Consider the following 57,671-nt stretch of genomic DNA (forward strand, 5'->3'; position numbering starts at 1 on the left):
CAACGAATTCTGGGTTCCGTCACCGGTAAACAGAAAATACAAAACGGCCGCTGCAGAACTGGGAGCCCAGGTTCCTCTGAGCTTTTTGTCACCCGTTTTTTTACGAGATCGCTCCGCACCGGAACTGGAAGGCATCAGGCGATTTAACTCAGCCATAACCTCTCCATGATCAGGGTTGCGAGTATACGTGTTTTGCTGGATCTGTTGCTCAATAATCCTCAGGCATTTCAGAACTTCTGGTTCGGTGACATGTCTATAAATGCGCTGAAAAGTTATTTTAGCCAGATCCCTGTTTGCAGTCCTTACATCACGATCTTCGATCATGACTCTTGCAGCAAGGGCAATAACGACAGCAGCCTGCATGGCCTGCTCATGGTTATGACTGACCTGAACTGTCTGCCGAACCCGACTGACAAAATCCTCGTCACTGATAAACGGATCATGATCAAGGATAGCCACAATCGTAGCAATGCCCATGCAGCCGCCATTACCAGAAGAGCCTTCCGCCTTTCCTGACCTTGTACGAAAACTCTGACCGGAAAAACCCAGAACCTGATCCCTGGTTGTTATAGTGCCATTCCTGAATCCCTGAAAGAATGTTTTTAACAACCGTGAGTGAAAAGCACCGTAGTCGCTTAACTCCACATTAATCGGATCTTCCATTTTTAAACGAAAACGCTGCCCATCAGGAAATGCAAAAAAACACTGATACTTAGCCAGCCTGACAACATCAATTTGTGCACCTTTATCCTTTCTTTGGTGCTTTTTATTAGTGCGACCAGAGCTTTGGTAATAGTCCAAAAAGAACTTATAGATCGCAGCCGCTTTATGTGTATCATCGGTAAATAGCCCACGCCTGGCTGCACCGTTGCCATACCGGACTGTTCCCTTATAATCCCCCAGGGCAGTGCCAAGCAAAGCCAGCTCTGCATTGGTCGGGGTAACAGCAAATGCTGGCATTATTACCAGAAAAAAAACAACAAAGCACAGGCAGTGAGCAATGAAGAATTGAAAACCAACTGAGCCAGAACAACATTCTGGCTCAGTTCGACTCGGGACGGTCATTAAATATATTCCTAAGATCCATTCAGATAAGGGAATAATAGCGGCTTTATTAAGTCTTGCTACCCGATAGCCTGCAGGCAATGTAAAACTTAATGGACATCAGCGGCCATCATCAACAAGAGCTATTACAAGACCATCCCCTGGGGGGCGGGTTCATCCTGTTATTGTTAGTTGTACTTAACAACACGCTATGAACTTTTATGTCAAAACGAACTCTAATTCATCGCATCTTTTTTTGTATGTGCTTTCTAATCATGGATAAATCTAACTTTCGGAGAACCAGGCATGGATGGACTGAATAATAACTGCGGTATTGCAGGTCAACACCCAATAACCACTATAGCCACTCAATCAATAACACCAACGGGCATCAGTGCAGGTAGAACCATCGCTTTAGTTAATAAGGAAAAACCTTCATTGCTGGATTTATCTCCATTACCCTTTTCCATTATTTTTCGCTATTTGAAGCTTCGGGATATTCACCGTTTCCATCTTCAGCGCCGATAGCAGCCACGTGTTGATTGCCAGCCAGGATGGCAGTGTGAAAATCTATGGCCAGACAAGCAAAGGATCATGGGAAAAAAAAGTCACCATTTATCATAAGTGTGGAATTCAATCAGCCACTTTCAGCCCCGATGATTGCCATGTGGTGACTGCAAGCTTAGACGGAACCTCGAAAATCATTGGTCAAAGAACCGATGGATCATGGTTAGAAAGAGGCAGCATTTCCCATGATGACACAGTCTTTTCAGCCACCTTCAGTGCCGATGGCAGCCATGTGGTGACTGCCAGTAAATACGGTACGGTGAAAATCACTGAGCTACAGGGCAGTGACTCATTGTTTGCTGTCACCGAGTGACGCCATTCTACAGATACTGAAAGACGGACAGTCTGTTAGCACTCACAACAACGGGTTATGAACTTTTATTCCGAAACTGACTCTAACTCACCGCATCTTTTTTTGTCAGTGATTTCTAATCAAAGATAAATGCTAACTTTCGGAGAACCAGGCATGGATGGACTAAATAATCACCCCGGTATTGCAGATCCACACCCAATACCCAAAATACCAGCTCAATCGGCAACACCAACGGGCATCAGTGCAGGCAGAGCCATCGCTGTAGCTGATAAGGAAAAAACTTCATTGCTGGATTTATCCCCACTACCTTTTTCCATTATTTTTCGCTATTTGAAGCTTCGGGATATTCACCGTTTACAACAGGTATGCACCCATCTTAACGATGCTGTCAAAGAAGATAAGGCTCTGGCAAAAGCATGGTATCGCCAGTTTCCTTCTCATCACCAGTATCAACTGAGAGCAACCATCATGACAAAAAATGAGAGTCAACTCCGTGGTTGGTTGCAGTCATTTACGAATGATCAGGCGTTAGTCGATTCACTCACAAATCGCCAACAAAAGAGTATTTATTCACCTGCTCTGTTGTATTTCACCAAGTCTAAGCTGATGTCTGATTGTGAAAAGTTTAATTTAGTTTCAAAATCCACCATTTACGAAAAAGCAATGATCAACTCAGCGGCCCTCAGTGCCGATGGCCACCATCTGGTAACCGCCAGTAAAGACAACAAAGCGAACATCTACGGCCATACCATGGATGGATCATGGGAATTAAAAGCCATCATTTCCCATAAAGATTCCGTCCTTTCATGCGCCTTCAGCACCGATAGCCTTCATGTGGTGACCACCAGCAGAGATGGCACTGCGAGAATATATGGCTTAGGGTGCGATGAATCATGGCAATTTAAAGCCAGTATTACCCACAATTTACCGATCATATCAGCCATCTTCAGCACCGATGGCCGCCATCTGTTGGCTAAGGATATGTTTGACTCTGAGCAAATCCATAGCCGGAAGGCCGATGAATCGTGGAAATTTACAGTCGCCTTCTCGTCATTTACTTTTGTTCAGCCAACCACCCTCAGCAACGATGGCTATCATATGGTCACCTCCAGGTGTTATGACAAGGGAATAATCTACAGCTACAAGATTGATGGATCACGTGAAATAAAAGGTACCATTCCCGATTTTAGTCATGTCATTTCAGCGAGCCTAAGCTCCGATGGCCACCATTTAGTGACTGCGGACACGGATCACAGGGCGAGAATCTATGGCAAGGAGGCCGATGGATCATGGTTACGAAAAATCATCATTCAATTCAAGGATCGTGTCCGCTCGGCCACCTTCAGCGCCGATAGCCACCATGTGTTGATTGCCAGCAAGGATGGCATGGTGAGAATCTACGGCCAGAAAAGCAAGGGATCATGGGAAAGAAAAGTCACTATTTATCATAAGCGCGGACTCCAATCAGCCACTTTCAGCCCCGATAGCCGTCATGTGGTGACTGCCGGCTCTGACGGAACCTCGAAAATCATTGGTCAAAAAACCGATGGATCATGGTTAGAAAAAGGCAGCATTTCCCATGATGACACGGTCTTATCAGCCACCTTCAGTGCCGATGGCAGCCATGTGGTGACTGCCAGTAAAGACGGTACGGTGAAAATCACTGAGCTACAGAGCAGTGACTCATTGTTTGCTGTCACCGAGTGACGCCATTCTACAGGTACTGAAAGAAAGAAAGACAGTCTGTTAGCACTCAACAACGGGTTATGAACTTTTATTCCGAAACTGACTCTAACTCACCGCATCTTTTTTGTATGTGCTTTCTAATCAATGATAAATGCTAACTTTCGGAGAACCAGACATGGATGGACCAAATAGTCACTCCGGTATTGCAGATCCACAGCCAATACCCACTATACCAGCCCGATCGACAGCACCAACGGGCATCAGTGCAGGTAGAGTCATTGCTATAGCTGATGAGAAAAAAACTTCATTGCTGGATTTATCTCCATTACCCTTTTCTATTATTTTTCGCTATTTGAAGCTTCGGGATATTCACCGTTTACAACAGGCATGCAACCACCTTCACGATGCTGTCAAAAAAGATAATGCTCTGGCAAAAGCATGGTATCGCCAGTTTCCTGCTCATCACCAGTATCAACTAAGAGCAACCATCACGACAAAAAATGAGAGTCAACTCCGTGATTGGTTGCAGTCATTTACGAATGATAAGGCACTCGTTGGCTCACTTACAGACCGTCGTCAGGAGAGTGTTTATTCACCTGCTCTGTTGTATTTCACCAAGACTCAGCTGATGTCTGATTGTGAAAAGTTTAATTTAGTTTCAAAATCCATCATTTACGAAAAAGCAATTATCAACTCAGCCGCCCTCAGTGCCGATGGCCGCCATCTGGTCACCGCCAATAGAGACAACAAAGCGATCATCTACCGCCATACGATAGATGGATCATGGGCAGTTAAATCCACCATTCCCCATCAAAGTATGGTCTTATCAGCTACATTCAGCCCCGATAGCCAACACGTGGTGACCGTCAGTTGGGATGGCACAGCAAAACTATATAGTTTGGGGGGCGATGAATCATGGGAGCAAAAAGTCATCATTTCCCACAGGCACACCGCCAGCTCAGCCACATTTAGTACCGATAGCCGCCATGTCATAACCAGCGGTTGGGATAACACAGCGAAAATCCATAGCCAGAATGACGATGGATCATGGAGATTAACAGCCATTTTCTCCCATAATAATTTTGTCACATCAGCCACCTTTAGCGCCGATAGCCACCAGGTGGTCACCTCCAGTTACGACAGAACGGCGAAAATCCATTGCCAGAAGACCGATGGATCATGGGAAGAAAAAGGTGTCATTCCCCATGATGAGCTTGTCAATGCAGCCAGTTTCAGCCTCGATGGCCATCATGTGGTGACCGCCAGTAAGGATTCCAAGGCGAAAATCTATAGCAAGGAGGCCGATGGATCATGGGTACAAAAAGCCATCATCCCCCACGATGCTGAAGTCAACTCGGCCACCTTCAGTCCCGATGGCCGTCATGCAGTGACTGCCAGTGACGATGGCATAGTGAAAATCATCGGCCAGAAAGCCAATGGCTTATGGGAAGAAAAAATCATCTTCAAGCATAAGTATGGCGTCTTGTCTGTTACCTTCAGCCCTGATGCCCGCCATGTGGTGACTGCCAGCAGGGACAACACGGCGAAAATCATTGGCGAGAAAGATGATGGGACATGGTCAGAGAAAGCCAGCATTGTCCATTGCTCCACGATCTCATCAGCCACCTTCAGCGCCGATGGCAGCCATGTGGTAACCGGCAGTTGGGATCACTCGGTGGAAATCACTGAACTACAAAGGACGTAATAATTTAAGGTGAAGAATCAGGCAAGGCGAACATCAGTACCTGGCCAATGAGCCAGCACTTTTGAATTCCAAAGGGTCAGGTAATTAAGGCGCTTGGGAGAACTCTTATTTACTTTTACTGTCTTAAGAGCACAATGGGAGGTTACTTTGCCATGAATTACGAATTACCACCATCCTGCGGTTCAGGATCGCAACCGTCACAAAACCGCTTGCCTGATGCCCATCGGGAAACAACGCCTGCATCTAATTTAAACCCGAATGCGCTACCGTTTGTTCCTCGTGGTTCGAGGGATGATCGGTCTTTGGACACGCCCCCAACTATTCGCCGTCGGCGAACCACTGCGCACAGGGCATCTTTTTCTCAAAGGCCGCAGCCGTCAACCAACAAGCAATCGTCTAAGTCGGCAAAACAAAAAGTCAACGAAGCTTTCGAAGAATTAAAAAACCAACATTTCACCTATGCAGAAGAACAATTCCTGGCCATCTTGCAAGAATGCCCGGACGAACTCAGCCGAGCTGACTATCAAAACTCAGTCCTGGGGCTGGCCAGATCGCTAAAAGAGCAAACCCCGGAAAAGCAGGAAAAAGCCCGTACTCATTTGCAAAAACTCAGACTGAATGGACCATTGACTGCATTCGGGGCTTCCGTCATTCCTAACCTTGACCTGACCCTGAGCCTCTGTGAACAGGCACTTGGGTTGCTCCCGAAAGCTGAAGAACGACTTATAAGACTGAGAAATATAGAGCCCGATGCTGATGAAGAGATCCTTTGCCAGCATTCCCGCTATTTTGACGCTGATATTGCTAATGCCCGACTGTGGTCATTGATGGACAAACACCAGATGACTGAAACACTCTTGGTGAACATGAAAAAAGAGCTGACCAGAAAGCTGCTGTCGAATCAATGGCCTGGCAATGCAGAAACACTGCATAAACGACTCCAGGTCGTCAATATTACCCTGATGAGGCTCTTACAGGAGAGAGGCCTGTATGAATGGGCTGAAAAATTACTGTTCGACATCAGTGACAAACAAGCCAGTGACGGTGAGGATTTCCTTTGCAAGGCCAGTGGAAATGATGAAATTGATATAGCACTGACACGACTCTGGCAGCTAATGGGAAAAAGTGAGCAGGCTGAAAAACTGCTGCTGAGCATGAGTAACAAGCATCAGACTGACAGTATTGAAAGGCTTTGCAGGATCACTGGAAAGCGTGGGGTTGACCTGAATCTGGCCCTACTCTGGCAGGTCATGGAAAAGCTGGAACTTTGTGGAAAACTGCTGCTGAACATGAGTCACAAGCACCCCGGTAACAGTGAAGAAATCCTTTGTCAGCCCTGTGGAGATTATGAAATTGATCTGGCCCTGGTCCGACACTGGGAGCAGATAGGCCAATATAAAATGGCCGAAAAGCTGCTGCTGAACATGGTGGGTAAAGAGCTCAATCAAAATCAGGAAATCCTGTGTCAACCCTGTGGAGATCATGTCCTGGATCTGGCCCTGGCCATACTCTGGCAGTTGATGGGCAACTATGAGTGGGCAGAAAGACTGCTGCTGAACATGTGTGACAAACACCCCGATGACAACGAAGAACGTCTTTGCAAGCCTACCGGGAAGAAAGATCTTGATGTGGTGCTGGCAAGAAATTGGGAGGTGCTGGGCAAATATACACTGACTGAAAGATTGCTGTTGAACATGGCCGGCAAGTCCCTCTTCGCCGGTGAGGAAGCGCTGTGCAAACGCTCTGGAAATCTTAGCATTGATCTGACTCTGGTGAAATTTTGGGAGAGAACGGGCGACTATAAACGGTCTGAAAAACTGCTGCTGGACATGAGTGGCAAGCAGCTCGATGACACAGAGGAAGACCTTTGCAAGGCCTGCGGGCATCTTCTTATTGACCTGGCCCTGGCGCGAAACTGGAAGGCAATGGGCAAACATAGACGGTCTGAAAAACTGCTGCTGGACATGAGTGACAAGCAACCCAATGACACTGAGGAAGACCTTTGCACACCCAGCGGAAATCACGATCTTGATCTGGCCCTGGTCCGCCTCTGGCAGGTGATGGATAAGAATGAACGGGCTCAAAGACTGATACATCGTTGCTCTGATTTATACCATACAAGTGAATGTGAATTCGCACTGCTGAACTCATACATCGGAGAAGCAAGATTTATGGAAATGGTGACCGGGTATCAGGAAAGTGCCAATACCTTGCTGGCAACCTCGATCCATTATTTCAAACTGGCTTCTCTGCAGATAACAAACAATGACCCTGAGTCAGGACAAGATAATCTCAAAAAAGCGCTTGAGTACGTGGAATCCGCACTGGAAAAATACCCCCCGAGTGCAGGCGCTTATTCGCAAAAAGCTCACTGTCTCAGAATGATGCGTTACCCTGAAGACGAATGGCAGAAATGGTTCAGAAAAGCCGACACCCTTGACCCCAGCCGGGGAGGAAAGTTTAAAGCTAACGACTCTTGGCGAACCACCGAAGCTCAAGCGGTTGAAAAGCTGAAGTATCAGGCACGGCGAACCTAATGCAGCCAAGCCTTGATATCCATACAGTCCCCTCGTTCATCCTGAGCAACCAAACCCCGTTCATCCTGAGCGGAGTTTATTCCAAAGGGTCAGGTCATTGAGGCGCTTGGGTGAACTCTTATGTACTTTTGCTGTCTTAAGAGCGTAAAAGGAGGTTACTTTGCCATGAGTTACGGATTACCACCAGACTACGGTTCAACATCGCAACCGTCTCAACATCGCTTGCCTGATGCCAATCAAGATGCCAATCAGGACATTCATCAGGAAACAATGCCTGAATCTAAACTCAACCCGTGTGCGCAACCGTTTGTTCCTCGTGGTTCGGGCGGCGATGACGATCGATCTTCGGGTACGCCCCCAACTATTCGTGATCGACGAACCACTGCGCACAGGGCATCTTTTTCTCAAAGGCCGCACCCGTCAGGGAACAAGCAATCGCCCAAAGAGGCAAGAGAAAACATCAACCAAGCTTACATAACACTGAAAAACAAACAGTTCAGCGATGCAGAAGAAAAATTCCAGGCCGTCATAGATGAATTCGGGAGCCAACTCAGCCAGGCCGACTACCAAAACTCAGTCATAGGTCTGGCAAGATCGCTGAATGAGCAAACCCCGGAAAAGCAGGAAGAAGCCTGTTCTCATCTGGAAGAACTCAGGTCGAAAGGACGATTGACTAAACTCGGGGCTTCCACCATTCCTTACCTTGACCTGGTCCTGAGCCGCTGTGAAGAAGCACTTGGATTGCTTTCAAAGGCTGAAACACGACTGTTAAAACTGAGAAACATAAATCCCGATGCTGATGAAGAGATTCTTTGCCAGCATTCCCACAATTTCGACGCTGATATTACCAATGCCCGACTGTGGCAGTTTATGGAAAAACACCAGAGGACTGAAACGCTTCTGGTGAACATAAAAAAAGAGCTGACCGACAAGCTGCTGTCGAAACAATACAGAGCCATGGCAAAAACACTGCATCAACAACTCCGTACCGTCAATATTGCCCTGGTGCGACTCTTACAGGAGATGGGCCTGTATGAATGGGCTGAAGAGTTACTGTTAGACATCAGTGGCAAGCGATCCAATAACAGCGAGGGGTTCCTTTGCAAGCCCTGTAGAAATAATGAAATTAATCTGGCACTGGCACGACTCTGGCAGGTAATGGGAAAGCATGAACGGACTGAAAAACTGCTGCTGAACATGAGTGGCAAGCACCCCAATGCCAGTGAAGAGATTCTTTGCAGGCCTTTTGGGGTTTTTGCTATTGATATGGCTTTGGTGCGGCATTGGGAAATTATGAATAAACACAAACCGTCCGGAAAGTTGCTGCTGAACATGTGTGACAAACACCCCGATGCCAGTGAGGAGGTTCTTTGCAGGCCTTTTGGGAATCTTGATATTGATCTGCCTTTGGTGCGGCATTGGGAGATCACGGGCAACTATCATCTGGCTGAAAAACTGCTACTGAACATGCTTGGCAAGCAGCCCGGCAAAAACAAAGAAATCCTGTGTCAACCCTGCGGAAATTATGATCTGAATCTGAAGCTGGCGCGACTCTGGCATGATATGGGCAACTATGAATGGGCTGAAAGTCTGCTGCTGAACATGTGTGGCAAAGACCCCAATGGCAATGAAGAACACCTGTGCAAACCTTGCGGGAATAACGATATTGACCTGGCCCTGATAAGAAATTGGGAGATGCTGGGCAAATATGAATGGGCTAAAAAATTGCTATTTAGCGTGGCAGGCAAGTCTCCCCTCGCCAGTGAGGAAGAGCTGTGCAAACCCTGTGGTGATTTTAACATCGACCTGACTCTGGTGAGATATTGGGGGATAGTGGGCGAGAATAAACGGTCTGAAAAACTGCTGCTGGATATGAGTGGCAAGCAGCTCGATGACAATGAGGAAGACCTTTGCAAGGCCTGCGGGCATCTTCTTATTGACCTGGCCCTGGCGCGAAACTGGAAGGCAATGGGCGAACATAGACGGTCTGAAAAACTGCTGCTGGACATGAGTGGCAAGCAACCCAATGACACTGAGGAAGACCTGTGCACCCCCAGCGGAAATCACGATATTGATCTGGCCCTGGTCCGCCTCTGGCAGGTGATGGATAAAAATGAACGGGCTCAAAGACTGATTCATCGTTGCTCTGATTTATACCATACCAGTGAATGTGAATTCACACTGCTGAACTCATACATCGGGGAAGCAAGATTTATGGAAATGGTGACCGGGTATCAGGAAAGTGCCAATACCTTGCTGGCAACCTCGATCCATTATTTCAATCTGGCTTCCCGGCAGATAGCCGATGGTGACCCTGAGAGAGGACAAGATAACCTTATAAAGGCACTTGAGTCTGTGGAATCCGCACTGGAGAAATATCCCGAGACTGCAAGCGCTTGCTCGCAAAAAGCGCACTGCCTCAGAATGATGAATTACAAAGAAGAAGAGTGGGAGGAATGGTTCAAAAAAGCCAACGTTCTTGACCCAGGCCGGGTAGACAGGTTTAAAGCTTACGACGACTGGCGAATCATCGAAGCTTCTGCTGTTGAGAAGGTAAAAAATCAGGCACTGCGAACATAAGCGCCTGCGGCGAAAATAAGAGTCTGACCAATGAGCCAGAACTGTTTCATTCCAAAGGGCCAGGTAATTAAGGCACTTCCATGAACTTCTTTGTCCGTTTGCTGTCTCAAGAGCATAAAGAGGGGTTACTTTGCCATGAGTTTCGGATTACCACCAGCCTACGGTTCAACATCGCAACCTTCACAAAACCACTTGCCTGATGCTCATCAGGACGGAAAGCCTACATCTGATTTAAACCCGAATGCGCTTCCGTTTGTTCCTCGTGGTTCGAGCAGCGATCAGTCTTCTGACACGCTCCCAACTATTCGCCGTCGGCGAACCACTGCCCACAGGGCACCTTCTTCTCAGAGGTGGCACCGGTCAACCAGAAAGAAATCGCCTGAAGCGGCTGAAAAAAAAATCCATGAAGCATACAAAGCACTGAAAAACCAACAATTTACCCATGCAGAAGACAAATTCCAGGCTACCTTGCAAGAATATCGGGGCCAACTCAGCGAGGCCGACTACCAAAGCTCAGTCATAGGACTGGCAAGATCGCTGAATGAGCAAAACCGGGAAAAGCAAAAAAAAGCCTTTTATCGTCTGGAACAACTTCGATTGAGAGGATCATTGACTCCATTAGGGGCTTCCACCACTCCTAACCTTGACGTGACCCTGAGCCGCTGTGAACAAGCACTTGGATTGCTTTCGGATGCTGAAACACGACTGATAAGACTGAGAAATAAAACAGCCGATGCTGATGAAGAGATCCTTTGCCAGAAATCTCACAATTTTGACGCTGATATTACCAATGCCCGACTTTGGAAGTTGATGGGAAAACACCAGATGAGTGAAACACTGATGGTGAACATGAAAACAGAGCTGACCAGAAAGCTACTATCGAATCCAAGCACTGCTACTGCAGAAACCCTCTATAAACAACTCCGTATCGTAACTCTTGCCCTGGTGCGACTCTTGCAGGAGAGAAGCCTGTATGAATGGGCTGAAGACCTGCTGCTGGACATGATTGGCAAGCAATCCAATGACAGCGAGGAGATCCTTTCTCAGCCCTGTGGAGATAATGCAATTGATCTGGCTCTGGCACGACACTGGCAGTTGACAGGAAAGAATGAACGGGCTGAAAAGCTGCTGTTGAACATGAGTGGCAAGCACCCCAATGCCAGTGAAGAAATTCTATGCACTCACTCTGGAAATCGTGAAATTGACCTTGCCCTGGTGCGACTCTGGCAGACGAAAGGCAAACACGAATGGTCTGAAAAATTGCTGCTGAACATGAGTGGCAAGCACCCTGATGCCAGTGCGGAGATGCTTTGCAAGCCTTTTGGGCATCTCGACATTGATCTGACTTTGGCGCTGCATTGGGAGGTCATGGGCAAATATCACCTGGCTGAAGGATTGCTACTGAACATGAGTCGAAAACACCTTGGTGACAGTGTTGAAAGGCTTTGCAGGCCCACTGGAAAGCGTGAGATTGACCTGACTCTGGTTCGACTCTGGCAGATCATGGATAAACCTGAACTTTCCGGAAAGATGCTGCTGAACATGAGCGGCAAGCACCCTGGTAACAGTGAAGAAATCCTGTGTCGGCCCTGTGAAAATTATGAAATTAATTTGGCCCTGGTTCGATACTGGGGGCAGGTAGGCCAATATAACAGGGCTGAAAAGCTGCTGCTGAACATGATGGGCAAAAAACCCAATCAAAATAAAGAAATTCTGTGTCAACCCACTGGAAATAATGTCCTGGATCTGGCTCTGGCCTTACTCTGGCAGACGATGGGCAACTATGAATGGACAGAAAGACTGCTGCTGAACATGAGTCACAAGCACCCCGATGACAATGAAGAGCGCCTGTGCAAGCCTTGCGGGAAGAAAGATATTGATCTGGCGCTGGCAAGAAATTGGGAGATGCAGCGCAAATACACACTGACTGAAAGGTTGCTGTTGAATATGGTTGGCAAATCTCCCTTTGCCAGTATGGAAGCGCTGTGCAAGCCCTCTGGAGATCTGACAATCGACCTGACTCTGGTGAGACATTGGGGAAGAGTGGGCGAATATAAACGGTCTGAAAAACTGCTGCTGAACATGAGTGGCAAGTCCGCCAATGGCAATGAGGAAGACCTGTACAAGCCCTGTGGGCACCTTCAGATTGACATAATTCTGGTGCGAATTTGGGAGGATATGGGCAAATATACACGGTCTGAAAAACTGTTGCTGAACATGAGTGACAAGCACCCCGATGACGCTGAGGAAGAACTGTGCAAGCCCTCTGGGAAGCACGATATTGATCTGACCCTGGTAATGCTCTGGCAGATGATGGATAAAAATGAACGGGCTCAAAGACTGATTCATCGCTGCTGTGATTTATACCATACGAGTGAATGTGAATTGGCACTGCTGAGTACCTATGCCGGAACAGCAAGGTTCATGGAAATGATGACTGGGTATCAGGAAAGCGCCAATAGAATACTGTTAACTTCGATCCATTATTTCAGTCTGGCTTCCCGGCAGATAGCAGATGGCGACCCTGAGACAGGACAGGATAGCCTTAAAAAGGCGCTTGAGTATGCAGAATCCGTACTGGAGAAATACCCCAGGAATGCAAGCGCCTGTTCGCAAAAAGCCCACTGTCTCAGAATGATGAATTACAGTAAAGACGTTTGGAGCGAATGGTTCAAAAAAGCCGAAACCCTTGACCCCGGACGGGGAGAGAAGTTTAAAGCTTACGACATTTGGCGAATCATCGAAGCCAGAGCTGTTGAAAAGGTGAAGAATCAGGCACAGCAAACATAAGCGCCTGCGGCGAAAATAAGAGTCTGGCCAATGAGCCAGCAATATTGAATTCCAAAGGATCAGGTAATTAAGGCGCTTGGATGAACTCTTATGTATGTTTGCTGTCTTAAGAGCATAGGGAGGTCACTTTGCATGAGTTACGGATTACCACCAGCCTACGGTTCAACATCGCAACCGTCACAACATCGCTTGCCTGAATCCGATCAGGACGCTCATCAGGACAGAAAGCCTGCATCTGATTTAAACCCGAATGCGCTACCGTTTGTTCCTCGTCGTTCGTGGGAGAACCGGTTTTCGAACGGCCAGGATATTCATCGTCGGCAAACCACTGCACACGGGGTACCTTCTTCCCGGGGTTTGCAGCCCTCAAGAAAGAAGCAATCGCCCATTGCGGCTGAAGAAAACATCAGCCAGGCTTACGAAGCACTAAAAAACCAATGTTTCACCGATGCAGAAGAAACATTCCGGTCCACCTTAGAAGAATACCGGGGCCAACTCAACCAGGCCGACGAACGAAACGCAACCATAGGGCTGGCAAGATCGCTGAAAGAGCAAACCCCGGAAAAACAGAAAGAAGCCTGTTCTCTTCTGCAAAAACTCAGGTCGGAAGAACCATTGACTGAACTCGGGGCTTCCAGAATTCCTAACCTTGACCTGACCCTGAGCCGCTGTGAAATAGCGCTTGGATTGATTCCTGATGCTGAAACACGACTGTTAAAACTGAGAAACATAAATCCCGACGCTGATGAAGAGATCCTTTGCCAGAAATCTCACAATTTTGACGCTGATGTCACCAATGCACGACTGTGGCAGTTTATGAAAAAACACCAGATGACTGAAACACTGCTGGTTAACATGAAAACAGAGCTGACCGAAATGCTGCAGTCACATCGATACAGAGGCGTTGCAGAAAGACTGCGTAAACAACTCCATACCGTCAATATTGCCCTGGTGCGACTCTTGCAGGAGAGGGACCTGTATGAATGGGCTGAAGACCTGCTACTGAAAATGAGTGGCAAGCGATCCAACAACAGTGAGGCGTTACTTTGTAAAGCCTGTGGAGATGATGAAATTGATCTGGCTCTGGCACGACTCTGGCAGCTAATGGGAAAAAACGAGCAGGCTGAAAAACTGCTGCTGAGCATGAGTGGCAAGCACCCCAATGCCAGTGAAGAAATCCTTTGCAGGCCTTATTGGAATCTTGATATTGATATGACTTTGGTGCGGCATTGGGAGGTCATGGACAAATATCACCTGGCTGAAAAACTGCTGCTGAACATGGTTGGCAAGCATCTCGGCCTCAATGAAGCCATCTTGTGTCAGCCCTGTGGAAATGATGAATTGGATCTGATTCTGGCACGACTCTGGTATGAGATAAAGAAATATGAATGGGCAGAAAGACTGCTGCTGAACATGAGTCACAAGCACCCCAATGACAATGAAGAGCGCCTGTGCAAATCATGCGGGAATAAGGATATTGACCTGGCTCTGATAAGAGTTTGGGAGATGCTGGGCAAATATAAATGGGCTGAAAAATTGCTATTAAACGTGGCAGGCAAGTCTCCCCTCGCCAGTGAAGAAGAGCTGTGCAAACCCTGTGGTGATTTTATCATAGACCATACTATGACCAGATATTGGGAGAGAGTGGGCGAGAATAAACGGGCTGAAAAGCTGCTGCTGAACATGAGTGGCAAGTCCCCCAAAGCCACTGAAGAAATACTGTGCCAACCCTGTGGGCACTTTCTGATTGACTTGGCCCTGGTGCGAGTCTGGGAGGCAATGGGCGACTATAAACAGTGTGAAAAACTGTTGCTGAATATCATTGGCAAGCAGCCCGATGACAATGAGGAAGACCTGTGCAGGCCCAGCGGGAACCACGATGTTGATCTGGCCCTGGCACGCCTCTGGCAGATGATGAATAAAAATAAACGGGCCCAAAGACTGATTCAGCGTTGCTGTGATCTCTACCAAACGAGCGAATGTCAATTGGCACTGCTGAGTCTGCATGCCGGGACAGCAAAATTTATGAAAATGATGACCGGCTGTCAGGAAAGTGCCAATACACTGCTGTTAACCTCGATCCATTATTTCAGGCTGGCTACCCGACTGATAGCAGAGGGTGACCCTGGGTCAGGACAAGATAACCTTAAAAAGGCACTTGAGCATGTGGAATCCGCATTGGAGAAAAACCCCTTGAGTGCAAGTGCCTGTTCGCAAAAAGCGCACTGCCTCAGAATGATGCGTTACAGCGAAGACGTGTGGAGTGAATGGTTCAAAAAAGCCAAAACCCTTGACCCCGGCAGGGTAGAAAAGTTTAGAGCTGACGATGCCTGGCGAATCACCGAAGCGATAGCTCTTCAAAAGGTGCAGAATCTGGCACGGCGAACATAAACCTGCCTGCCACTCACCGTTTTATTTAATTCCGGGATTAAGACGCTGCCATGAACTTCTATACCCGTTTGCTGTCTTATGAGCATAAAGGGAGGTTACATTGCCATGAGTTACGGATTACCACCAGCCTACGGTTCTGCATCGCAACCGTCACAACATCGCTTGCCTGAATCCCATCAGGACACTGATAAAGACAGAAAGCCTGCATCGAAATTAGACCCGAATGCGCCACTCTTTGTTCCTCGTGATTCTTGGGACGATCGGTCTTCGGCCAGGTCTTCAGCAATGCCCCAAACTCTTCGCCATCGGCAAACCAGTGCGCACAGAGCCTCTTTTTCTCAAAGGCCGCACCCGTCAACGAATAAGCAATCGACTGTGGCGGCTAAACAAAAAGTCGACCAAGCTTTCAAAGCATTGAAAAAGCAACATTTCACCGATGCAGAAAAACAATTCCTGGCCATCCTGGAAGAATGCCCGGACGAATTGAGCCAATCCGACTACCAAAACTCGGTCATAGGGCTGGCAAGGTCGCTTAAAGAGCAAAACCGGGAAAAACAGATAAAAGCCTGCACTCGTCTGGAAGAACTCAGGTTGAAAGGCCACTTGACTGCACTCAGGGCTTCCAAAATTCACCACCTTGACCTGACCCTGAGCCTCTGTGAACAGGCACTTGGGTGGTTCCCGAAAGCTGAAGAACGACTTATAAGACTGAGAAATATAAAGCCCGATGCTGATGAAGAGATCCTTTGCCAGCATTCCAACTATTTTGACGCTGATATGGCTAATGCCCGACTGTGGTCATTGATGGACAAACATCAGATGACTGAAACACTCCTGGTGAACATGAAAACAGAGTTGACCAGAAAGCTTCAGTCGAATCAATGCCCTGCCAGTGCAGAACACTTCCATAAACGACTCCAGATCGTCAATATTACCCTGGTGCGACTCCTACAGGAGAGAGGCCTGTATGAATGGGCTGAAAAGTTGCTGTTCGACATCAGTGACAAATCATCCAATGACAGTGAGGATTGCCTTTGCAAGGCCAGTGGAAATAATGAAATTGATCTGGCACTGGCACGACTCTGGCAGCTAATGGAAAAAAACGAACAGGCTGAAAAACTGCTGCTGAGCGTGAGTGGCAAGTCCCCCAATGCCAGTGAAGAGATTCTTTGCAGGCCTTTTGGAGATCTTGATATTGATCTAGCTTTGAGTCGGCATTGGCAGAACATGGGCAAAAATCATCTGTCTGAAAAATTGCTCCTGAACATGAGTAGCAAGCACCAGACTGACAGTGTTGAAAAGCTTTGCAGGGTCAGCGGAAAGCGTGTGGTTGATCTGAACCTGGCCTTACTCTGGCAGTCCATGGAAAAGCTGGAACTTTGTGGAAAACTGCTGCTGAACATGAGCGGGAAGCGCCCCGGCAGCAGTGAAGAAATCCTGTGTCAGCCCTGTGGAGATTATGGAATTGACCTGGCCCTGGTCCGATACTGGGAACAGATAGGCCAATATAAAATGGCTGAAAAGCTGCTGCTGAATATGATTGGTAAGCATCCCGGCCTCAATAAAGAAATCCTGTGTCAACCCTGTGGAAATCATACCCTGGATCTGACCCTGGCCCGACTCTGGCAGACGATGGGCAAAAATGAATGGACGGAAAGACTGCTGCTGAACATGAGTCACAAGCACCCCAATGACAACGAAGAACGTCTCTGCAAGCCTTCCGGGAAGAAAGATGTTGATGTGGCGCTGGCAAGAAATTGGGAGGTGCAAGGCAAATATACACTGACTGAAAGATTGCTGTTGAACATGGCCGACAAGTCCCCCTTCGCCGGTGAGGAAGCGCTGTGCAAACGCTCTGGAAATCTTGGCATTGATCTGACTCTGGTGAGATTTTGGGGGAGAACGGGCGACTATAAACGGGCTGAAAAACTGCTGGTGGACCTGAGTGGCAAGAATCCCGAGGCTACTGAAGATTTACTGTGCAAGGCCTGCGGGAACCCTCTGGTTGACCTGGCCCTGGTGCGAATCTGGGAGCTAATGGGCAAACATACACGGGCTGAAAAACTGCTGCTGGACGCGAGTGGCAAGCAACCCGATGACACTGAGGAAGACCTGTGCAAGCCCTGTGGGAATCACTATATTGATCTGGCCCTGGTACTCCTCTGGCAGGTGATGGATAAAAATGAACGGGCTCAAAGACTGATTCATCGCTGCTGTGATTTATACCATACCAGTGAATGTGAATTGGCACTGCTGACCTCATACGTCGGCGAAGCAAGATTTATGGAACTGATTACCGGGTATCAGGAAAGTGCCAATACTCTGCTGTCAACCTCGATCCATTATTTCAAACTGGCTTCTCAGCAGATAGAAGACAATGATCCTGCAGGACAAGATAACCTTAAAAAAGCGCTTGAGTACGTGGAATCCGCACTGGAGAAATACCCCCCGAGCGCAGGCGCTTATTCGCAAAAAGCGCACTGTCTCAGAATGATGGGTTACCCTGAAAACGAATGGCAGGAATGGTTCAGAAAAGCCGAAACCCTTGACCCCAGCCGGGTAGAAAGGTTTAAAGCTAACGACGTTTGGCGAATCAACGAAGCTCGGGCTGTTGAAAAGCTGAAGCATCAGGCACGGCGAACCTAATGCAGCCAAGCATTGACATCCGTACAGTCGCCTCGTTCATCCTGAGCAACCAAACTCCGTTCATCCTGAGCGGGGTTTATTCCAAAAGGTCAGGTCATTAAGGCGCTTGGGTGAACTCTTATGTACTTTTGCTGTCTTAAGTGCACAAAGGGAGGTTAAATTGCCATGAGTTACGGATTACCACCAGCCTGCGGTTCAACATCACAACCGTCACAACATCGCTTGCCTGAATCTAATCAGGACACTCATCAGGACACTCATCAGGACACGGCGTCTGCATCTAAACTCAACCCGAATGCGATACCCTTTGTTCCTCGTCGTTTGAAGAACGATCAGTCTTCAGCTATGTCTTCAGCTATGCCCCCAGCTATTAGCCAACGGCGAATCACTGAGCACAAGGCACCCTCTTCTCAAAGGCCGCACCCGCGAAGGAACAAGCGATCGCCTGAAACAGCAAGAGAAAACATCCGCCAAGCTTACGGAACACTGAAAAAGCGACAGTTCAGCGATGCAGAAGAAAAATTCCAGGCTGTCATAGATGAATTCGGGAGCCAACTCAGCCAGGCCGACTACCAAAACTCAGTCATAGGGTTGGCAAAATCGCTGAAAGAGCAAACCCCGGAAAAGCAGGAAAAAGCCCGTACTCATCTGGAAAAACTCAGGTCGGAAGGACGATTTACTCAACTCGGGGCTTCCACCATTCCTTACCTTGACGAGGTCCTGAGCCGCTGTGAAGAAGCACTTGGATTGCTTTCAAAGGCTGAAACACGGCTGTTAAAAATGAGAAACATAAATCCCGATGCTGATGAAGAGATTCTTTGCCAGCATTCCCACGATTTCAGCGCTGATATTACCATTGCCCGACTGTGGCAGTTGATGGAAAAACACCAGATGTCGGAAACACTTCTGGTGAACATGAAAACAGAGCTGACCAGAAAGCTGCTATCGAATCGAAGCACTGCCACTACGGAAACCCTCCATAGATATCTCGGTATCGTCAATATTGCCCTGGTGCGACTCTTACAGGGGAGAGGCCTGTATGAATGGGCTGAAAAGTTGCTGTTAGACATCAGTAATAAGCGATCCAATGATGACGAGGCGTTCATTTGTAAGGCCAGTGGAGATAATGGCATTGATCTGGCCCTGGCAAGAATCTGGCAGTTGATGGGAAAGAATGAACAGGCTGAAAAACTGCTGTTGAACATGAGTGGCAAGCACCCCAATGCCAGTGAAGAGATTCTTTGCAGGCCTTTTTGGGATCATGATATTGATCTGACTTTGGTGCGGCATTGGGTGGTCATGGAAAAATATCACCTGGCTGAAAAACTGCTACTGAACATCATGGGCAAGCATCCCGGCCTCAATAAAGCCATCTTGTGTCAGTCCTGTGGAAATTTTGAATTGGACGTGATTCTGGCACGACTCTGGCATTCGATGAAGAAATATGAATGGGCTGAAAGACTGCTGTTGGACATGGCTGGCAAATCGCCCTTCGCCAGTGAGGAAGCGCTGTGCAAGTCATGCGGGAATAAGGAGATTGACTTGGCTCTGGTAAGAAATTGGGAGATACAGGAAAAAAATGAATGGGCTGAAAGATTGCTGTTGGACATGGCTGGCAAATCGCCCTTCGCCAGTGAGGAAGCGCTGTGCAAATCCTGTGGAGATTTTACCATCGACCTGACTCTGGTGAGAATTTGGGAGAAAACGGGCAACTATAAACGGCCTGAAAAACTGCTGATGAACATGAGTAACAAGCACCCCGATGACACTGAGGAAAACCTGTGCAAGGCTTGCGGGCATCCTCAGATTGACATGGCCCTGGCACTCACCTGGGAGGCAATGGGCAAACATACACGGGCTGAAAAACTGCTGTTGGACGCGACTGGCAAGCAACCCGATGACTCTGAGGAAGACCTGTGCAGGCCCAGCGGAAATCACGATCTTGATCTGGCCCTGGTATGCCTCTGGCAGGTGATGGATAAAAATGAACGGGCTCAAAGGCTGATTCATCATTGCTCTGATTTATACCATACCAGTGAATGTAAATTGGCACTGCTGAGCTCATACACCGGGGAAGCAAAATTTATGGAACTGATTACCGGGTATCAGGAAAGTGCCAATACTCTGCTATCAACCTCGGTCCATTATTTCAAACTGGCTGTCCGACAGATAAAAAACAATGACCCTGAGTCAGGACAAGATAACCTTAAAAAAGCGCTTGAGTGCGTAGAATCCGCACTGGAGAAATACCCCCCGAGTGCAGGCGCTTATTCGCAAAAAGCGCACTGTCTCAGAATGATGCGTTACCCTGAAGACGAATGGCAGGAATTGTTCAGACTAGCCAGCGCCCTTGACCCCCGCCGGGCAGAAAAGTGTAAAGATAACGACGTTTGGCGAATCACCGAAGCTCTGGCTGTTGAAAAGGTGCAGCGTCAGGCACGGCGAAAATAAGCGCCTGCGGCAAAAATAAGCGCCTGACCAATGAGCCAGCAATATTGAATTCCAAAGGGTCAGGTAATTAAGGCACTTGGGTGAACTCTTATGGACTTTTACTGTCTCAAGAGCATAAAAGGAGTTTACTTTGCCATGAGTTACGGATTACCACCAGCCTGCGGTTCAACATCGCAACCGTCACAACATCGCTTGCCTGATGCCAATCAGGGAACAACTTGTGAATCTGATTTAAACCCGGATGCGCTTCCGTTTGTTCCTCGTGGTTCGAGGAACAAACGGTCTTCGAACACACCCACAGGTATTCGCCAACGGCGAACAGCCAGGCACAAGGCACATTCTTCTCAGAGGCCGCACCCGTCAAAGAAAAAGCAATCGTCTGAAGCGGCAAGAGAAAAAATCGATGAAGCTTACAATTCACTGAAAAACCAACAGTTCAGCGATGCAGAAGAAAAATTCCAGGCCATCTTGCAAGAATACCCGGACGAACTCAGCCGGGCTGACTATCAAAACTCAGTCCTGGGGCTGGCCAGATCGCTAAAAGAGCAAACCCCGGAAAAGCAGGAAAAAGCCCGTACTCATTTGCAAAAACTCAGACTGAATGGACCATTGACTGCATTCGGGGCTTCCGTCATTCCTAACCTTGACCTGACCCTGAGCCGCTGTGAAGAGGCGCTTGGGTCACGCTCGGATGCTGAAAAACGACTTGTAAAACTGAGAAATATGAACCCCGATGCTGATGAAGAGATCCTTTGCCAGCATTCCCACAATTTCGACGCTGATATTACCAATGCCCGTCTGTGGCAGTCGATGGAAAAACACCAGATGGCTGAAACACTCCTGGTGAATATGAAAAAAGAGCTGACCAGAATACTGCTGTCGAATCGATGCGCTGCCACTGCAAAAACACTGCATAAACAGCTCCAGATTGTCAATATTGCTCTGGTGAGACTCTTGCAGGAGCGAGGCTTATATGAATGGGCAGAAGATTTACTGCTGGATATGAGTGGCAAGCAAGCCAACTACAGTGAGGAGTTCCTTTGTCAACCCTGTGGAAATGATGAAATTGATCTGGCTCTGCTGCGACTCTGGGAGCTGATGTGTAAACATGAACGGGTTGGCAGACTGCTGCTGAATATGAGTGGCAAGCGCCTGGATGGCACTGAGGAAGACCTCTTCACTCCCTATGAAGACCGTGATATTGATCTGGCCCTGGCGCGACACTGGCATAGGATGGGCAAATATCAATGGGCTGAAAGACTGCTGCTGAACATGAGTGACAAGCACCTCTCTGACACTGAGGAAGACCTGTGCACGCCCTCTGGAGACCGTGAGATTGACCTGGCTCTGCTGCGAGTCTGGGAGCTGCAGGGCAAATATAAACTCACGGAAAAATTGCTCTTGAACATGATTAACAAGCACCCCGACGACAGCGAGGACGACCTGTGCAGACCCTCTGAAGATTTTATGATTGACCTGACTCTGGTAAGGCATTGGCAGATAGCGAGCAAATTTAAACGCTCTGAAAGACTGCTGCTGAACATGAGTGGCAAGGATCCCAATGCCTGTGCAGAAGACCTGTGCCAACCTTGCGGGAATTTCGATATTGATCTGAACCAGGCACTCCTTTGGCAGGCAATGGGCAAGAGTCAATGGAGTGAAAGACTGCTTCTGAACATGAGCGGCAAGCACCCCGAAGCCACTGAAGAATTTCTGTGCAAGCCCTATGGGCATCCTCTCATTGACCTGGCCATGGCGCGACTTTGGGAGTTAACGGGCAAATATAAACGGTGTGAAAGACTGTTGCTGAACATCATTGGCAAGCACCCCGATAACAATGAGGAAAACCTGTGCAAACCCAGCGGGACTCGCGATATTGATCTGACTCTGGTTCGCCTCTGGCGGATGATGAATAAAAAAGAACGGTCTCTAAAACTGCTCCATCGTTGCTGTGATTTATACCACGCGAGTGAATGTGAATACACACTCCTGAGTATCTATGCCGGGACCACAAGATTTATGGAATTAATGAGCGGATGTCAGGAAAGTGCCAATACTTTACTGACATGCTCGATCCATTATTTCAGGCTGGCTACCGGGCAGATAACAGACAATGACCTTGAGTCAGGACGAAATAACCTTAAAAAAGCGCTTGAGTCTGTGGAATCGGCGCTGCAGAAATACCCCGCCACTGCAGGCGCTTATTCGCAAAAAGCGCACTGTCTCAGAATGCTAAGTTACAGTGAAGGTAACAGTGAAGACGTGTGGACTGAATGGTTCGACAAAGCCAAAGTTCTTGACCCCAGCCGGAAAGAGCGGTTTAAGGATAACGACGATTGGCGAATCACCGAAGCACTTGCTGTTAAAAAGCTTCAGGATATGGCACAGCAAACATAAACCTGTCTACGGCTCAGGGAATTAAGACGCTTCCATGAACTTCTACCTCCGTTTGCTGTCTCAAGAGCTTAAAGGGAGGTTACTTCGCCATCAGTTACGGATTACCACCAGCCTATGGTTCAACATCGCAACCGTCACAAAATCACCTGCCTGATTCCGATCAGGACGCTCATCAGGACACAAAGCCTGCATCCGATTTAAACCCGAATGCGCAACCGTTTGTTCCTCGTGGTCCCTGGTCGAACACGCGCACGGATATTCGCCGTCGGCGAACCACCGGGCACAGCAAACCTTCTGTTCAGAGGTCACACCAGTCAACCAGAAAGAAATCGCCTGAACCGGCTGAAAGAAAAATCCGTGAAGCCTATATAGCACTGAAAAACCAGCATTTCAGCTACGCAGAAGCCACATTCAAGGCTGTCTTGGAAGAATACCGGGTCCAACTCAGCGACGCCGACGAACAAAGCTCAGTCATGGGACTGGCAAGATCGTTGAAAGAGCAAAACCGGGAAAAACTGAAAGAAGCCTTTGATCTTCTGGAAGCATTCAGATCGAAAGGATCATTGACTCCATTAGGGGCTTCCACCATTCACAACCTTGACCTGACCCTGAGCCGCTGTGAACAGGCACTTGGGTTATTCTCGAAAGCTGAAGAACGACTGATAAGACTGAGAAATATAGACCCCGATGCCGATGAAGAAATCCTTTGCAAGAAATCTCACAATTTTGACGCTGATGTTACCAATGCCCGACTGTGGCAGTTTATGAAAAAACACCAGATGACTGAAACACTGCTGGTGAACGTGAGAAAAGAGCTGACCAGAAAGCTGCTATCGAATCGAAAAACTGCCACTGCGGAAACCCTTCATAAACATCTCCATATCGTCAATATTGCCCTGGCGCGACACTTACAGGAGAGAGGCCTGTATGAATGGGCTGAAAAGTTGCTGCTGGAGATGATTGGCAAGCGACCCAATAACGGCGAGGCGTTCCTTTGTGAGGCCTGTGGGGATAATGAAATTGATCTGGCCCTGGCACGACTCTGGCAGTTGATGGGAAAGACTGAACGGGCTGAAAAACTGCTGTTGAACAGGAGTGGCAAGCCCCCCAATGCCAGTGAAGACATTCTATGCACTCACTCTGGAAATCGTGAAATTGACCTGGCCCTGGTGCGACTCTGGCAGACAAAAGGCAAACACGAATGGTCTGAAAAATTGCTGCTGAACATGAGTCGCAAGCACCCTGATGCCAGTGCCGAAATGCTGTGCAAGCCTTTTGGGCATTACGTTATTGATCTGACTTTGGCGCGGCATTGGGCGATCATGGGCAAGCATCAGCTGGCTGAAGGATTGCTACTGAACATGAGTGGCAAACACCTCGGTGACCGTGTTGAAAGGCTTTGCAGGGTCAGTGGAAACCGTGAGATTGACCTGAGCCTGGCCCTGGTCTGGCAAGTTACGGAAAAGCTGGAACTTTCTGGAAAGATGCTGCTGAACCTGAGCGGCAAGCACCCTGGTAACAGTGAAGAAATCCTGTGTCAGCCCTGTGGAAATTATGAAATTGATTTGGCCCTGGTTCGATACTGGGGGCGAGTAGGCCAATATAACAGGGCTGAAAATCTACTGCTGAACATGATGGGCAAAAAACCCAATCAAAATAAAGAAATCCTGTGTCAACCCTGTGGAGATCATGTCCTGGATCTGGCTCTGGCCCGACTCTGGGAGACGATGGGCAACTATGAATGGGCTGAAAGACTGCTGCTGAACATGAGTCACAAGCACCCCAATGACAATGAAGAACGCCTGTGCAAGCCTTGTGGAAAGCAAGAGATTGATCTGGCACTGGCAAGAAATTGGGAGATGCAGCACAAATATACACTGACTGAAAGGTTGCTGTTGAACATGGCCGGCAAGTCTCTCTTCGCCGGAGAGGAAGCGCTGTGCAAACCCACCGGAAATCTCAACATTGATCTGACTCTGGTGAAATTTTGGGAGCTAACGGGCGACCATAAACGGACTGAAAAACTACTGCTGAACATGAGTGGCAAGCATCCCAAAGCCACTGAAGAATTACTGTGCAAACCCTGTGGGCGTCCTCTGATTGACCTGGCCCTGGCACGAATCTGGGAGGTAATAGGCAAACATACACGGTCTGAAAAACTGTTGCTGAACATGAGTGACAAGCACCCCGATGACACTGAGGAAGACCTGTACAGACCCAGCGGAAATCACGATCTTGATCTGGCCCTGGTCCGCCTCTGGCAGGTGATGAATAAAAATGAACGGGCTCAAAGACTGATTCATCGCTGCTGTGATTTATACCATACCGGTGAATTTGAATTGGTACTTCTGTACTCACACACCGGGGAAGCAAAATTTATGGAACTGATTACCGGGTATCAGGAAAGTGCCAATACTCTGCTGTCAACCTCGGTTCATTATTTCAGACTGGCTGCTCAGCAGATAGCAGACAATGACCCTGAGTCAGGACAAGATAACCTTAAAAAAGCGCTGGAGTACGTGGAATCCGCACTGGAAAAATACCCCCCGAGTGCAGGCGCTTATTCGCAAAAAGCGCACTGTCTCAGAATGATGCGTTACCCTGAAGACGAATGGCAGAAATGGTTCAGAAAAGCCGACACCCTTGACCCCAGCCGGGGAGGAAAGTTTAAAGCTAACGACGTTTGGCGACTCACCGAAGCTCGAGCAGTTGAAAAGGTGAAGCATCAGGCAAGGCTAACATAAGCGCCTTCGGCGAAAATAAGAGTCTGGCCAATGAGCCAACAATATTGAATTTCAGAGGGTCAGGTAATTAAGGCGCTTGGGTGAACTCTTATGTACGTTTGCTGTCTTAAGAGCACAAAGAGAGGTTACTTTGCCATGAGTTACGGATTACCACCAGCCTGCGGTTCAACATCGCAACCGTCACAACATCGCTTGCCTGAACTTAATCAGGAAAAACATCAGGACACTGCGTCTGCATCTAAACTCAACCCGTATGCGCTACCCTTTGTTCCTCGTGGTTTGAAGAACGATCGGTCTTCGGCTATGTCTTCAGCTATGCCCCCAGCTATTCGCCAACGGCAAACCACTGAGCACAAGGCCCCCTCTTCTCAAAGGCCGCAACCGTCAAGGAACAAGCAATCGCCTGAAGCGGCAAGAGAAAAAATCAATGAAGCTTACAAAGCACTGAAAAAGAAACAGTTCAGCGATGCAGAAGAAAAATTCCAGGCCGTCATAGATGAATTCGGGAGCCAACTCAACCAGACCGACTATCAAAGATCAGTCTTTGGGTTGGCAAAATCGCTGAAAGAGCAAACCCCTGAAAAGCAGAAAAAAGCCTGTTCTCATCTGGAAGAACTCAGGTCGGAAGGACGATTGACTAAACTCGGGGCTTCCACCATTCCTTACCTTGACCTGAACCTGAGCCGCTGTGAAGAAGCACTTGGATTGCTTTCAAAGGCTGAAACACGACTGTTAAAACTGAGAAACATAAATCCCGGTACTGATGAAGAGATTCTTTGCCAGCATTCCCGCAGTTTCGACGCTGATATTACCATTGCCCGACTATGGCAGTTGATGGAAAAACACCAGATGTCGGAAACACTCCTGGTGAACTTGAAAACAGAGCTGAACAGAAGGCTGCTATCGAATCCTGGCACTGCCACTGCGAAAACCCTCCATAAATATCTCCATATCGTCAATATTGCCCTGGTGCGACTCTTACAGGAGAGAGGCCTGTATGAATGGGCTGAAAAGTTGCTGTTAGACATCAGTAATAAGCGATCCAATGATGACGAGGCGTTCCTTTGTAAGGCCAGTGGAGATAATGGAATTGATCTGGCCCTGGCAAGACTCTGGCAGTTGATGGGAAAGAATGAACAGGCTGAAAAACTGCTGTTAAACATGAGTGGCAAGCCCCCCAATGCCAGTGAAGAGATTCTTTGCAGGCCTTTCAGGAATCGTGACATTGATCTGACTTTGATGCGGCATTGGGAGGTCATGGACAAATATCACCTGGCTGAAAAACTGCTGCTGAACATGATTGGCAAGCAGCCCGGCCTCAATGAAGCCATCTTGTGTCAGTCCTGTGGAAATTTTGAATTGGACCTGATTCTGGCACGACTCTGGTACTCGATGAAGAAATATGAATGGGCTGAAAGACTACTGCTGGACATGTGTGACAAACGCCCCAATGACAATGAGGAGCGCCTGTGCAAGTCATGCGGAAATAAGGAGATTGACCTGGCTCTGGTAAGAAATTGGGAGGTACTGGGTAAATATGAATGGGCTGAAAGATTGCTGTTGGACATGGCTGGCAAATCGCCCTTCGCCAGTGAGGAAGCGCTGTGCAAACCCTCTGGAAATATTAGCTTCGATCTCACTCTGGTGAAATTTTGGGAGAGAACGGGCGACTATAAACGGCCTGAAAAACTGCTGCTGAACATGAGTGACAAGCACCCCGATGACACTGAGGAAAACCTGTGCAAGGCCTGCGGGCATACTCTGATTGACCTGGCCCTGACGAGAATCTGGGGGGCAATGGGCGAACATACACGGTCTGAAAAACTGTTGCTGGACATGAGTGGCAAGCAACCCGATGACTCAGAGGAAGACCTGTGCAGGCCCAGCGGAAATCACGATCTTGATCTGGCACTGGTACTCCTCTGGCAGCTGATGGATAAAAATGAACGGGCTCAAAGACTGATTCATCGTTGCTCTGATTTATACCATACCAGTGAATGTGAATTTGCACTGCTGACCTCATACACCGGGGAAGCAAAATTTATGGAACTGATTACCGGGTATCAGGAAAGTGCCAATACTCTGGTGTCAACCTCGGTCCATTATTTCAGACTGGCTGCTCAGCAGATAACAGACAATGACCCAGAGTCAGGACAAGATAACCTTAAAAAAGCGCTGGAGTACGTGGAATCTGCACTGGAGAAATACCCCCCGAGTGCAGGCGCTTATTCGCAAAAAGCGCACTGTCTCAGAATGATGCGTTACCCTGAAGATGAATGGCAGGAATGGTTCAGAAAAGCCGACACCCTTGACCCCAGCCGGGGAGAAAAGTTTAAAGCTAACGACGTTTGGCGAATCATCGAAGCTCAAGCGGTTGAAAAGGTGAAGCATCAGGCACGGCGAACCTAAGCACCTGGCCAATGAGCCAGCAATATTGAATTCCAAAGGGTCAGGTCATTAAGGCGCTTGGGTGAACTCTTATGCACTTTTGTTGTCTTAAGAGCACAAAGAGAGGTTACTTTGCCATGAGTTACGGATTACCACCAGCCTACGGTTCAACATCGCAACCATCACAACATCGCTTGCCTGAACCTAATCAGGAAACACATCAGGACACTCGTCAGGACACGGCGTCTGCATCTAAACTCAACCCGTATGCGCTACCCTTTGTTCCTCGTGGTTTGAAGAACGATCGGTCTTCGGCCAGGTCTTCAGCTATGTCTTCAGCTATGCCCCCAGCTATTCGCCAACGGCAAACCACTGAGCACAAGGCACCCTCTTCTCAAAGGCCGCACCTGCCAAGGAACAAGCAATCGCCCAAAGAGGCAAGAGAAAACATCAGCCAAGCTTACACAGCACTGAAAAAGCGAAATTTCAGCGATGCAGAAAAAAAATTCAAGGCCGTCATAGATGAATTCGAGAGCCAACTCAGCCAGGCCGACTACCAAAGCTCAGTCGTAGGGTTGGCAAAATCGCTGAAAGAGCAAACCCCGGAAAAGCAGAAAAAAGCCTGTTCTCATCTGGAAGAACTCAGGTCGAAAGGACGATTGACTAAACTCGGGGCTTCCACCATTCCTTACCTTGACCTGGTCCTGAGCCGCTGTGAAGAAGCACTTGGATTGCTTTCAAAGGCTGAAACACGGCTGTTAAAACTGAGAAACATAAATCCCGATGCTGATGAAGGGATTCTTTGCCAGCATTCCCGCAGTTTCGACGCTGATATTAACATTGCCCGACTGTGGCAGTTGATGGAAAAACACCAGATGTCGGAAACACTCCTGGTGAACTTGAAAACAGAACTGACCAGAAAGCTGCTATCAAATCGAAGCACTGCCACTGCGGAAACCCTCCATAGACATCTCCATATCGTCAATATTGCCCTGGTGCGACTCTTACAGGAGAGAGGCCTGTATGAATGGGCTGAAAAGTTGCTGTTAGACATCAGTGGCAAGCAATCCAATAACGACGAGGCGTTCCTTTGTAAGGCCTGTGGAGATAATGGAATTGATCTGGCCCTGGCAAGACTCTGGCAGTTGATGGGAAAGAATGAACAGGCTGAAAAACTGCTGTTGAACATGAGTGGCAAGCACCCCAATGCCAGTGAAGAGATTCTTTGCAGGCCGTTTAGGAATCGTGAAATTGATCTGACTTTGGTGCGGCATTGGGAGGTCATGGACAAATATCACCTGGCTGAAAAACTGCTGCTGAGCATGATTGGCAAGCATCCCGGCCTCAATGAAGCCATCTTGTGTCAGTCCTGTGGAAATTTTGAATTGGACGTAATTCTGGCACGACTCTGGCATGCGATAGAAAAATATGAATGGGCTGAAAAACTGCTGCTGGACATGTCTGGCAAAAGCCCCAATGACAATGAGGAAAGCTTGTGCAAGTCATGCGGGAATAAGGATATTGACCTGGCTCTGCTAAGAAATTGGGGGATACAGGGAAAAGATGAATGGGCTGAAAGATTGCTGTTGGACATGGCTGGCAAATCACCCTTCGCCAGTGAGGAAGCGCTGTGCAAACCCTGTGGAGATTTTACCATCGACCTGACTCTGGTGAGATTTTGGGAGAGAACGGGCGACTATAAACGGCCTGAAAAACTGCTGCTGAACATGAGTGACAAGCACCCCGATGACACTGAGGAAGACCTGTGCAAGGCCTGCGGGCATCCTCTGGTTGACCTGGCCCTGGAGCGAATCTGGGAGGCCATGGGCGAATATACACGGTCTGAAAAACTGTTGCTGAACGTCAGTGGCAAGCAACCCGATGACTCTGAGGAAGACCTGTGCACGCCCAGCGGAAATCACGATCTTGATCTGGCCCTGGTATGCCTCTGGCAGGTGATGGATAAAAATGAACGGGCTCAAAGACTGATTCATCGTTGCTCTGATTTATACCATACCAATGAATGTAAGTTGGCACTGTTGTCCTCATACATCGGGGAAGCAAAATTTATGGAACTGATTACCGGGTATCAGGAAAGTGCCAATACTCTGCTATCAACCTCGGTCCATTATTTCAAACTGGCTGTCCGACAGATAAAAAACAATGACCCTGAGTCAGGACAAGATAACCTTAAAAAAGCGCTTGAGTGCGTAGAATCCGCACTGGATAAATACCCCCCGAGTGCAGGCGCTTGTTCGCAAAAAGCGCACTGTCTCAGAATGATGCATTACCCTGAAGACGAATGGCAGGAATGGTTCAGAAAAGCCCGCACCCTTGACCCCAGCCGGGGAGAAAAGTTTAAAGCTAACGACGTTTGGCGAATCACCGAAGCTCGAGCGTTTGAAAAGGTGAAGAATCAGACACGGCGAACATCAGTACCTGGCCAATGAGCCAGCAATATTGAATTCCAAAGGGTCAGGTCATTAAGGCGCTTGGGTGAACTCTTATGCACTTTTGTTGTCTTAAGAGCATAAAGGGAGGTTATTTTTCCATGAGTTACGGATTACCACCAGCCTGCGGTTCAGCATCGCAAACGTCACAAAACCGCTTGCCTGATGCTCATCAGAAAACAACGCCTGCATCGAATTTAAACCCGAATGCGCTTCCGTTTGTTCCTCGTGATTCGAGAGACAACCGGTTTTCGAACAGCCAAAATATTTGCCATCGGCGAACCACTGCGCACGGGGCACCTTCTTCCCAGAGTTCGCAGCCGTTAAGAAAGAAGCAAACGCCCATAGCGGCTAAAGAAAAAATCAGCGAAGCATACGAAGCACTGAAAAACCAACATTTCAGCCATGCAGAAGAAAAATTTCAGGCCATCTTGCAAGAATACGAGGACCAACTCAGCCAGGCCGATTACCAAAACTCTGTCATAGGGCTGGCAAGATCGCTAAAAGAACAAACTCCAAAAAAGCAGAAAGCAGCCTATTCTCGTCTGCAAGAACTCAGGTTGGAAGAACCATTGACTGAACTCGGGGCTTCCAAAATCCCTAACCTTGACCTGACCCTGAGCCGCTGTGAACAGGCACTTGGACTGTTTTCGGATGCTGAAACACGACTGTTAAGACTGAGAAACATAAATCCCGATGCTGATGAAGAGATTCTTTGCCAGCATTCCCACAATTTCGACGCTGATATTACCAATGCCCGACTGTGGCAGTTTATGGAAAAACACCAGATGACTGAAACACTCCTGGTGAACATGAAAAAAGAGCTGACCAACGCACTGCAGTCGAATCCATACAGAGCCACAGCAAAAACTCTGTATCAACAACTCCGTACCATCAATATGGCCCTGGCGCGACTCCTACAGGAGAGAGGCCTGTATGAATGGGCTGAAGAGTTACTGTTAGACATCAGTGGCAAGCGATCCAATAACAGCGAGGCGTTCCTTTGCAAGCCCTGTAGAAATAATGAAATTAATCTGGCACTGGCACGACTCTGGCAGGTAATGGGAAAGCATGAACGGACTGAAAAACTGCTGCTGAACATGAGTGGCAAGCACCCCAATGCCAGTGAAGAGATTCTTTGCAGGCCTTTTGGGGTTTTTGCTATTGATATGGCTTTGGTGCGGCATTGGGAAATTATGAATAAACACAAACCGTCCGGAAAGTTGCTGCTGAACATGTGTGACAAACACCCCGATGCCAGTGAGGAGGTTCTTTGCAGGCCTTTTGGGAATCTTGATATTGATCTGCCTTTGGTGCGGCATTGGGAGATCACGGGCAACTATCATCTGGCTGAAAAACTGCTACTGAACATGCTTGGCAAGCAGCCCGGCAAAAACAAAGAAATCCTGTGTCAACCCTGCGGAAATTATGATCTGGATCTGAAGCTGGCGCGACTCTGGCATGATATGGGCAACTATGAATGGGCTGAAAGACTGCTGCTGAACATGTGTGGCAAAGACCCCAATGGCAATGAAGAACACCTGTGCAAACCTTGCGGGAATAACGATATTGACCTGGCCCTGATAAGAAATTGGGAGATGCTGGGCAAATATGAATGGGCTAAAAAATTGCTATTTAGCGTGGCAGGCAAGTCTCCCCTCGCCAGTGAGGAAGAGCTGTGCCAACCCTGTGGCGATTTTAACATCGACCTGACTCTGGTGAGATATTGGGGGATAGTGGGCGAGAATAAACGGTCTGAAAAACTGCTGCTGAACATGAGTGGCAAGCCCCCCAAAGCCACTGAAGAATTACTGTGCCAACCCTGTGGGCAGCCTCTGATTGACATGGCCCTGGTGCGAACCTGGGAGGTAATGGGCGACTATAAACTGTGTGAAAAACTGTTGCTGAACATGATAGGCAAGCAGCCCGATGACAATGAGGAAGACCTGTGCAGGCCCAGCGGAAATCACGATGTTGATCTGGCCCTGGTACGTCTCTGGCAGATGATGAATAAAAACGAACGGGCCCAAAGACTGATTAAGCATTGCTGTGATGTCTACCCAACGAGCGAATGTAAATTGGCACTGCTGAGTCTGCAAGCCGGGACAGCAAGATTTATGAAAATGATGATGGCCCATCAGGAAAGTGCCAATACACTGCTGTTAACCTCGATCCATTATTTCAGGCTGGCTACTCGAAAGATAGCGGATGATGACCCTGAGTCAGGACAAGATAACCTTAAAAAGGCGCTTGAGTATGTGGAATCCGCATTGAAGAAATACCCCTTGAGCGCAGGCGCTTGTTCGCAAAAAGCGCACTGTCTCAGAATGATGGATTTCAGTGAAGAGGTATGGAGGGAATGGTTCAATAAAGCTCACACCCTTGACCCCGGCAGGGTAGAGAAGTTTAAAACTGACAATGATTGGCGAATCACCGAAGCGATAGCTCTTCAAAAGGTGAAGCATCTGGCACAGCCAACCTGAGCGCCTGCGGCGAAAATAAGAGTCTGGCCAATGAGCCAGCAATATTGAACTCCAAAGGGTCTGGAAATTCAGGCTCCTGAACTCTTATGTACTTTTGCTGTCTGAAAAGCATAAAGGGAGATTACTTTGCCATGAGTTACGGATTACCACCAGCCTGCGGTTCAACATCGCAACCGTCACAACATCGCTTGCCTGATGTCAACCAGGACACTCATCAGGACGTGGCGCGTGCATCGAAACTCAACCCGTATGCGCGACCGTTTGTTCCTCGTGGTTCGAGTGGCGATGACGATCGGTCTTCGGCCAGGTCTTCAGCTATGCCCCCAACTATTCACGATCGGCGAACCACTGCGTACAGGGCATCTTCTTCTCAAAGGCCGCACCCGTTAAGGAACAGGCAATCGCCTGAAGCGGCAAACGAAAAAATCGATCAAGCTTACAAAGCACTGAAAAACCAACATTTCAGCCATGCAGAAGAAAAATTTCAGGCCATCTTAAATGAATACCGGGGCCAACTCAGCCAGATCGACTACCAAAGGACAGTCATAGGGCTGGCAAGATCGCTGAAAGAGCAAAACCGGGAAAAGCAAAAAAAAGCCTGTTATCGTCTGGAAAAACTCAGGTTGAAAGGCCCCTTGACTGCACTCGGGGCTTCCAGAATTACTAACCTTGACCTGACCCTGAGCCACTGTGAACAGGCACTTGGATTGCTTCCTGCTGCTGAAAAACGACTGTTAATACTGAGAAATATAAAGCCCGGTGCTGATGAAGAGATCCTTTGCCAGACTTCTCACAATTTCGACGCGGATATGAGTAATGCCCGACTGTGGCAGTCGATGGAAAAACACCAGATGACGGAAACACTGCTGGTGAACGTGAAAACAGAGCTGACCAGAAAACTGCAATCGAATCGAAGCACTGCCACTGCAGAAACCCTCCATAAACACCTCCATATCGTCAATATTGCCCTGGTGCGACTCTTACAGGAGAGGGGTCTGTATGAATGGGCTGAAAATCTGCTGCTGAATATAAGTGGCAAGCCATCCAATGGCAGTGACGAGTTCCTCTGCAAGCCCTGTGGAGATAATGAAATTGATCTGGCCCTGGCACGACTCTGGCAGTTGATGGAAAAGAATGAACGGGCTGAAAAACTGCTGTTGAACATGAGTGGCAAGCCCCCCAATGCCAGTGAAGAAATTCTATGCACTCACTCTGGAAATCGTGAAATTGACCTGGCCCTGGTGCGACTCTGGCAGACAAAAGGCAAACACGAATGGTCTGAAAAATTGCTACTGGACATGACGGGTAAGCATCCCGGTGCCAGTGAAGAGATTCTCTGCCGACCTTTTGGACGTCTTGATATTGATATGACTCTGGTTCGACACTGGGAAATCATGGGCAAATATCACCTGGTTGGAAGATTGCTGTTGAACATGAGTAACAAGCACCCCAGTGACAGTGAAGAAAGCCTGTGTCTGCCCTGCGGAGTTTATGAAATTGACTTGGCCATGGTTCGATACTGGGAGGATGTAGGCCAATATAATACGGCTGAAAAGCTGCTGCTGAACATGATGGGCAAGCAGCCCAACCAAAATATAGAAATCTTGTGTCAATCCTGTAGAGATCATCAATTAGATCTGGCTTTGGCACGACTCTGGCATATGATGGAGAAATATGAATGGGCTGAAAGACTGCTGCTGAGCGCCAGTGACAAAGACCCCAATGATAATGCAGAACGCCTGTGCAAGCCTTGCGGGAATAAACATATTGATCTGGCCCTGATAAGAAATTGGGAGATACAGGGCAAATATATATTGGCTGAAAGGTTGCTGTTGAACATGGTTGGCAAATCTCCCTTCGCCAGTATGGAAACGCTGTGCAAGCCCTATGGCGATTCGACAATCGACCTGACTCTGGTGAGACATTGGGATGTGGTGGGCGAATATAAACGGTCTGAAAAACTGCTGCTGAACATGAGTGACAAGCACCCCAAAGACCCTGAAGAATTACTCTGCAAACCCTGTGGGCAGCCTCTGGTTGACATCGCCCTGATGCGAACCTGGGAGTCAATGGGCGAGTATAAACGATCTGAAAAACTGTTGCTGAACATGATTGGCAAGCACCCCGATAACGATGAGGAAGACCTGTGCAAGCCTAGCGGGAATCATGATCTTGATCTGGCCCTGGGACGTCTCTGGGAGATAATGAATAAAACAGAACGGGCCCAAAGACTGATTCATCGTTGCTGTGATTTATACCATACGAGTGAATGTGAGTTGGCACTGCTTAATTCCTATGCCGGGACAGCGAGATTTATGGAAATGATTACCGGGTATCAGGAAAGCGCCAATATATTGCTGTCAAACTCGATCCATTATTTCCGACTGGCCTCTCAACAAATAGCAGACAATGACCCTGGGTCAGGACAAAGTAACCTTAAAAAGGCGCTTGAGTATGCAGAATCCGTACTAGAGAAACACCCCGGGAATGCAGGCGCCTGTTCGCAAAAAGCGCACTGTCTCAGAATGATGAATGACCGTAAAGAGGTTTGGAGCGAATGGTTCAAAAAAGCCAATGCCCTTGACCCCGGACGGTTAGGGAAGTTTAAAGCTAACGACATTTGGCGAATCATCGAAGCTCGAGCCGTTCAAAAGGTGAAGGATCTGGCATAGCCAACCTGAGCGCCTGCGGCGAAAATAAGAGTCTGACCAATGAGCCAGAAATATTGAATTCCAAAGGGTAAGTCATTAAGGCACTTCCGTTTGTTGCTCGTGGTTCGAGGAACGATCGGTCTTCGGGCACGCCTCCAACTATCCACCATCGGCGAACCAGGAAGTAATGATTGCCTACTGTCACTGAGTGAAGCCATTCCGCATGCACCGAAAGACAGAAACCCACTTTCTGCTTATTGATCATGGTCTCGAACCGGAGTCCTGTTTTTATCAGTTGAATTGAACAACCTATCATGAACTTTTTTTCTAAAACCGACTCCAATTAACTCAACCAATGTCCGACAACCTTGCAAATCATCAAGGTTAACTACCCAATTTCAGGAAACAAAGCATGAATGGAATAGATAATAGCTGCGATATTGCAGGTTCACATTCACTGGCAACCAGGCAAGCTCAATCGGAAATAACAACGGGAATCAGTGCAGGTAGAAGTATTACTGTATCTGGCGAGGAAAAAAAGGAAAAAACGTCATTACTGGATTTATCCGCATTTCCCCTCATATTTCGTTATTTAAAACTTCGGGATATTCGCAGTTTGGAACAGGTATGTACCTATCTTCACGCTGCGGTAAAAGAAAATAACGCACTGGCAAAAGCCTGGTATCGGCAGTTTTTTTCAACACACCAATACCAACTAAGGACAGCCATCACTACAAAAAATGATCACCAATTCCGTAGCTGGTTTGAGTCTTTTTCAAATGATATGGCGTTAGTGGACTCATTAACCAATCGCAAACGAGAGGCTGTTTTTTGCCCTGCTCTGTTGTACTTCAACAAGACTAACCTGATGTCTGAATGTAAAACATTTAAATTGGAAACAAAAGACACCATTCACGCAAATGCAATTATCAGAACAGCCGCCCTTAGTGTCGATGGCCGTTACCTGGTCACCGCCGTTGGAGACAACTCGGCAATGGTCTACGCTCAAGGGGCTAATGGATCCTGGGTAATAAAAACCGCCATTATCCATAATGACCTTGTCACGTCAGCCAACTTCAGTCTTGATGGCCGCCATGTGGTCACCGCCAGTCGGGGTCGCGAGGCGAAAATATATAGCCTGGGACGCGATGAATCATGGGAAACAAACGTTACCGTTACCCTTGACTCTGCCATCAGATCAGCCAGCTTCAGCCCCGATAGCCAACATGTGGTGATCGTCAGTATGGAACGCATGGCGCAAATCCATAGCCTGAAGAACAATGGATCATGGGAATTAACAGCCAACCTTTACGATGTTCGCTCAGCCACCTTCAGCGCCGATAGCCGCCGTTTGGTGACTGCCGAACGTGGTAGCACAGAGATGAAGATCCATAGCCAGAAGTCCGATGGATCATGGGAAGTAAAAAATATCATTCGCCTTGAGGATAGTATCAACTTAATCAGCTTCAGCCCGGAAGACCGCTATGTGATAACCCTCAATGGGCATTCCAAGGCGAGAATGTATCGCTGTGAGACCAATGAATCATGGAAAAGTGTGGTCGAAATTCAACACAAGCAAGTTATCCATTCGACTACTTTCAGTGCGGATGGCCGCCATGTGGCGACTGCGAGCCTGGATGGCATAGTAAAAATCTATGGCCAGAGAGCCGGTGGATTATGGGAAGAAAAAACCATCATTGATCACAAGCATTCAGTTGAATCAGTGACCTTCAGCTCTGACAGTCGCCACCTGGTGACTACCTGTCATAGCCACACAGCGAAAATCATTGGTCAGGAAGCCGATGGGTCATGGGTGGAAAAAGCCTGCATCACCCATGCTTGCTGGATCTTATCTGCCACTTTCAGCGCCGATAGCAGCCGTGTGATAACCGCAGGTTGTGATGGAACGGTGCAAATCACTGAACTACAGAGGAGTGACGTATATTAACTCAATCAACGTTGGACGTCCTTGCGAATCATTAAGGATAAAAACTCACTTTCAGGGAACAAAGCATGAATGGAATAGGTAATAACTCCAGCATTGCAGGTTCATACTCACCACCACCCAAGCGAGCTCGATTGGAAACACCAGCGGATTCCGGTTCGGGTTGGAGTATCACTGTATCTGACAAGGAAAATAAAGACAGGCCCTCATTGCGAGATTTATCCTTACTATCAAGCTCCCTCATTTGTCGCTATTTAAAGCTTCGGGATATTCGCAGTTTAAAACAGGTATGTACCTACCTTAACAACACGATCAAACAGGATAATGCTCTGGCAAAAGCGTGGTATCGGCAGTTTTCTTCATCACACCGGTATCTGCTATGGACAACCATCACTGCCAAAAATGAGAACCAACTCCATGATTGGCTGAAGACTTTTACGAATGATAAGGCGTTAATCGATTCACTGACAAATCGCCGACAGAAGAGTGTTTATTTACCTGCTCTGTTATATTTCACCAAAACTAACCTGATGTCTGAATGTGAAAGATTTAATTTAGTAACAAAAACCATCATTAAAGAAGATGACGAAGTCAAATCAGCCTCTCTCAGCGCTGATGGCCGTCACCTGGTGACGGCCAGCATCGATCATTCGGCAAGAATCTACGGCCACAAGGCCGATGGATCATGGGAAAAAAGAGCCATCATTCCCCATAACAGGTGGGTCAAATCAGCTATCTTTAGCCCCAATAGTCAATATGTGGTGACTGCCAGCAACGATAGCAGGGCACAAATTTACGGCCCCGGGTGCAATAAACGATGGAAATTAAAAGCCATCATTTCCCATAATCATTCGGTCAAGTCAGCCTCTTTCAGTGCCAATGGCCGCCATGTGGTGACTGCCAGTTGGGATAGAACGGCGCAAATCCATAGCCAGAAGGACGACGGATCATGGGAATTAACAGCCACCCTTTTTCACAATGATGCTGTCCAATCAGCCATTTTCAGCGCCGATGGCCGTCATGTGGTCACCGCCTGCTGGGATAAAACCGCGAAAGTTCATACCCTGAAAGACGATGGAACATGGGAAGTAAAAGGTACCCTTTCCCATAAAGGTCCTGTCATATCAGCCAACTTCAGCCCCGATAGTCGCTATGTGGTGACTGGCAGCAAGGACCGCAGGGCGAAAATCTATGGCAGGGAAACCAATGGATCATGGGTACGAAAAGCCATCATTCACCACGAAGATGATGTCAACTCAGCTACCTTCAGCCCCGATGGCCGCCATGTGGTGACTGCCAGTAATGATGGCAGGGTGAAAATCTATGGTCAGAAAGCCAATGGATCATGGGAAGAAAAAACCAACACATACCATAAGGATGGAGTCAACTCGGCCAGCTTCAGCCCTGATGGCCGTCATCTGGTGACTGCCAGCAAGGACGGAACGGCGAAAATCATCGGGCAGGAAGCTGATGGGTCATGGTTAGAAAAAGCCAGCATTGCCCATAAAGGCTGTGTCTGCTCAGCCACCTTTAGCGCCGATGGTAGCCACGTAGTCACAGCCAGTGACGACTGCACGTTGAAAATTACTGAACTACGGAGGAGTCATCAATTGTTTGCTGCCACTGAATGACGCCATTCTGCACGTGTTCATAGAAAGAGACTTTGTTAGTTTCATTCAACAACACGCTATGAACTTTCATTCTGAAACTGAGTCTAAATCGCAGCATCAATATTGACTGCCCGTGCTGATCGAATATAAATACCCACTTTGGAGGAACCTGACATGCACGGAATACATGATCACTCCTGCATTAAGGGTTCAGAATCAACACCATCCAAGCGAGTTCGATTGCAAACACCTGCGTGTGCCAGTGCGGGTAGAACGATCAAGCTGGCTGATAAGGAAACAACGTCATTGCTGCATTTATACTTATCATCATTTTCCATTATTTTTCGCTGTTTGAAACTTCGGGATATTCGCAGTATGGAACTCGTATGTACCCGCCTTCGCGATGAAGTCAACACGGCCATCTTCAGCCCCAATGGCCGCCGCATGGTGACTGCCAGTTTCTTCGATGGCACGGCGAAAATCATTGCTCAGGAGCCTGATGGGTCATGGTCGGAAAAAGCCAGTATTTCCCATAATACTCCGGTCCGATCAGCCAGCTTCAGCGCCGATGGCAGTCATGTAGTCACCACCAGTTACGACGGCATGGTAATAATCACTGAACTGCGCAGGAGTGATTTATTGCCTGCCGTCACTGGGTGAAGCCATTCTGCGTGCGCTGAAGGACACTTTGTTCGTCTTGCTTAACAATAAAATGAACTTTCATTCCAAAACCGACTCTAACCTGTGGCATCTATCTTGATCAGGTTTGCCAATCGGGGATATACACCTGCTTTCACGGAATAAAGAATGAATGTAATAGATAATAACTTCAGCATTGAGGGTTCAGACTCACCACCATCTAAGCGAACTCGGTCAGAAACACCGACGGGGACCAGTGCGGGCAGGTCCATCACTGTGCCTGATCAGGAAATTAAGAAAAAGTCGTCATTACAGGATTTATCCTCGTTATCATTTTCGTTAATTTTTCACTGTTTGAAACTTCGGGATATCCGCAGTTTAGAACAGGTATGTACCCGCCTTCGTAGTATTGTTAGAGAGAATAATGCATTGGCAAAAGCATGGCATCGCCAGCTTCCTTCACAACACCAGCATCATCTGAGAATGACCATCACCACAAAAAATGAGAATCAACTCCGTCATTGGTTGAAGTCATTTACGGATGATGAGGAGTTACTCGACTCACTCACCAATCGGCTGCATTGGGGCGTTTATTTACCTGCTCTGTTATATTTCACCAAAACTAACCTGATGTCTCAATGTGAAAAGTTTAAATTAGTCACTAAAACCATTATTGGCAAAAATCATAAAGCCAAATCACTCGCCATTACCGATAACGATTACCCCTTTCAGGTAAGCGCCAATAAAATAAACTCAGCCACCCTGAGTGCTGATGGTCGCTATCTGATAACTGCCAATGGAGATCTATCGGCAAAAATCTTCGGCCAAAAGGCTGATGGATCATGGAAAAAAAATACCAGTATTTCCCATAACGGATGGGTCAACTCAGCGATTTTCAGCCCCGATAGTCGCCATGCAGTAACCACCTGTTCGGATGGCAGAGCGAATATATATGCCCTGAGGTGCAATGAGTCATGGGAACCAAAAGCCATCATTTCCCATAGGGCGCAGGTCAACTCAGCCAGTTTCAGCCCCGATGGCCAACATGTGGTGACCACCAGTATGGACAGAACAGCACAAATCCATAGCCAGAAGCTCGATGGATCATGGGATTTACGAGCCATTCTTTCCCATGGCAAAGCCGTCGAATCAGCCACATTCAGCCCTGACAGCCACCATCTGGTCACCGCCAGTTGGGATAAGACGGCGAGAATCTATTGTCAGAAAGACGATGGTTCATGGGCATTAACCAACACACTTCCCCATGATCGTGCTGTCATGTCAGCCCTTTATAGCCCTGATGGCGGCCATGTGCTAACCACCAGTGAGGATCACAGTGCTAAAATCCATAGCCAGAGTGACGATGGTTCCTGGGAATTAACCGCCACACTTCCCCATGATCATATCGTCGAATCAGCCACCTTCAGCCCCGATGGCCGTCATTTGGTGACTGCCAGTTTCGATGGCGCGGTGAAAATCTTCGACCTGCAAGACGATGGATCATGGAAAGAAAAAGCCATCATTTATCATCAGAATACCGTCACGTCAGCCACTTTCAGCCCTGATAGCCGCCATGTGGTCACCGCCAGTAAGGATCGTACGGCGAAAATCATTGGTCAGAAGTCCGATGGGTCATGGTTAGAAAAAGCTCGCATTTACCACATCGACACGGTTCGATCAGCCAGCTTTAGCTCCGATGGCAGCCATGTGGTCACCGCCAGTGACCGTACGGTGATGATCACTGAACTTCGCAGGAGTGATTTATTGACTGCTGTCACTAAGTGACGCGATTCTGCGTGCGCTGAATGACACTTTGATAGCAGGACAGTTTGTCAGTTTCACTTAACAACAAGTTATGAACTTTCGTTCCATAACCCATTCTAACTTACTGTATCTTTTATGAATGTACTTGCTAATCGAGGATAAATACTCACTTTCGGAGAACGAAGGATGGATAGAATCAATAATTACTTCGGCACCGAAGGTTCATACTCGCCACCACCTAAGCGAACTCGAATGGAGAAGGCACCCTCCTGTGTCAGCAATAGTAGTTCCGCCGTTGTGTCTGGCAAGACAGCAATGAATATCAGTGCTTTCAGAGATAATGCATTTAAAGTGGAAAACACACAGATTCCTGATGAAAATTGCGCAGTATGTCATGAGAGCTTTCCACACACGGCAAACATAGTGAAAACGCCCTGTGAACACCTTTTTCACGAGCATTGTTTAAACAAGTGGCTTCAAATCGGTCTGTCAGCCCGAAAAGTTAAAACTTGTCCTACATGTCGAGGCGAGTTAGGTGTCATAAGAAAAAAACTTAACGACTTTGATAAGCTATTGAGTCAATACAACGGTTGTCATTCTTTAGTGAGTGCAGATAGAGCCATTAACGAATGGGATAAAGCAGAAACAAGTCATGAAGCCCTGTACCATTTTGTCCAACTATGCTGGCACAATAGCCAGACACCTGATGATTCACCGTATATAAATATCTTGCGAAAAATTATTCATCCAGTGACAAAAGCCATCATTACCCATGACGATCGGGTCAATTCAGCCATCTTCAGTTCCAATAGCAGCCATGTGTTGACTGTCGCTGAAGATAACCTGGTGCAAATCAGTGGCAAGCGGGACGATGGATCATGGAAACCAGAAGCCAAAATCCGCCATAGCGGTTACGTCAACTCAGCCACCTTCAGCGCTAATGGCTGCCATGCAGTGACCGCCTGCAACGATAACACGGTAAATATCTTCACCCATAAGGACGATGGATCATGGGAACCAGAAGCCAATATTGAGCATACTGGCGTTGTCAACTCAGCCACCTTTAGTACCGATGGCAGTCATGTAGTCACCGCCAGTGAGGATAACACGGCAAAAATCTATGGCAAAAAGGACGATAAATCATGGGAAGAAGAAGTCACCATCCGCCACAATGGTCCGATCATCTCGGCCACCTTCAGCGCTAATGGTCGCTATGTTGTGACCGCCAGTGAGGATTACACGGCGCTAATCTATGGCCAAAAAAACGATGGATCATGGGAACTGGAAGCCAGCATTTCCCATAAAGACTGGGTCACCTCAGCCATCTTCAGCGCCGATAGCCGCTATGTGCTGACCGTCAGTGACGATAAAACAGCAAAAATATATGGCCATAAGACCAAAGGATCATGGGAAGAAGAAATCACCATTGTTCATGAAGGTCCAATCATTTCAGCCACCTTCAGCAACGATAGCCGCCATGTGGTGACTGTCGGTGAAGACAATCTGGTGAAAATCACCAGCAAGCAGGAAAATGGATGCTGGGAAGAAAAAACCATCCCCCCCCATGATGACCGGATCAATTCAGCCACGTTCAGCCCTGATGGATGCCATTTGTTGACTGCCAGTGACGATCACACAGCGACAATCTACCGTCAGAAAGACGATGGATCATGGGAAGCACAAGTCACCATTGAACACGATGGTTCAATCAACAAAATCACCTTCAGCGCCGATAGCCGCCATGTGGTGACCGCCAGTGACGATAAAACGGCAAGAATCTTTGGCCAGAGAGACGATGGTTCATGGGAAGAAGAAGCCATCATCCTCCACAATCATCCAGTCAGCTCGGCTGTCTTCAGCGCCAATACTCGTTTCGTGGTGATCACTGATACGGGTGGCCAGGCGAAAGTCTATGGCCAAAAGGTTGATCAATCATGGCAAAAAGAAGGCACTATTAACCATGATGCTCCGATCCTCTCAACTACCTTCAGCGACAATTGCCGTTTTGTGGTCACCACCAGTGAGGATTTCACTGCAATAATCACTGAACTGTGGAGGGAAGAATGATTCATTGTTTGCTGTCACTGACTGACGCCATTATGAGTGCACTGAAAGACAGACACATCGTAAGTTGCCCTTAACAACATTTTATGAACTTCCCTTCCAAAACTGACTCCAACTTCACAGCATCAACATTGACTGTCCTCGCTGATCGAAGATAAATACCCACTTTGGAGAATTCAGGGATGCATGGAATAGATAATAATAACAACCGTATTGAAGGTTCAGACTCACCACCACCCAAACAAGCTCGATTGCAAACACCAATGGGTGCAACCAGGGGTAGGACCGTCACTGTAAATGGCATGAAAAAAAAGGAAACATCGTCATTGCTGGATTTAACCCCACTATCCTTTTCCATTATTTTTCGCTATTTGAAACTTCGGGATATTCGCAGCTTAGAACAGGTGTGTACCTGTCTTCACGCCGCTGTCAAAGAAGATAATGCCCTGGCAAAAGCATGGTATCGCCGATTTCCTTCACCACACCAGTGTCAACTCAGGACAGCCATCAATAGAAAAAACAATGATCAACTCCATGATTGGTTAGGGTCGTTCACGGATGATCAGGCGTTAGTCAATTCGCTCAAAGATCGAAAAACGGAGAGGGCTTATGTACCTGCTCTGCTTTTATTTACCAAGACTAAGATGATGTCTGGATGTGAAACATTTAAATTAGTTACAACAGCAACTATTTACGAAAAAGACGTCGTGAACTCCGCCAGCCTCAGTACCGATGGCCGCCGTCTGGTCACCGCCAGTGACGATTTAACGGCGAAAATCTACGTTCATGGGGTTGATGAATCATGGGAACTGGAAGCGACCATTCCCCATAGCTTTTGGGTCAACTCAGCCACCTTCAGCCCCGATGGCCAGCAGCTGGTGACCACCGCTTTGGATGATTCGGCCAAAATCCATAGCCATAAAACGGATGGATCCTGGGAAACATTCGACAGCATTTCCGATGATGACTGGACCAGATCAGCCATCTTCAGTGCCGATGGCCGCCATCTGGTGACCGCCAGTACTGATATGACTGCGAAAATCCACAGCCAGAAGGCCGGTGGATCATGGGAATTAACAGCGACTCTTTTTCATAATCATTACCTCCAATCAGCCTCCCTCAGCAGCGATTGCCGCCTTGTAGTCACCGTCGGTTGTGATAACACGGTGGAAATCTATAGTCAGGAGTCCGATGGATTATGGAAAGTAAAAGTTAGCATTCCCAACGAAAAAAGTATCAACTCAGCCACCTTCAGCCCCGATGGCCGCCATATGGTGACCGCCAGTAACGATAGCAGGGTAAATATCTATGGCCTGAAAGCCTGCGGCTCATGGGAGCCAGAAGCAAACATTGTCCATAATCACTATGTCAACTCAGCTGCCTTCAGCCCTGATAGCCGCTATGTGGTAACGGCCAGTGAAGATGGCACAGTAAAAATCTATGGCCGGAAAGCCAATGGATCATGGGAACCAGAAGCCTGCATTGTCCACAAAAACGGGGTCTTTTCAGCCACTTTCAGCCCTGATGGCCACCATGTAGTGACTGCCAGCAAGGACGGGAGTGCAAAAATCATTGGTCAGCAAGACGATGGGGCATGGTTAGAAAAAGCCAGCATTTACCATAAGGGCTCGGTCTTATCCGCCACCTTTAGCGCCGATGGCAGCCGTGTAGTCACCGCCAGTACCGACTGCACAGTAAGAATCACTGAACTACAAAGCAATCATTCATTGCTTGCTGTCAATGAGTGATGACATTTTGCGTGCGCTGAAAAACAAACACTCTCTCAGTTGCCCTTAACAACATTTTTTGAACTTTCATTCAAAAACCGACTCTAACTCTGCGGTATCGACATTGACTGTCCTCACTGATCGAAGATAAATACCCACTTTGGAGCATTCAGGGATGCATGGAATAGCCAGTAACACCACAATTGCAGAATCAGACCCGCCATCGTCCAAGCAAGCTAAATTGAAAAGCGCATCATCTTGTCACAGTGCAGGCAGATCCGTCGCTCTTGCTGAAAAGGAAGAAAAGGATAAACCTTCATTTCAGTATCTTGCTGTTTTATCAAGTTCCATGATTTACAGCTGTTTGCAACTTCGGGATATTGCCAGTCTGGAACGGGTATGCACCCGCCTTCGCGATGGTATCAAACACGATAACGCTCTGGCAAAAGCCTGGTATCGCCGGTTTCCTTCACCACTCCAGTATCAACTAAGGACAGCCATCAATACAAAAAATGTTGATCAACTCCGCGAGTGGTTTGAGTCGTTCACAAACGATCAGGTGTTAGTGAAGTCACTCACAGATCGCAGAACGGATAGGGTTTATATGCCAGCCCTGTTATTTTTCACCAAGACTAAGCTGATGTCTGAATGTAAAACATTTGAATTAGATACAACAACTATTAACGAAAAGGAATTCGTAAACTCAGCCAACCTGAGTGTCGATGGCCGCCATCTGGTCACCGCCGGTGGCGATTGCTCAGCGATAATCTATGTTCATAAGGCTGATGGATCATGGGAAATAACAACCACCATTCCTCATCATTTCTGGGTCAACTCAGCCACCTTCAGTCCGGATGGCCGCCGGGTGGTGACCGCCAGTGTGGATAACACGGCTAAAATCTATAGCCTGAATACCGATGGATCATGGGAATTAACAGTTACTCTTGTTCATGAGGGTATTGTCGAATCAGCCACCTTCAGCGCCGATGGCCTCCATGTAGTGACCGCCAGTGCGGATGAGACGGCGCAAATCCATAGTCAGAAGACTGATGGATCATGGGAATTAACAGCCATCCTTTTCCATAGTCATATTGTCAATTCAGCCAATTTCAGCACCAATTGCCGCCATGTAGTTACCGCCAGTTCCGATCACACAGCGCAAATCCATAGCCTGGAGGCTGATGGATCGTGGAAAAAAGCAGCTGTCATTTTCCATAAAAACTGTGTCAACTCAGCCAGCTTCAGTCCTGATAGCCGTCGTGTGGTGACTGCAAGTGACGACAACACTGCGAAAATCTATGTCCACAAGGACGATGGGGCATGGGAACCAGAAGACACCCTTAGCCATACTCACTGTGTCAACTCAGCCAACTTCAGTCCCGATGGCCGCTATGTGGCCACTGCCAGTAAGGATGGTTCGGTAAGAATTTACAAGAAAGCCAATGGATCATGGAAACAAAAAGCCATCTTTTTCCATAGGTACGGATTCGAGGCTTTCTCAGCCACTTTCAGCCCTGACGGCCGCCACCTGGTGACAACCAGCGGTGAAGGAACGGCGAAACTCATTGGTCAGATGGCCGATGGATCATGGTCAGAAAAAGCCAGTGTTTCCCATAATGGCTGGATCTACTCAGCCACCTTCAGCGCCGATGGTCGTTATGTGGTAACCGCCTCCAACGACAAATCGGTGAAGATCACTGAACTACGAAGCAACCATTCATTACTTGCTGTCACTGAGTAATGCCATTTTGAGTGCGCTAAAAGGCAGAAATTCTGTTTGTTGCCCTTAGCAACATTTTTTGAACTTTCATTCAAAAACCGACTCTAACTCTTCGGTATCGACATTGACTGTCCTCACTGATCGAAGATAAATAACTACTTTGGAGCATTCAGGGATGCATGGAATAGATAATAACTCCTGCATTGCACAATCAAACACTCTACCCATCAGACAAGCTCATCCGGAGACTGCATCATCCTGTGTCAGTGCCGGTCGATCCGTCGCTGTTCCTGATAAGGTAAAAGCTTCATTGCGAAATTTATCCTTTTTATCTTTTTCCAGGATTTTTCGCTATCTGGGGCTCCGGGATATTCGCAGTTTGGAACAGGTATGTACCTTCCTTAACAGGGCGGTTAAAGAGGATAACGCTCTGGCAAAAGCATGGTATCGCAGGTTTTCTTCACCACATCAGACTCAACTAAAGATGTCCATCACGGCAAAAAATGAGGATCAACTCCGTGATTGGTTGAATTCATTTACCAAGGATGAAACGCTACTGGCGTCGTTCAAAGATTGCAAAAAGGAGAGTGTTTATTTCCCTGCACTGTTGCATTTCACCAAGACAGGGCTGATGTCTGAATGTGAGACTTTTGAATTAGTGACAAAGCCCATCATTAAAGAACGTCATCCAGTGAACTCAGCCGCCCTCAGTGCCGATGGAAAGCATCTGATAACCACCAACAGACAAGACACATTGAAAATCTACGGCCACAGGACTGATGGATCATGGGTAAAAAAAATCACCATTTCCCATGGAAGTTATCTCAGCTCAGCAGTTTTCAGCCCCGATAGTCATCATGTGGTGACCGCCAGTTGGGATGAAATAGCGTACATATATGGCCTGAGTCGCGATGGATCATGGCAGATAAAGGCCATCATTTCCGACAGAGAACCGCTAAGTACAGCCAACTTCAGTGCCGATAGTCGCCATGTGGTGACCGGCACCAGAGACAAAAAGGCACAGATTCATAGCCTGAAGGACGATGGATCATGGCAATTAACGGCCATTCTTTCCCATAGGGATTCTGTCAAATCAGCCACCTTCAGCGACGATGGCTGCCATGTGGTAACCATCACTGGCAATAAAACGGCGAAAATCTTTAGTCATCAGACCGATGGTTCATGGGAAGAAAAAGACACCATTTGCCATAACAATATTGTTTTATCGGCCAACTTTAGCCCCAATAGTCATCGTGTTGTGACTGCCAGTTGGGATTTCATGGTGAAAATCTATGGCAAGGAAGCCGATGGATCATGGAAACAAAAAACCATCATTCCTCACAAGGTTGCCGTTGACTCAGCCATCTTTAGCCCAGACGACCAGCACCTTGTGACAGTCAGTAAAAATGGCACGGTAATAATCTATGGCCAGAAAACCAATGACTCATGGGAAAAAGAAGCCATCTTTCAACATAAGGAACATGTCAACTCAGCGAATTTCAGCCCAGATGGCCGCCATCTGGTGACTGCCTGCGACGACGGAACAGCAAAAATCATCGGTCTGACACCCAATGGCTCATGGTTAGAAAAAGCCAGTATTTCCCACAGGATCTGGGTCTTATCAGCCACCTTTAGCGCCGATGGCAGCCATGTGCTCACCGCCAGTGCTGACGGCGTGGTAAAAATCACTGAACTACGGGGGAATAATTGATTGCTGTGATTGCCTGACGCCATTTTGAGTGCGCCGAAAGACAGAAACTCTGTTAGTTTTCCTTAACAACATGTTACGAACTTTCATTCTAAAACTGACTCCAACTTTGTGGTATCGACATTGACTGTCCTTATTGATCGAAGATAAATACCCACTCCGGAGAATTCAGGAATGTATGGAATAGAGACTAACAACAGCATCGCAAAACCAAACTCGCCAGCCATCACGCAAGCTGAATTGGAGCGTGCATTGTCCTGTGTCAGTGCGGGTAGATCCGTCGCGGTTGCCGACAAGAAGAAAAAAGACAGACCTTCATTTAAGTATTTTCCTATTTTATCCAGTTCCGTGATTTTCAGACGTTTGCGACTGCGGGATATTGTCAGTTTAAAACGGGTATGTACCCGCCTTCGCAATGGTATTCATCAGGATAATGCTCTGGCAAAAGCGTGGTATCGCCGGTTTCCTTCACCACAGCAGTATCAACTAAGGACATCCATCGATACAAAAAATCATGATCAACTCAGTGATTGGCTCAAGTCGTTCACAAACGATCAGGCGTTAGTGGACTCATTCACAGATCGCAAAACGGACAGGGTTCATATGCCAGCCCTGTTATTTTTCACCAAGGCCAAGCTGATGTCTGAATGTAAAACATTTGAATTAGTTACAACAACTATTGACGAAAATGACTACGTAACCTCAGCCAGCCTCAGTGTCGATGGCCGCCATCTGGTCACTTCCAGTGACGATAGCACGGCAAAAATCTACCTTAAAACGTCCGCTGGATCATGGGAATTAATAGAGACCATTCACCATACCAAAAGGGTCAATTCAGCCAACTTCAGCCCCGATGGCAGCCATCTGGTGACTGCCAGTAACGATGGCACTGCGATAATCCACGGCCACAAGGCCGAAGGGGCCTGGGAACCAGTAGGCAGTATTTCCCATAATAACCGGGTCGAATCAGCCACCTTCAGCGCCGATAGCCGCCATGTGGTGACCGCCAGCAACGATCGAACGGTAAAAATCTATGTGCTCAAGGACGATGGATCATGGGAAAGTAGAACCACTATCCCCCAACAAGGTTATATCAGTTTTGCCACCTTCACCCCCGATGCTCGCAATATAGTGACCAACAGTGAATATAGTACGGCGGAAATCTTTGGCTTCAAGGACGACGGATCATGGTTTGATATAGCCAGCATCGAGCATACTAACTGGGTAAGATCAGCGACTTTCAGCCCCGATGGCCGTCATGTGGTGACTGCCAGTATGGATAAAACGGCGAAAATCTATGTCCAAAAGGCCTATGGTTCATGGGAACCAAAAGACATCATTCGCCATAGCGGCTATGTTAACTCAGCCAACTTTAGCCCCGATGGCAGCTATGTAGTGACGGCCAGCGACGATGGCACGGTAAGAATCTGTCGCCAGAAAGCCAATGGATCTTGGGAACGAGAAGAAGCAGACATTGTACATAAAGGCGGAGTCTTATCAGCCACTTTCAGTCCTGATGGCCGCCATGTGGTGACTGCCAGCACAGACGGAACAGCGAAAATCATTGGCCTGGGGGCCGGTGGGAAATGGTCAGAAAAAGCCAGCATTTCCCATAATGGCTGGGTCAGATCGGCCAAGTTCAGCGCCGATAGTCGCTATGTGATAACCACCTGCAACGGCCATTCGGTCCACATCACTGAACTGCGAAGCAATAATTCGTTGCTTGCTGTCACTGAGTAATGCCATTTTGAGTACGCTAAAAGACAGAAGTTCTGTTTATTGCCCTTAACAACATTTTTTGAACTTTCATTCAAAAACCGACTCTAACTCTGCGGTATCGACATTGACTGTCCTCACTGATCGAAGATAAATAACCGCTTTGGAGCATTCAGGGATGCATGGAATAGATAATAACTCCCGCATTGCACAATCAGACACTCTACCCATCAAGCAAGCTCAACCGGAGACTGCATCATCTTGTGTCAGTGCCGGTCGATCCGTCGCTGTTCCGGATGAGGTAAAAGCTTCATTGCGAAATTTATCCTTATTATGTTTTTACAGGATTTTTCGCTATCTGGGGCTCCGGGATATTCGCAGTTTGGAACGGGTATGTACCTCCCTTCGCAGGGCTGTTAAAGAGGATAACGCTCTGGCAAAAGCGTGGTATCGCAGGTTTTCTTCACCACATCAGACTCAACTAAAGATGTCTATCACGACAATAAATGAGGATCAACTCCGTGATTGGTTGAAGTCATTTACCAAGGATGAAGCGCTACTGGCGTCGTTCAAAGATTGCAAAAAGGAGAGTGTTTATTTCCCTGCCCTGTTGCATTTCACCAAGACTGCGCTGATGTCTGAATGCAAGACTTTTGAATTAGTAACAAAACACATCATTAAAGAACGTCCTCCAGTCGACTCAGCCGACCTCAGTGCAGATGGAAAGCATCTGATAACCAGAAACAAACAAGACGGCACAGTGAATATCTACGGCCACAGGACTGATGGATCATGGGTAAAAAAAACCAACATTTCCCATGAACGTTTTGTCAACTCAGCAGTTTTCAGCCCCGATAGCCATCATGTGGTGACTGCCAGTTGGGATAACACAGCAAAACTATATGGTTTGGGGGGAGATGAATCATGGGAACAAAAAGTCATCATTTCCCATAGGGGCACTGTCAGCTCAGCCACCTTTAGTGCCGATAGTCGCCATGTAGTCACCGCCAGTGAAGACAAAACGGTTCAAATCCATAGCAAGAAGGACGATGGATCGTGGCAATTAACGGCCATTCTTTCCCATGAGGATTTTGTCAAATCAGCCACCTTTAGCGTCGATGGCTGCCATCTGGTAACCATCACTGAGAAGGATACGGCGAAAATCTACAGTCAGCAGACCGATGGAGCATGGGAAGAAAAAGGTACCATTCCCCATGACAATAGTGTCTTATCGGCCAACTTTAGCCACAATAGTGATCGTGTTGTGACCGCTGGTTGCGATTTCATGGTGAAAATCTATGGCAAGGAAGCCGATGGATCATGGCAACAAAAAACCATCATTCCTCACAAAGGTGCAGTTTACTCAGCCAGATTCAGCCCGGACGACCAGCACCTTGTGACCGTCCAGTATCAGACGGTAATAATCTATGGCCCGAAAACCAATGACTCATGGAAAAAAAAAGCCATCTTTAAACATGAGCAACATATTAAGTCAGCGACCTTCAGCCCTGATGGCCGCCATCTGGTGACTGCCAGCATGGACGGAACCGCAAAACTCATCGGTCAGGCGACCAATGGCTCATGGTCAGAAAAAGCCAGCATTTCTCAGAGGATCTGGTTCAACTCAGCCACCTTTAGCGCCGATGGCAGCCATGTGCTCACTGTCAGTGCCAGCGACGTAGTAGAAATCACTGAACTACGAGGGAATCATTGATTGCTGTGACTGCGTGACGCTACTTTGTATGCGCTGAAAGACAGGAACACTGTTAGTTGCCCTTAACAACATTTTTTGAACTTTCATTTTAAAACTGACTCCAAGCCCACAGCATCAGTATTGATTGTCCTTGCTGATGGAAGATGAATACCACTTTGGAGAATTCAGGGATGCACGGAGTAGATAATAACACCCGCATTGCAAAACCAGACTCACCCATCAGACAAGTTCAATTGGAGCGAACATCATCTTGTATCAGTGCGGGTAGATCCGTCGCTGTTACTGATCAGGAAGAAAAGGATAGACCTTCATTTCAGTATTTTACTGTTTTATCCAGTTCCATGATTTTCAGCCGTTTGCGACTTCGGGACATTGTCAGTTTAGAACGGGTGTGTACCCGCCTTCGCAATGGTATCCATCAGGATAATGCTCTGGCAAAAGCATGGTATCGCCGGTTTCCCTCGCCACATCAGTATCAACTGAGGACAGCCATTAATACAAAAAATGCTGATCAACTCCGTGATTGGTTAAAGTCTTTCACGAATGATCAGGCGTTAGTGAACTCACTCGCAGATCGCAAACCGGAGAGGGTTTATGTACCTGCCCTGTTTTTTTTCACCAAGACCAAGCTGATGTCTGAATGTAAAACATTTAAATTAGTGAAAACAGCAACTATTGACGAAAAAATACCCGTAAAATCAGCCCGCTTCAGTGTCGATGGTCGCTATCTGGTCACTGCCAGTTGCGATGACACCGCAAAAATCTACCTTCACAAGGGCGCTGGAATATGGGAAGTAATAGTTATCATTCCCCGGGTCAATTCAGCCGCCCTCAGCCCCGACGGACACCATGTGGTGACTGCCAGTAACGATGGCACGGCGAAAATCTATCGCCTTACGGACGATGGGTTTCCGGAACCATTAGTCAGCATTTCCCATACTGATCGTGTTTACTCAGCCACATTCAGCCCCGATGGCCGCCGCGTGGTGACCGCCAGTATAGATGAAACGGCAAAAATCTACGGCCTCAAGGACGATGGATCATGGGAAAGTGAAGCCACTATCCTCCAGAACAGTCCGATCAAATTAGCCAATTTCAGCTCCGATGGCCTTTATGTAATAACCGGCGGTAAGGGTAAGACAAAAATCCATAGCAAGGAGGTCGATGGATCATGGTTAGAAAAAGCCAATATTGACCATGAGCGCAGCGTCCAATCAGTCGCCTTCAGCCCCGATGGCCGCCATGTAATCATCGGTTGCAAGGATAATACGGCGACAATCTACCGCCAGACCGATGGATCATGGGAACTACAAGACACCATTCACCATTCTGACTTTGTCAACTCAGCCAACTTTAGCCCCGATGGCCGCTATGTGGTGACTGCCAGTGACGACAAAACAGTAAAAATCTATGGCCGGAAGGCCGATGGATCATGGGAACCAAAAGCTTGCATTGTTCACAAATACGAAGTCTTATCAGCCGCTTTCAGCCCTGATGGCCGTCATGTGGTGACTGCCAGCAATGACAAAACAGCGAAAATCATTGGTCAGCAGGCCGATGGGGCATGGTTAGAAAAAGCCAGCATTATCCACAAGACATACCTCGACTCAGCCACCTTCAGCGCCGATAGTCGCTATGTGATAACCGTCTCCAACGGCGGGTCTTATTCGGTGACAATCACTGAACTACGGAGCCATAATTCATTGCTCGCTGTCACTGAGTGACGACATTTTGCACGCCCTGAAAGACAGACACTCTGTTAGTTGTCCTAAACAACTTGTTACGAACTTTCGTCCTGGAACTGAATCTAATCAAACAGCATCAACATTCACTGTCCTTGCTGATCGAAGATAAATACCTACTTTGGAGGAATCAGGGATGCATGGCATAGATAATAACACCAGCATTGCAGAATCAAACACGCCACCGCCCAAGCGAACAAAAACGGGGAGTGCATCATCTTGTTTCAGTGCGGGTAGATCCGTTGCTGTTGCTGTTGCTGACAAAGAAGAAAAGGATAGACCTCCATTTCAGTATTTTTTTATTTTATCAAGTTCCCTGATTTTCAGCCGTTTGCAACTTCGGGATATTGTCAGATTAGAACGGGTATGCACCCGACTTCGCGATGGTATTCATCAAGATAATGCTGTGGCAAAAGCCTGGTATCGCCGGTTTCCTTCACCACTCCAGTATCAACTAAGGACAGCCATCAATTCAAAAAATGATGTTCAACTCCGTGATTGGTTTGAGTCGTTTACGAATGATGGGGCGTTAGTGAATTCACTCACAGACCTCAAACTGGAGAGGGTTTATGTACCTGCCCTGTTTTTTTTCACCAAGACTAAGCTGATGTCTCAATGTGAAAGATTTTCATCAGTTACAACAGAAACGATTCACGAAAAGAACTACGTAAACTCAGCCAGCCTCAGTGCTGATGGCCGCCATCTGATCACCGCCAGTGTCGATGGCACGACAAAGATCTACGTTCATAAGGCTGCCGGATCATGGGAAGTCATAGCCATCATTTCCCATACCAGCTCGGTCAATTCAGCCACCTTTAGCCCCAATTGCCGCTATGTGGCGTCCGCCAGTCAGGATGGCACGGTGATCATCTATGGCTATAAGGCCGATGAGTCCTGGAAACCGGTAGGCAGCATTTCCCATACCGACTGTGTCTACTCAGCCACCTTCAGTGCCGATAGTCGCTATTTGGTGACCGCCAGTGAGGATAAAACGGCAAAAATTTACAGTCTCAGGGACAATGGATCATGGGAAATTAAAGCCACTATCCCTCAAAATGGTCCGATCAAATTAGCCACCTTCAACCCCATTGCTCACAATATACTGACCGGCAGTGAAGATAAAATGGCAGAAATCTGTGACCCCAATTACGGTAGATCCTGTAAAGAAATAGCCAGCATTGAGCGTCATAGATGGGTCATATCAGCCACCTTCAGCCCCAGTGGCCGCCATGCGGTGACTTCCAGAAAGGATGACACGGCGAAAATCTATGAACAAAAGGCCGATGGATCATGGGAACCAAAAAAAACCATTCGCCATATTGACTATGTTAACTCAGCCAACTTTAGCCCCGATGGACGCTATGTGGTGACGGCCGGCGAGGATGGCGTAGTAAAAATCTATGGCCAGAAAGCCAATGGGACGTGGGAACTGGAAGGCGACATTGTCCATAAAGACGGAGTCTTATCAGCCACCTTCAGCCCTGATGGTCGCCATATAGTGACTGCCAGCAAGGACGGAACAGCAAAAATCATTGGTCAACAGGACGATGGGTCATGGGTAGAAAAAGCCAGTATATCCCATAATGGCTGGGTCTTGTCAGCCAGCTTCAGCGCCGATGCCAGCCGTGTAGTCACTGCCAGTAACGACTGCACAGTGAAAATCACTGAACTACGAAGCAATCATTCATTGTCTGCTGTCACTGAGTGACGCCATTCTGTTTGTACTTGAAGCCTTACTGGCGTCATTCAGTCAACTGAGCCGCTCTCACTGACGATGGAAAGCATCTGATAACCAGCTATCTCTATCAGCGGGCAGCTTGAACTGGTTCTGGCATGTAATCACCTGCAGGGGTTTAATCAACCTCGAGGGACTGTTCTTCTTTGGCACGGAAAACTGCCAGACAGTAACTCAACCCTTTTCTGCCAGTGCCAAAAAAGCTCTCTATACTGGCACAGTCCCCACGGCATCATCGAGTACCAGAAATGTGATGGGTGCTTTGGGAGTCATGGCCTTTCTGGCTCTATTGTTCAATCTATAACCCCATAGGAGTCTTTCCCCGTTTCCGGGGATTCTTACACATGATGAATTGTCGGCATTACTTGACTCAACTAATCGTTACTGTCTTCCTGTTACAAACCCTGAGCCCGGAAGCAGGGGCGACGAGCCCATCTTCAACCGAACCTCCATCTCTGGCTCCTCTTAAAACAGTGTCGTGTGACGCTCTTCCAGAGCATACGACGGGGGTTAAGCAACGACTAAGCCAATATAAAAACCTTGTTTCCGGACGACAGTGCATTGTTCTCAACGCCGATCCTGCAAAAGATTTAAGTGAACAGATAAAACGGATTCCAGAAAACACCGTTATACTGCTCTCATCCGATGTCCCGGCAGTAACAACGCCTTCTTTACCTGATACTCCCAAGACGGGTATAACCGCTGTTAATTACTATATTCACAATGAAATTCTGTTGAAGGATGGACAGGACATTCTTGGAGCTGCTGATGATGGCGAGGAAATCGTCATCATGCTTAAGTCAGGTTTTACAGACAAACATATGATCAGGGTTGGCACCGCTGAAAACTTCCGGTTTTCAGAAACAAGAGATAGTCACGTAGCGCACGTTACTTTTCAGCCAACTCAACATTCGATCCATAACCCTATTGACTCCGTTGTTTTAGCGCAGTGCTATAACCGGAGACTGAATCTGGAAAACAACGTATTTCATCTTGCTCTTTACGGGGCCGCAGTCGATGTTGAATGCAGGGAACCTCTGGATGCAGCTGCCAATGATATGCGCCCGGGCCCTGGCTTGCGGTTCGTCAATAACACGCTCATAGGTAAACATTTCAAAAATATAATCCAAAGCTTTATTCCCGAGGATGGGCTATTTATTAATCTTCCTGCCATCAGGAACCAGTCAAAAAGGATCGCTGTTATTGGAAACACATTCCGGGGCAACATGGCAGAAGCAGGCGAGCTTGTTCTTGGACCCGGGACTCAAATGGATATCTTCAGAAACTTCATCAACATTTCCAATCACGGTAATACACGTCGTGAATCTATTACTGCAAGAAAAGGAGGTTTCGCGCTTATAGGTCACACAGATACCGATTCAGAGAGCCCTCGCTTTAATATGGCAGGCAATCAGATCCAGGTAACGGGGATCGCTATAACCATCTTTGCACAGGTTGAACTGGCTCTCGCCTGTAACCACCTGCAGGCAACTCATCCATGGCGACAGGTGCTGGCACCATTCAGCCTGAAGGCCGTTGACCCATTGGAACTGGTCGATGAGTGCCAAAAATTGATGAGTCCAACCGTTACGCCAACACACACGCCACCGAAAATCTGTCAGATCGAGAATACCTGGACGTCCATCAATGATTCCACAGACACGGCTTTAAGTGGACTGGTCAACATTGAAGGTCACTTGCTCTTCGGCTCAAAAATCTGTCGGGTAGCCGATACGATTTCTGATTCCAGTACCCGAAAGACTT

The 57,671-nt window shown here is 47.7% G+C and carries 30 protein-coding genes (2 of these 30 running past the window's edge); 29 read left to right on the top strand and 1 reads right to left on the bottom strand.

Annotated features, from left to right (window positions below; genetic code table 11):
- Positions 1-960, bottom strand: the 5' portion of a protein-coding gene (locus tag KBW69_RS00685; protein WP_257275422.1) for an ADP-ribosylglycohydrolase family protein. Its footprint begins 258 nt before the window's first position; only the first 960 of its 1,218 coding nucleotides appear in the window; it begins with the start codon at positions 958-960; the stop codon falls past the left edge of the window.
- 390 nt (positions 961-1,350) lie between these two features.
- Between KBW69_RS00685 and KBW69_RS00690 the strand changes: the two genes are divergently transcribed.
- From KBW69_RS00690 to KBW69_RS00830, 29 genes are all read left to right on the top strand, one after another.
- Entirely contained in the window at positions 1,351-1,572 is a 222-nt protein-coding gene (locus KBW69_RS00690) for a hypothetical protein (protein ID WP_257275421.1), read from the top strand.
- Positions 1,573-1,582: 10 nt separating this feature from the next.
- Positions 1,583-1,924, top strand: a complete 342-nt coding sequence (locus KBW69_RS00695) for a WD40 repeat domain-containing protein (RefSeq protein WP_257279535.1) — start codon at positions 1,583-1,585, stop codon at positions 1,922-1,924.
- 153 nt (positions 1,925-2,077) lie between these two features.
- The gene (locus tag KBW69_RS00700) at positions 2,078-3,631 is read left to right on the top strand and encodes an F-box/WD40 repeat-containing protein (protein WP_257279536.1); all 1,554 of its coding nucleotides are present in this window, start codon (positions 2,078-2,080) and stop codon (positions 3,629-3,631) included.
- A gap of 154 nt (positions 3,632-3,785) precedes the next feature.
- Positions 3,786-5,315, top strand: a complete 1,530-nt coding sequence (locus KBW69_RS00705; RefSeq protein ID WP_257279537.1) for a WD40 repeat domain-containing protein — start codon at positions 3,786-3,788, stop codon at positions 5,313-5,315.
- Between the two features lie 152 nt (positions 5,316-5,467).
- Entirely contained in the window at positions 5,468-7,852 is a 2,385-nt protein-coding gene (locus tag KBW69_RS00710; RefSeq protein ID WP_257279538.1) for a lipopolysaccharide assembly protein LapB, read from the top strand.
- Between the two features lie 165 nt (positions 7,853-8,017).
- Complete coding sequence (locus KBW69_RS00715) at positions 8,018-10,432, top strand: PABP-interacting PAM2 motif-containing protein (protein WP_257279539.1); 2,415 nt, start codon at positions 8,018-8,020, stop codon at positions 10,430-10,432.
- A gap of 135 nt (positions 10,433-10,567) precedes the next feature.
- Complete coding sequence (locus KBW69_RS00720) at positions 10,568-13,222, top strand: hypothetical protein (RefSeq protein ID WP_257279540.1); 2,655 nt, start codon at positions 10,568-10,570, stop codon at positions 13,220-13,222.
- A 132-nt stretch (positions 13,223-13,354) separates the two neighbouring features.
- Positions 13,355-15,613, top strand: a complete 2,259-nt coding sequence (locus tag KBW69_RS00725; protein ID WP_257279541.1) for a lipopolysaccharide assembly protein LapB — start codon at positions 13,355-13,357, stop codon at positions 15,611-15,613.
- 105 nt (positions 15,614-15,718) lie between these two features.
- Positions 15,719-18,259, top strand: coding sequence for a lipopolysaccharide assembly protein LapB (locus KBW69_RS00730; protein WP_257279542.1), 2,541 nt, complete (start codon positions 15,719-15,721; stop codon positions 18,257-18,259).
- Positions 18,260-18,424: 165 nt separating this feature from the next.
- Positions 18,425-20,710 (top strand): hypothetical protein, encoded by a 2,286-nt coding sequence (locus tag KBW69_RS00735; RefSeq protein ID WP_257279543.1) that lies wholly within the window; start codon positions 18,425-18,427, stop codon positions 20,708-20,710.
- Positions 20,711-20,845: 135 nt separating this feature from the next.
- Entirely contained in the window at positions 20,846-23,107 is a 2,262-nt protein-coding gene (locus KBW69_RS00740; protein WP_257279544.1) for a tol-pal system YbgF family protein, read from the top strand.
- Between the two features lie 422 nt (positions 23,108-23,529).
- On the top strand, positions 23,530-25,851 hold the full coding sequence (locus KBW69_RS00745) for a hypothetical protein (RefSeq protein ID WP_257279545.1): 2,322 nt from the start codon (positions 23,530-23,532) through the stop codon (positions 25,849-25,851).
- A 135-nt stretch (positions 25,852-25,986) separates the two neighbouring features.
- On the top strand, positions 25,987-28,260 hold the full coding sequence (locus KBW69_RS00750) for a hypothetical protein (RefSeq protein ID WP_257279546.1): 2,274 nt from the start codon (positions 25,987-25,989) through the stop codon (positions 28,258-28,260).
- 116 nt (positions 28,261-28,376) lie between these two features.
- A complete protein-coding gene (locus KBW69_RS00755; RefSeq protein WP_257279547.1) occupies positions 28,377-30,689 on the top strand; it encodes a hypothetical protein in 2,313 nt (770 codons plus the stop codon).
- A 101-nt stretch (positions 30,690-30,790) separates the two neighbouring features.
- Positions 30,791-33,172: a hypothetical protein gene (locus KBW69_RS00760; RefSeq protein WP_257279548.1), complete on the top strand. Its 2,382-nt coding sequence runs from the start codon at positions 30,791-30,793 to the stop codon at positions 33,170-33,172.
- A 131-nt stretch (positions 33,173-33,303) separates the two neighbouring features.
- Positions 33,304-35,844: a lipopolysaccharide assembly protein LapB gene (locus KBW69_RS00765; RefSeq protein WP_257279549.1), complete on the top strand. Its 2,541-nt coding sequence runs from the start codon at positions 33,304-33,306 to the stop codon at positions 35,842-35,844.
- Positions 35,845-36,235: 391 nt separating this feature from the next.
- On the top strand, positions 36,236-37,771 hold the full coding sequence (locus tag KBW69_RS00770; protein ID WP_257279550.1) for a WD40 repeat domain-containing protein: 1,536 nt from the start codon (positions 36,236-36,238) through the stop codon (positions 37,769-37,771).
- 65 nt (positions 37,772-37,836) lie between these two features.
- Positions 37,837-39,399, top strand: coding sequence for a WD40 repeat domain-containing protein (locus KBW69_RS00775; protein ID WP_257279551.1), 1,563 nt, complete (start codon positions 37,837-37,839; stop codon positions 39,397-39,399).
- Positions 39,400-39,552: 153 nt separating this feature from the next.
- Positions 39,553-40,038 carry a WD40 repeat domain-containing protein gene (locus tag KBW69_RS00780; RefSeq protein ID WP_257276367.1) on the top strand — a complete coding sequence of 162 codons (486 nt, stop codon included), beginning with the start codon at positions 39,553-39,555 and terminating at the stop codon, positions 40,036-40,038.
- 147 nt (positions 40,039-40,185) lie between these two features.
- On the top strand, positions 40,186-41,802 hold the full coding sequence (locus KBW69_RS00785) for a WD40 repeat domain-containing protein (RefSeq protein ID WP_257279552.1): 1,617 nt from the start codon (positions 40,186-40,188) through the stop codon (positions 41,800-41,802).
- 165 nt (positions 41,803-41,967) lie between these two features.
- Positions 41,968-43,848 (top strand): RING finger domain-containing protein, encoded by a 1,881-nt coding sequence (locus KBW69_RS00790; protein WP_257279553.1) that lies wholly within the window; start codon positions 41,968-41,970, stop codon positions 43,846-43,848.
- 179 nt (positions 43,849-44,027) lie between these two features.
- The gene (locus tag KBW69_RS00795; protein ID WP_257279554.1) at positions 44,028-45,593 is read left to right on the top strand and encodes an F-box/WD40 repeat-containing protein; all 1,566 of its coding nucleotides are present in this window, start codon (positions 44,028-44,030) and stop codon (positions 45,591-45,593) included.
- Between the two features lie 154 nt (positions 45,594-45,747).
- Positions 45,748-47,313 (top strand): WD40 repeat domain-containing protein, encoded by a 1,566-nt coding sequence (locus tag KBW69_RS00800; protein WP_257279555.1) that lies wholly within the window; start codon positions 45,748-45,750, stop codon positions 47,311-47,313.
- Between the two features lie 154 nt (positions 47,314-47,467).
- Positions 47,468-49,003, top strand: coding sequence for an F-box/WD40 repeat-containing protein (locus KBW69_RS00805; protein WP_257279556.1), 1,536 nt, complete (start codon positions 47,468-47,470; stop codon positions 49,001-49,003).
- Positions 49,004-49,174: 171 nt separating this feature from the next.
- On the top strand, positions 49,175-50,740 hold the full coding sequence (locus tag KBW69_RS00810) for a WD40 repeat domain-containing protein (protein WP_257279557.1): 1,566 nt from the start codon (positions 49,175-49,177) through the stop codon (positions 50,738-50,740).
- Between the two features lie 154 nt (positions 50,741-50,894).
- The gene (locus KBW69_RS00815) at positions 50,895-52,430 is read left to right on the top strand and encodes an F-box/WD40 repeat-containing protein (protein WP_257279558.1); all 1,536 of its coding nucleotides are present in this window, start codon (positions 50,895-50,897) and stop codon (positions 52,428-52,430) included.
- 170 nt (positions 52,431-52,600) lie between these two features.
- Complete coding sequence (locus KBW69_RS00820; protein WP_257279559.1) at positions 52,601-54,154, top strand: F-box/WD40 repeat-containing protein; 1,554 nt, start codon at positions 52,601-52,603, stop codon at positions 54,152-54,154.
- 154 nt (positions 54,155-54,308) lie between these two features.
- Positions 54,309-55,880 carry an F-box/WD40 repeat-containing protein gene (locus KBW69_RS00825; RefSeq protein ID WP_257279560.1) on the top strand — a complete coding sequence of 524 codons (1,572 nt, stop codon included), beginning with the start codon at positions 54,309-54,311 and terminating at the stop codon, positions 55,878-55,880.
- 371 nt (positions 55,881-56,251) lie between these two features.
- Positions 56,252-57,671 carry the 5' portion of a hypothetical protein gene (locus tag KBW69_RS00830; RefSeq protein WP_257279561.1) on the top strand. The gene runs 116 nt beyond the window's last position, so 1,420 of the gene's 1,536 nt are visible here — the first part of the coding sequence; the start codon lies at positions 56,252-56,254; the stop codon falls past the right edge of the window.

It is taken from the genome of Endozoicomonas sp. ISHI1, assembly GCF_024606225.1.
GTDB lineage: Bacteria > Pseudomonadota > Gammaproteobacteria > Pseudomonadales > Endozoicomonadaceae > Endozoicomonas_A.

Excerpts from the sequence above, each read along its gene's own strand:
- KBW69_RS00690 (WP_257275421.1), top strand. The coding sequence starts at position 1,351 with ATGGATGGACTGAATAATAACTGCGGTATTGCAGGTCAACACCCAATA.
- KBW69_RS00700 (WP_257279536.1), top strand. The coding sequence starts at position 2,078 with ATGGATGGACTAAATAATCACCCCGGTATTGCAGATCCACACCCAATA.
- KBW69_RS00705 (WP_257279537.1), top strand. The coding sequence starts at position 3,786 with ATGGATGGACCAAATAGTCACTCCGGTATTGCAGATCCACAGCCAATA.
- KBW69_RS00710 (WP_257279538.1), top strand. The coding sequence starts at position 5,468 with ATGAATTACGAATTACCACCATCCTGCGGTTCAGGATCGCAACCGTCA.
- KBW69_RS00715 (WP_257279539.1), top strand. The coding sequence starts at position 8,018 with ATGAGTTACGGATTACCACCAGACTACGGTTCAACATCGCAACCGTCT.
- KBW69_RS00720 (WP_257279540.1), top strand. The coding sequence starts at position 10,568 with ATGAGTTTCGGATTACCACCAGCCTACGGTTCAACATCGCAACCTTCA.
- KBW69_RS00725 (WP_257279541.1), top strand. The coding sequence starts at position 13,355 with ATGAGTTACGGATTACCACCAGCCTACGGTTCAACATCGCAACCGTCA.
- KBW69_RS00730 (WP_257279542.1), top strand. The coding sequence starts at position 15,719 with ATGAGTTACGGATTACCACCAGCCTACGGTTCTGCATCGCAACCGTCA.
- KBW69_RS00735 (WP_257279543.1), top strand. The coding sequence starts at position 18,425 with ATGAGTTACGGATTACCACCAGCCTGCGGTTCAACATCACAACCGTCA.
- KBW69_RS00740 (WP_257279544.1), top strand. The coding sequence starts at position 20,846 with ATGAGTTACGGATTACCACCAGCCTGCGGTTCAACATCGCAACCGTCA.
- KBW69_RS00750 (WP_257279546.1), top strand. The coding sequence starts at position 25,987 with ATGAGTTACGGATTACCACCAGCCTGCGGTTCAACATCGCAACCGTCA.
- KBW69_RS00755 (WP_257279547.1), top strand. The coding sequence starts at position 28,377 with ATGAGTTACGGATTACCACCAGCCTACGGTTCAACATCGCAACCATCA.
- KBW69_RS00760 (WP_257279548.1), top strand. The coding sequence starts at position 30,791 with ATGAGTTACGGATTACCACCAGCCTGCGGTTCAGCATCGCAAACGTCA.
- KBW69_RS00765 (WP_257279549.1), top strand. The coding sequence starts at position 33,304 with ATGAGTTACGGATTACCACCAGCCTGCGGTTCAACATCGCAACCGTCA.
- KBW69_RS00770 (WP_257279550.1), top strand. The coding sequence starts at position 36,236 with ATGAATGGAATAGATAATAGCTGCGATATTGCAGGTTCACATTCACTG.
- KBW69_RS00775 (WP_257279551.1), top strand. The coding sequence starts at position 37,837 with ATGAATGGAATAGGTAATAACTCCAGCATTGCAGGTTCATACTCACCA.
- KBW69_RS00780 (WP_257276367.1), top strand. The coding sequence starts at position 39,553 with ATGCACGGAATACATGATCACTCCTGCATTAAGGGTTCAGAATCAACA.
- KBW69_RS00785 (WP_257279552.1), top strand. The coding sequence starts at position 40,186 with ATGAATGTAATAGATAATAACTTCAGCATTGAGGGTTCAGACTCACCA.
- KBW69_RS00790 (WP_257279553.1), top strand. The coding sequence starts at position 41,968 with ATGGATAGAATCAATAATTACTTCGGCACCGAAGGTTCATACTCGCCA.
- KBW69_RS00795 (WP_257279554.1), top strand. The coding sequence starts at position 44,028 with ATGCATGGAATAGATAATAATAACAACCGTATTGAAGGTTCAGACTCA.
- KBW69_RS00800 (WP_257279555.1), top strand. The coding sequence starts at position 45,748 with ATGCATGGAATAGCCAGTAACACCACAATTGCAGAATCAGACCCGCCA.
- KBW69_RS00805 (WP_257279556.1), top strand. The coding sequence starts at position 47,468 with ATGCATGGAATAGATAATAACTCCTGCATTGCACAATCAAACACTCTA.
- KBW69_RS00810 (WP_257279557.1), top strand. The coding sequence starts at position 49,175 with ATGTATGGAATAGAGACTAACAACAGCATCGCAAAACCAAACTCGCCA.
- KBW69_RS00815 (WP_257279558.1), top strand. The coding sequence starts at position 50,895 with ATGCATGGAATAGATAATAACTCCCGCATTGCACAATCAGACACTCTA.
- KBW69_RS00820 (WP_257279559.1), top strand. The coding sequence starts at position 52,601 with ATGCACGGAGTAGATAATAACACCCGCATTGCAAAACCAGACTCACCC.
- KBW69_RS00825 (WP_257279560.1), top strand. The coding sequence starts at position 54,309 with ATGCATGGCATAGATAATAACACCAGCATTGCAGAATCAAACACGCCA.